The organism is Mitsuaria sp. RG (assembly GCF_028369275.1).
In the GTDB taxonomy this organism is placed as follows: domain Bacteria; phylum Pseudomonadota; class Gammaproteobacteria; order Pseudomonadales; family Pseudomonadaceae; genus Aquipseudomonas; species Aquipseudomonas peradeniyensis.
The window spans coordinates 1-56,200 of sequence record NZ_JAQMYQ010000037.1; the positions used below are offsets into that span (position 1 = coordinate 1).

A 56,200-nucleotide genomic window follows, 5' to 3' on the forward strand; every position below is an offset into this window, starting at 1 on the left:
GGGGGGGGGGGGGGGGGGCCCCCCCCCCCCCCCGGGGGGGGGGGGGGGGCGCCCCCCCCCCCGCGACACGTTTTGCAATGCTGACAGAGCAAGGCTATCACCCCCCAATAGCGCCTCTATTAGACCTCTGCCCAAGCTCGGCTAGTCTTTCTGCTGGTTCCGCGAAAAGCCGGTGCACCGCCGTGCCCGGCCACACTGATGAGGAGTGGGCGCGCTTTCGGGCGCACCCGTTCCAACACCTGGCAACGAAAATACAAGAACGCCCGGAAATCTGAATTGAACCGACCCAAAAGGTAGAAGCAGATGGCGAACGAATCGAAATGCCCGTTCCATCAGACCGCCGGTGGCGGCACCAGCAACCGTGACTGGTGGCCTGACCAGCTCAACCTGAAGATCCTCCACCAGCACTCCAGCAAGTCCGACCCCATGGACCCGGACTTCGACTACGCCAAGGCGTTCAAGAGTCTCGATTTCCAGGCCCTGAAAAATGACCTGACCGCCTTGATGACTGACTCACAGGACTGGTGGCCGGCCGACTTCGGCCACTATGGCCCGCTGTTCATCCGCATGGCCTGGCACAGCGCCGGCACCTACCGCATCGGTGACGGCCGTGGCGGCGCCGGCTCCGGCCAGCAGCGCTTCGCCCCGCTCAACAGCTGGCCGGACAACGTCAGCCTGGACAAGGCCCGGCGCCTGCTGTGGCCGATCAAGCAGAAGTACGGCAACAAGATCTCCTGGGCCGACCTGATCGTGCTCACCGGCAACGTCGCCCTCGAATCCATGGGCTTCAAGACCTTCGGCTTCTCCGGTGGTCGCGCCGATGTGTGGGAACCCGACGAAGACGTGTACTGGGGCTCGGAGAAGGTCTGGCTGGGCGGTGACACCCGTTACGGCAAGGACCAGGTCAAGGCTCAGCCGCCGGGCCAGGGCGACCTGGTGGCCGAGCCCGCCAAGCATGGCGAGGAACAGAACCGCGACCTGTCGGCCGAGCGCAACCTGGAAAACCCGCTGGCCGCCGTGCAGATGGGCCTGATCTACGTCAACCCGGAAGGCCCGGAAGGCGAGCCCGACCCGGTGAAGTCCGGCAAGGACATCCGCGAGACCTTTGGCCGCATGGCCATGAACGATGAAGAGACCGTGGCGTTGATTGCCGGCGGCCACGCCTTCGGCAAGACCCACGGTGCCGGCCCTGCCGACAATGTCGGCGCCGAGCCGGAAGCCGCAGGTCTGGAGCTGCAGGGCCTGGGCTGGAGCAACAAGTTCGGTACCGGCAAGGGCGGCGACACTATCACCAGCGGTCTGGAAGTAATCTGGACGTCGACCCCGACGAAGTGGAGCAACGAGTACCTCAACAACCTGTTCAATTTCGAGTGGGAACTGACCAAGAGCCCCGCGGGTGCCCACCAGTGGCGGCCAAAGGACGGCAAGGGTGCGGGGACCGTGCCCGATGCCCACGACCCGGGCAAGAAACATGCGCCCTCGATGCTCACCTCTGACCTGGCGCTGCGTTTCGACCCTGTCTACGAACCCATCGCCCGGCGTTTCAAGGACAATCCCGACCAGCTTGCCGACGCCTTCGCCCGTGCCTGGTACAAGCTGATCCACCGTGACATGGGCCCGTTGGCCCGCTACCTAGGGCCAGAAATGCCCAACGAGGAGTTGCTGTGGCAGGACCCGTTGCCCAAATCAGGACCGCAACCGAGCGACGCCGATATCGCCGCGCTCAAGGCCAAGGTGCTGGCTTCGGGGCTGAGTGTCCCTGAACTGGTTTCCGCCGCCTGGGCCTCGGCCTCGACCTTCCGTGGTTCCGACAAGCGCGGTGGCGCCAACGGCGCGCGGTTGCGCCTGGCTCCGCAGAACGGCTGGACGGCGAACCAGGGCTTGGACAAGGTGCTGACGGCACTGGAGAAGATCCGCGGCGAGGGCGGTAACAAGATCTCCCTGGCCGACCTGATCGTGCTGGCCGGCAGCGCGGCGGTGGAGAAGGCGGCCAAGGATGCCGGGCACAACATCAGCGTGCCGTTCCACCCGGGGCGCGTGGATGCTTCGCAGGAACAGACCGATGTCGAGTCGTTTGCCGTGCTTGAACCGCTGGCCGACGGTTTCCGTAACTTCAGCAAGGCCCGCTACAGCGTCAAGGCCGAGAAGCTGCTGCTGGACAAGGCCCAGTTGCTGACCCTCACCGCACCGGAGCTGACCGTGCTGATCGGCGGCCTGCGGGTGCTCGGCGCCAACCATGGCGGCAGCAAGGACGGCGTGTTCACCGACAAGGTCGGCGTGCTCAGCAATGACTTCTTCCGCAACCTGCTGGACATGGGCGTGGAGTGGAAGCCGACCTCGGCGGACAACGAAGCGTTTGAAGGCCGTGATCGCAAGACCGGCCAGGTGAAATGGACCGCCAGCCGGGTCGACCTGGTGTTCGGCTCCCATGCGCAACTGCGTGCCTTGAGTGAGGTGTATGGCAGCAGCGATGCCAAGGACAAGTTCGTCAAGGACTTCGTGGCGGCGTGGGTGAAGGTCATGGAGCTGGACCGCTTCGACCTGGCCTGAGGAAAGGCCTGGGGCGTCGTTTCGTGGGAGCGGGCTTGTGGGAGCGGGCTTGCCCCGCGATGAGGCCATCAACCGTTCAGGCCATCATCGCGGGCAAGCCCGCTCCCACGAAAAGCCCCAGGGCTATCACCTACAGGTCCTGCGACACCCCAGGCTGATCGTTGCCTGGGGTGCCCTCATGCAATGAAGCCTGCGAGGTTTCCGGCAAGGCCAACCCACCCACCAATGCCAGCAACGCAATCACTACCAGGTAGAACGCCGGTGCCAGGCGGCTGCCGCTCTGTTCGATCAACCAGGTCGCCACCAGCGGCGCGGTGCCGCCGAACAGGGTGTAGGCGACGTTGTAGGTGATCGCCGAGGCGGTGTAGCGGCTGCGGGTGGGGAAGCATTCCGACAGCAGCGCGGCGGTGACCACGCCACTCATCAGCGCGCCGATGGCCAGCAGGATCACCCCCAGCAAGGCCCCCGACAGCGAACCGGAACTGGCCAGCCAGTAGGCGGGGAACACCGCGAGCATCACCCACAGGCAGGTGAAACCGATGGTCCGGCGCCGGCCGACGCGGTCGCTGAAGGCACCCGCCAGCGGGCAGCCGGCGGCGGCCAACAGCAGGGCCACGGTCGAGACCAGCAGCGCCTGGGCGCGGCTGAGGTGGCCGACCGTCTGCAGGTAGGTGGCGAAGTAGGTGGTGAACATGTAGAACGACAGCGCCGTCAGCGAGATGAACGCGCCGAGGTTGCGGATGGTGCGGCCGTGGTGGCGCAGGGTGTCGCCCAGCGGCGAGTGCGCGTGGGCCTTGCCTTCGGCCAGCGCCTGGCGAAACGCCGGGGTCTCCTCCATGCGCCAGCGCAGGTACAGGCCCACCAGGCCCAGGGGCGCGGCCACCAGGAACGGCACGCGCCAGCCCCAGGCATTCATCGCCTCGGGCGTGAGGCTGGCTTCCAGGCCGTAGGCGATGACCGCCGCGCAGGCGAAGGCGCTGAATGTCGAGACTGGCACGAAGCTGCCATAGAACGCCCGCCGGCCCCGTGGCGCGTGCTCCATCAGGTAGGCGCAGGCACCGGCATACTCGCCGCCCGCGGAAAACCCCTGCAGGCAGCGGGCGAGGGTGAGCAGTACCGGGGCCAGCACGCCGATGCTGGCGTAGGTCGGCAGCAGGCCGATCAGGGTGGTGGAGCCGGCCATCAGCAGGATGGTCAGCGACAGGATGCGCTTGCGTCCGAGCCGGTCGCCCAGCGCGCCGAACACGATACCGCCGAGCGGGCGCAGGGCGAAGGCCACGGCGAACACGGCGAAGGTCTTGAGCAGGGCGACGCCTGCGTCTTCGCTGGCGAAGAACTGGCTGGCGATCAAGGTGGCGAGAAAACCGTAGACGGCGAAGTCGAACCATTCGACGAAGTTGCCGATGGCCGAGGCGACGATCACCCGCCGCAAGGTGGCGGGCGGGACCTCATGGGGAATGGACATGGATGCTCTCCGTTGCGCTGGGCAGCCTGGGCCGGTGCGGCTCATTCGGGGCGCGCCGTCGTTGTTCTGGGGCCAGTAGACAAGCGGCAAGAGGTGGAGGCTTTGTCGTAGACGACATCGGGTTATCCGTTACGACCACACCTGGGGGGCAAAGCGGCCGGAGCACTTGCATCGGTTCTCGCCCGAAAGGTCGATGAAAGGGCCGTTAAGGGGCGCGCGAGCGCTCTAGGGGGCGAATTGCGGATGCCTGATGGGTTTGGTTGGTGGCACTTTGATGGTAATTTGGCGGGCAATCTATTTCTGGTCAGCCTGACAGGTTTCTGGGGGGGGCCATCTACTCATGGAAAGAGGTCGACATGGCATCAGTTCCCCATCAATTGATTCTGTTTGGTCCTCCGGGCACCAGCAAAAGTCATCGCGCCCGCAAGTACAAGGCTGACGAGCTGGGTGCCGTCGACCAGAACATCATCCCTGTTACCTTTCATCCTGAGTACAGCTATGGCGAGTTCGTCGCCCGGGTGCTTCCCCTGACTAACGCTGACCATCGGATCGAGTACAGGGTGCATGCCGGCCCGCTGATCCAGGCGCTGACGCGTGCGTATGCCGAGTTGGAAAAAGAAACGCCCGGTAAGGTGATGTTGTTGATCGACGAGATCAACCGGGGTAACTGCGCTGAGATCTTCGGCGATATCTTCCAATTGCTGGACAGGGACGATGAGGGATGGTCGAGCTATTCGATCACCGTATCTGAGGTGATCTGCTCGGCATTGAAGGTTTCAATGGGGCCTGTCACTACCACGCAAAGCATTCTGCAGCAGAAACTGCGCGAGGGCCTGGAGCACAACCGGCTCATGTTGCCGCCGAACCTGCACATGATCGGCACCATGAACACCAGTGACGAATCGATCTTCTTCATGGACTCGGCATTCAAGCGCCGCTGGCATTTCGAGTTTTGTCGGGTCCACCTGGGCGAGTCGGATGAGGAACGCATCCAGGCCGATGCCTTGATTCCGTCGGCCGAACCGGTTCGTTGGGAGGCATTTCTCAAGGTGCTGAATGACTTCATCCGCGAGACCTGCACGGCGCCCCAACTGGATGACAAGCTGGTCGGGCCATGGTTCATCAAGGCGCGCCCGCCCCGCAAAGGCAAGGTACACGAGCTTCAGGACGCAGATGCCTGGCACAGGCTGCGATCGCTTGCCAATAGCGTCACGGAGTCTGGGGCCGGAGGTGATAACAGTGCGTCGTTCGAAAACAACGTCTTGGCATTCACCAGAAACTGCAGCAAGGCGACGCAGGACAGGATCCTGAAACTGGCCGGCTACGATGTGGGCGCAAAACGCAAGTTCAAGGCCATTCTTTCCGAAGGCAGCGGCATTTATCCCTACTACCTGACCAAGGCGGACGCCGGTAGTGAAGGGCTCACCATCCTGAAGTTCCTGGATGCGCTGCAGGAGTTGGAGGCGGAAGTCGATGAGCCTTGTATTCAGCGAGCCGATATCGCCGGCAAGTTGTGCCTCTACCTTTGGGACAATGTCTACGCGCGCGACAAGACGCCTCTTGCAGAGTTGGTCGGCATGAATCGACAGACGTTGCGCACGTTCGACCAGTTCGTTGATCGTCTCGATACCTTCTTCGACAACCTGATGAAGCCTCCTTCAGCCAATGCCAAAGGCGAGGAGTCTTGAGCCAGGATGCTATGCGAAGCGCTTGAAATCGTCGAAGGCGATAAGGACATTGGCCTGTTCCTGAGCGCCGAAGGACGCACTCTGCTCAAGGTGCCTCACGGTCTCGACTGCAGCGGGTTATCACCTACCGCAGTCTTTTCGCTGCTTTACCGCATGTTTGCCGTGTTTCGCCGCACCGGACATGGCGAGCGCATCATGGCGGCCAGGGATGGCGTGGAGCGGCATGGCAAAGGTGGCGCGCAGGCAGCGGGCAAGGGGGCGGGGTTTGTCGACATGCTGGCATTCGACGAGCTGTTCGATGAGGTGGACCCTCGCAGCATAGTGTCCTTGCATGCGCATCCTGGCATGACGTCTCCTCAGGACGTCCAGCGACTCGACCGGTACCTGTCCCGTGCGCTCTTCGACGAAGGCGACATCCCGTATCTGGACCGGGTACCAGGCATGCGTCGGACAATGGGCCTGGGCAAACAGGCAATCGTGGGGCTCTATTGTTTTCTGGCACGGGACTTCTACCAGCACCTGCTGCAGGTGGACCTTCAGTGCGCCTGGGGCAGTTTCTTCCGTGATGGAATCGCCCTGGCGGAGGACTTCCAGCACCGCTACCTGGCGGCAGACGACTCGCTCTACCTGGGTGATGCCGAGCAGATCAAGCACTGCCGCGAGCGGCTTAGCCACTTGTTGTGGCGAATCGACCGCCAGGCCGCGCCAAGGGATGCCACCTACTGCCGGTTGCATGATGCCCTGGCGCGCTACCTGCAGGGTGCGAGCAGCGTGGAGCAGTCACCTGGCCTGGTTTGGGGCGTTCAAGGATTCTGGGCGGTATGGGAGTCGATGTGCCTGTGTCATGCCTTGGCCGAAAATGCCGACACCACCATCCACAACTGTGACTTCGAACATCTGCCACGCGGGGTGTGCGGTCCCAGGGACATGGCGCGCTGGCGAAAGGCGCAGCGCTTGGTGTTCTCGCGCAACCATCTGCATCGGCGCCCCGACCTGGTGGTGAACGCTGGCGAGCGGTGGCGTGTGGTCGACTTCAAGTATTACCCGCAACCCCTTTGGCAGCGGCCGAAGGAGAAAGAGGACGAGCCACCGACCAAGGAGGAACGGGACTTCACCAACCTGGAAATCTACGCTTTGCTGCTGCGCTGTCATCTATCCGCGACTGCGTCGGGCGAACCGCCCATTGCCCTGGAAATGTGGCTGCCGGGTCGCGCCTTCGAGGTGCATGCACTGGAAGCGACCCCAGCCTGGGACCCGCCATTGTCCGTGCACTTGCTGCAAACCAGGGTCTTGCTGGAACGCTACGCGAGTCTTTACCAGTCGATGGCGCTGCGCAGCGAGGCCGCTGCGTTCAACCGTAGATCTCCCGCTCAATTGCCTTGATCTGTTCGTGCAGGTCTTCGTTCACCGGGGCGGGTATGCCCTGGGCGTGGCTGATGGATTCGGCCTCGAACTCATGGAGTTCGAAAAAGTCGTACATGTATTTGCCCATGGGGGTGATCAGGTCGTAGTGAAACAAGGTGCTCCGTCCGACCAGGTGAACGTTTATGGAAAGATGCTTGTAGGCATCGGTCAGGTTCGGGTGAGCAATGCGGTAATGATCCGGGTTGAACAGTAGGCTCTTGTGCATTCTGGGGATGCGCAGCAATGCCGGGTCAATGAAGTCCAGTCGTGCGCGCTTGACCTTCCTGTTGCATTTGGCGCATGCCACCGCCAGGTTCGGCAGGTCGAAGATGCAATGATTGAACTGGCTCTTTGGCAATACATGCTCTATATCCAGCACCATGTTGTACTCGCCGCCAATAGGTCTCTGGCAATAACAGCAGCGCTCGCCTTGTTCACGGCGTTTGTGCGCCTTGAGCCGTCGCTTGATCGGTGCTACATGGGCGGATTCCCAGATTTCTCTGGCCGAAGGGCGAGGTCTGGTGCCGACCTGTAGTGCCCTGGCGATACTCAGGTGCTCATCCATCGTGTAGGTGAATGTGGTCATGATACGAGCATCCTCGCCTTGCGAATCAGCAGCAGTTGCTTGCCGTCATGTGCGGCGGCGGCTTCCAATTCATCGAACTCACGGTGGAACAACTGTTCAGTCAGCATGCCCTGCTGCCGGCGGTGCAGCAGGGTGGTCATATGGTGGGACAGGAAAGCGCTGCGTGGCGTCAGCATCCTGAACACGTCCCATAGCACTTGCTCCATGCCTTCGTCGCCACAGTCCAGGGGGCGGGGGGCGTTGTCCTTGACGGCATAGGCCTGCCAGGGCATTTCGGCGTGGGGCGCGGTGGTGACCATGACCGGTGAGTGGGTTGCGATGACCACCCTGGGCCTGTGGTAGTGAAAGAGGTCGAACAGCCTCTTGATGTAGTCATGCTGCCAACGTGGATGAAGACTGTTTTCCGGTTCGTCGATCAGGATCGCCGCATCTTTGTCGATGTGGGAAGCAATGAAGGCCAGGGTCGTGATCAACTGGATCTCACCGGAGCTCGCCTGCTCCAGCGGGAATTGTTCGTTGCCCTTGTGCAGGAATATCGCCGGCCAGTTGCGTAGTTCGTCCTTGTACAGATTGAGTGTCCACGCCCCTTTGTCCGAATACCGCGAGAGACTCTCGGAAGACTGGCTGCTTCCTAGGTCGAACCAGTCGATTCGAGCTTTGGCGTTCTCCTGGCAGATGCCCATGCGAGGCTCATATCCCAGGCGCTCAAGTACCTTACCGATCAGAAAACGGGTATCGGAAGGTTCCTTGATCGACGCGATGACACGTTGCAGCGCGATCGAGAGGAAGGTTTGGCCATAGCGGCCACCCATGAAGAAGTAGCGTTTGCCCTTGTCACGGAACTTGTCGAACGGGCAGTTGGCAATGGCGATGACCGTGCGGTTCTTGCTGATGTAGGCCTCGGCAATATCCGCAAGGGCCTGGCTCTTGCCACTGCCGTTTTCGCCGATGAGGATCGAGAGGGGGCAATCGTAGTCGAAGTCGTGCAGTCGGGTACGCATGGAGAATCCTTTCCTGGGATCGGCAATCGGGGCCGTTCGCGAGCGGGCAGCATACGTTGAGTGATGGCTTTACGCCATTTCTTGCCTCCCTCAAGCCTGTCCGTCGACCGGTTTATTGTCGATCACAGCCGGCCGGTATTGGCCAAGTCTGGACCGGGCGCTGGTCTTTCAGGGCCTCCGGCACCTCTATCGGTGCCTCGCCCGGGCCGAGCAACGCCTCGATTTCACGAACGCTGCGCAGGTATGGGTCGAGGTCGGTGCCCAGCCCGGCCTGGTGCGGGATCCACCAGGCGATGACCTGGGGCTTGCCCTGGTCATCCTCGGTCAGCAGCACCTTCCAGAACACCTCGGGCGTGGCAATGCCGTGGGACGTGACAAAGGCGTCGTTGTCCAGTGCCGCGCCGGCATGACCAAACACCACGCCACCGATCACCGTCACCGGGTGCAGGTCGCGGTAGCACTCGGTGAGCAGCTCGGTCTGGTACCAGGTGCGGCTGTTGTGTGAAGCCAGTTGCGGAACGATGTTGCTCATCAGGTTGGAGGCATCCATCGCCACGCGGTCGTCGTCGAAATGATTGTTGGCCGCCAGGTGTCCGCGGTGGTAACCCTTGGGAGTCGAGTAAGCCTTGGCCGAGAACTGACCCCTGCAGCCCTCGGGCAGACTACGGTCGATACGGAAGTTGTCGATGCGCTGCAAATGGCCCTGGTCTTTCCATAGGGTGAACGCGAAGCGGTGCGGCTCGCCGCGCTGACAGTCGTACCAGAGCCGGAAGCGGCCGTGATCGAGCAGGGTGAGGGGCGGGGCGGCGGGTTCGGGAGGCGGCGGGGAGGGCAGGCGCGGGGCGCAGGAGGTCAGGCTGAGGAGCAACAGCAGGAACAGCAAACGGCGCATGGCGCGTCTTCCTTGATCAAAGGCGCGGGATGGTACAACAGTCTGCGGATCGGTTGCCTGTGAAAGGGCTGGCCATCAGGCATGAAAAAGCCCGGCCTTTGCGGGCCGGGCTCAAGCAACGGTGGACTGCCGAGGCATTCAGTTCAGCGAGTCGATCACCTTGATTGCCTGCCGCTCGCGGGCGGCGGGCCATTCTTGTTGCAGGGTCTGCAGCACGCGACCGACAAAGGAAGTGTCGGCGGCGGCCTTCCTGCCGACGTAGCCCTGGCCACGGCGGTAGACCTTGAAGCGGGCGCGCATGCTGGGCATGTGCGATTCGAATTCGGCTTCAACCGTGTTCGGCGGCAGGCGATCCAGACGGACCTCGCCGGACTGGCTGACCCACAGCAGGTGGTCGTCGAGGCTGTCCTTGCGTGCGGCGAACAGCCGGGCCAATTGGTCGATGGTTGGATTGTTGTTCAAGTTCATCATAAAGCCCCCATTACTCTCATTCGTTGGTGAAGTTCGGCTGAAGTTCACATTCGGCGCCACACCATGTAGCGCGCTAACCAAGGCTGCTACAGCAGCATCGCAACAGGGGCTTTCTCACGCTGCCTTCTGGGCAGTTTCCCTCTCCACGGACGGCCTGCGTTACCGCGCAGGCCGTCTGGAACACCCTTGCCACCGCTCCCGATCGGGGAGACGGCCTCATCATGCACAAGGCGCGGGAAGGGCGTCAACAGGTTTGTAGTGATTATTTTTGCTCACTACATCTTGTCGGACAATCCTGCCGGTTCTGTCACGCCAGTCCGTTGTCGCCGTGCTCGAGGTAGCCGGGGCGTTGGCGCAGCCGCTCATGATAGGCCTCCAGCGCCGGCAACTCGGGGTGCTCCAGGGGCGTGCGCCGCCAGCGGTTGAGGGACAGGCCGATGGCCACGTCGGCGAGGCTGAAGGCGTCGCCGGCGACATAGGCGCCGGTGGCCTGCAGGCGTGCTTCGAGCAGGCGCATCCTGGCCGTCCACTGGGCGCTGCTGGCGGCCAGCAGCGCGGGGTCCTGGTGCGCCGGCGACTGGCGCACCAGCGACATGAACGGGTAGCGCCAGGCGTCGTTGAGGTCGGTGGCCTGCCAGTCGAGCCATTGGTCCACCGCGGCGCGGGCGCGGGGGGCGCCGGGGTAGAGCGCCTCGCCGTCGTACTGGTTGACCAGGTAGCGCAGGATGGTATTGGACTCCCACAGCACGAAGTCGCCATCGACGATCACCGGCACCATGGCGTTGGGATTCAGCGCCAGGAACTCGGGCGTGTCGGTGGTGCGAAAGCCGCTGCCCCAGTCTTCGCGCTGGAACGGCAGGTTCAGTTCGGCGCAGGTCCACAGTACCTTGCGTACGTTGATCGACGAGGCCTTGCCAAGGATCTTCAGCATGTCACGGCTCCAGGCTGGAAAGGATGCGTTGCGCGGCGCGCACGCGTTCTTCGTTGGGGTAGTTGCGGTTGGCCAGCAGCACGATGCCCATCTGCCTGGACGGCACGAATGCCACGTAGGCACCGAAGCCGCCGGTGGCGCCGGTCTTGTTGTACCAGGCGGCAGGCTCGGCGGGCAGCGCCGGGTTCAGCGCCTGGATCGGGTTTTCTCCGCGGATGATCTTGTCGCCGTTGTATTCCAACAGGGTGTCGAGGCTGACCGGGTAGGGGTAGCGCTCCCAGCCCAGACCCTGGGTCATCGCGCCGACTTGGAAGTAACCGGACTGGGTGATGGCGATGGCCTTGCGCATGACCGGGTCGAGGGTGTCCGGTTGCAGCTGCAACTGCACATAGCGCAGCAGGTCGCTGGCACTGGTCTTGATGCCATAGGCCTGCTCGGCATAGGGGCCCGGGTTGACCCGCACCGGCTTGTCGTTGGCGTCGTAGCCTTGTGCGTAGAGCCCGCGGGCACTGGCCGGCACCTCCAGATAGGTGTGCTTGAGCCCAAGGCGGGGCAGCACCTGTTGGGTCATCAGTTCGGCGAACGGCCGCTGTTGGGCGCGGGCCGCGAGGTCGCCGAACAGGCCCAGGCTGGGGTTCGAGTAGCAGCGGTGGGTACCGGGCGCGAAGCGGCGTTGCCAGTGCTGGAACCAGGTCAGGGTCTGGGCCGGCGTCTGCACCTCATCGGGGAACTGCAAGGGCAGGCAGTCGCCGCTGTAGGCCCCCAGTTCCAGCACGCTGGCGCTGCCGATCGAGGCTTTGGCCAGGGCCGGCTGGTAGCGGCTGGCAGGGGCCTGCAAGTCGAGCTTGCCTTCGGCGCTGGCCAGGGCGGCGAGGGTAGCGGTGTAGGTCTTGCTCACCGAACCGACCTCGAACAGCGTGTCGCGGCTCACTGCCTGGCGGCTGGCCTTGTCGGCCAGACCGTAGTTGAAGTAATGCGACTGGCCGTTGGCATACACCGCCACGGCCATGCCGGCGATGCCTCGCTCGCGCATCAGCGCCGGGATCACGTCATCGACGGTGGCTTGCAGGTCGTTGGCCAGCAGCGGCGGCGCGGCCAGCATCAGGGTGGCGGCCAGCAGCAGGCGTGGGGGGCGTTTCATGGTGGGGCGTTCCTTGTCGTGGATCAGGGGCGTGGCGAAGCGAGGTGTCCGTTGGGCGACACCGACAGGGGTTCCGGCGTTAGCGGCACAAGGGCCAAGACCTTATCGTCCAGGCTTGCACAAAGACAAGACGGAAACTGTGATGAGATATCTACGGATGCTGTTCGACAACTTTACCCTGGCCCTGCTCGGGGTGGTGTTCATCGCCACCGTGCTGCCGTGCTCCGGCGAGGGGGCGGTGCTGTTCGGCTGGCTGACCAACCTGGCCATCGGCCTGCTGTTCTTCCTGCATGGCGCCAAGCTGTCGCGCGAGGCGATCATCGCCGGTGCCGGTCACTGGCGCCTGCATTTGCTGGTGTTCTCCTGCACCTTCGTGCTGTTCCCGTTGCTGGGCCTGGCGTTCAAGCCGCTGTTCGTGCCGTTGGTGGGCAACGAGCTGTACCTGGGCGTGCTGTACCTGTGCGCCTTGCCGGCCACGGTGCAGTCGGCCATCGCCTTCACTTCGCTGGCCCGGGGTAACGTGCCGGCGGCGATCTGCAGCGCGGCGGCCTCGAGCCTGCTGGGGATCTTCCTGACGCCGCTGCTGGTGATGCTGTTGCTGGGCGCCTCGGGCGACACCGGCTCCGGGCTGGACGCGGTGCTGAAGATCACCCTGCAGTTGCTGGTGCCCTTCGTCGCCGGGCAGGTCGCCCGCCGCTGGATCGGCGCCTGGGTCAAGCGCAATGCGCGTTGGCTGAAGGTGGTGGACCAGGGTTCGATCCTGCTGGTGGTTTACACCGCCTTCAGTGAAGCGGTGGTCACCGGTCTGTGGCATACGGTGTCGCCGCAGCACCTGGCCGGGCTGTTCGCCGTGTGCGGTATCCTGCTGGCGGTGGTGTTGCTGGGCACGCGCTTGCTCGGGCGGCTGCTGGGATTCAATGTCGAGGACCGCATCACCATCCTGTTTGCTGGTTCCAAGAAGAGTCTGGCGACAGGCGTGCCCATGGCGCAGGTGTTGTTCGTGGGGGGCGGCATTGGGGCGATGATCCTGCCGTTGATGCTGTTTCATCAGATCCAGCTGATGGTCTGCGCGGTGCTGGCGCAGCGGTATGCGGCGCGGGTGGAGGAGGGGCATCCTGAGGTGCGCGCCTCGCTGTAAGGATCATCCCTGAAGGCCTGGCTGTAAGGATGCGGTGGGAGCGGGCTTGCCCCGCGATAGCGATTGCCTGGGCGAGCGCTATCGCGGGGCAAGCCCGCTCCCACGAGTTCGCTCTCACGAAGGCGTCCGATTCACATTCACTGACCCACCAATGTCTGCAATCGCGCCAGCGCCGGCCCTTCGCGCTGGCGGTCGAAGACCTGCAGCGACACTTCCAGCATCGCCCCCGGCGCACGCGACAAGCGTTGCTCACAGCGCAGGCGCAAACGCCCCTGGTCGCATTCGAACTGTCTGACGCCTGCCTTCGCGCCGCCCTCCAGGCGCAGTTCGGCCAGGCGCCCCTGGGCCGCCAGCAGGGCCAGTCCCTTGTCGCGCAACAGCCCGTTGCCCTGGGTCATCAACCCGGTGGCACGCACGGCGGCGGCCATGGCCACGGCGACGATGGTCAGCGCCACCAGCACTTCGATCAGGGTGAAACCGTCCTCGGTGGTGCGCACGGGAACTCCATTCGCGCAGGCCAAAGCGGCACTGTAGAGCGGTGCGATGACGGTTTGACGACGCCGACTCCCGAGCTTTTTCAATATCCGTGACATACCGGCTTGCCACAATCGGCCCCCGATTCGAACTCACGCAAGGAATGCCGAGATGCAGATCGACCGCCGCAACATGCCCGCCCAGCGTATCCGCCAGCAAGGCTTTACCCTGATCGAGATCATGGTGGTGGTGGTGATCCTCGGGATTCTCGCGGCGATGGTGGTGCCCAAGGTGCTTGATCGCCCCGACCAGGCCCGCGCCACTGCGGCGCGCCAGGACATCGGCGGGCTGATGCAGGCACTCAAGCTGTACCGGCTGGACAACGGCGCCTACCCCAACCAGAACCAGGGCCTGAAGGTGCTGGTGGAAAAACCGGCCCAGGCCAAGGACGGCCAATGGCGCGCCTACCTCGACCGCCTGCCCAACGACCCATGGGGGCGCCCGTACCAGTACCTGAACCCGGGCGCCAACGGCGAGATCGATGTGTTCTCCCTGGGCGCCGACGGCCAGGCCGGCGGCGATGGGGTGAATGCCGACCTCGGCTCCTGGCAGTTGTGACCGGCCATGGCGCGCCAGGAGGGCATGGCCGTGATCAGTGCGTTGCTGATCGCTGCGGTAGTGGCGGTGATTGCCGCCGGCATGATCGAGCGTCAGGGCTTGCTGACCCGTCAGGTGGAGAATCGCCAGCTGGCATTGCAAGGCCAATGGGCCCTGGAAGGCGGCTTGCAGCTTAGCCGCCAGGTGCTGTTCGAACAGCGCCTGCGCGATCCGCTGGTGCGCGGCGGCCAGCCCTGGTCACGCCCGATGCGCGATGTGCCGTCCGCCAGCGTGCGTTTCGACGGGCAACTGGAGGACGAGCAGGGCAAGTTCAACCTGCGCAACCTGGTGGTCGATGGCCAGGTGGACGTCGAGGCGTTGGCGACCTTCCAGCGTCTGTGCGCGCTGATAGGGGTCAATGAGCGACTGGCCACGGCCATTGCCGGGCAGGTGATCGATAGCTACCCACAGCGTCCGCTGGCCACTCCCGCCAATGCCGGCTTGGGCCTGGCCAGCGGCCGTGCGACTTCACCGGCCAGCGCCGACGAAGCGTTGCCGGCCAGGCGCCCGATGCTGCGCAGCGTCGAGGCCCTGGCCGGGCTCAAGGGCATGGATGGCGAAGCCCTGAAGCGCCTGCGCCGGTTCGTCACGGTGCTGCCGGCGCTGACCTGGGTCAACGGCAACACCGCCAGTGCCGAAGTGCTTGCCGCTCAGGTGCCGGGCCTGTCGTTGCAGCAGGCCGCGGCGTTGGTGGCTGAACGTGACGGCGGGCGCTGGTTCATCAATCGCGGCGATTTCGTCAATCGCCTGCGCATGCCATCCCTGGCCATGGCCAACGTCCGGGTGGGGATCAACAGCGACTGGTTCCGCCTGCATGGCCTGGCGCGCCTGGGCAGTCGCGAGCTTCCCCTGCAGGCGCTGCTGCGCCAGCGCGAGGGGCAGTTGCCGGATGTCATCTGGCGCCGGGTGGGCGCATGAGCACGGTCATGGAGGTATGGCTGGCACCGCTGGCCGAACTGGACGAGGCGTCGGTGCTGGAGTATCGCCTGGCTGATCGGCACGGGCAGGCGAGCCGTGGACAGTTGCTTCGGCAGGCCAAGGGCGCGCCCTGGCGTCTGCACCTGCACGAGCAGGATAGCCTGGCCCTGGAGATCGCCATGCCACCCCTGGCCGGCAAGCGCCTTACGTCGGCCGTGTGCTGCGCGGTGCAGGGGCTGGTACTGGGTGATGCCGGGCAGGTCCATGTCGCGCATGGGCCGCGTCGGGCCGATGGGCAGGTCGCGGTGGCCTGGCTCGGGTTGACGGAACTGGCGAGGCTGCAGGCGTGGTTGCAGGCCGATGGCATCAGGCCGGCTGGATTGTACGCCCGACAGGACGATGCCCTGTCGGCGGCGGATCTGTGCGGCGGGCTGGCCGGGCCGACGAAGCCGATGGCCTGGGGGCGCACGTTGGGCATCTGGGCGGCGGCAACGTTGGTCTGGTGCCTGGGCCTTAATCTTTACGCCGCGCACCTGATTCGAGAGGGCGAAGCATTGCGTACCCGCATGGTCACACAGGTGCGCACGGCCTTCCCGCAGTTGCCGGTGGTGCTCAACCCGTTGCAGCAGGCGCGCCAGCAACTGCAGGGCGGGCAGGGTAGCGCGGCGGCGGGGCTGACGGCATTGCTGGAGGGTGCCGGGCAGGTCATGCCGTTCCTGGCCGGTAATGTCGAGGCCATGGATTACCAGGATGGCCAGCTGCGTATTACCCCCTTGCCCGACGGCGGCAAGGTCCCGGCGGACAGCGCCTGGCAGGCTGATCTTGCCGCCCGTGGCATCGACGGCCAGGCCAGCGGGCAGGGCTGGACACTGCGAGCGGCCAATTCGTCTGGCGAGGAGCTGGCCCATGTCGATTAAGGCGCGCCTGGCTACCCTGCGTGCGCAGGGGCGGCAACGCTGGCAGGCCCTGGCCGCGCGGGAGCGCCGCGCCGTCGCCCTGGGCGGCGGTCTGCTCGGCGTGCTGTTCTGCTGGCAGGTGCTGGTCCAGCCGGCCCTGGCCCGGATCGACCACTGGCAAGCCGAGACACCCAAGCTGCGCGGCCAGGCCCAGGCGCTCGACGCACTGCTCGGCGAGCGACTGGCGCAGCGCCCAGCAGACATCGCCCTGGCATTGCGGCAAAGCCTGGAGCAGGCAGGCCTGCAAGAACACTCACAACTCGATGCCGAGGGCGATGCCTGGCGCCTGAGCTGGCACCGGGCCCCGGCCGAAGCGGCGATGGCCTGGCTGCAGAGCGTGCCGCCACGGCTCGGCCTGGACACCGGCCAACTGGCGCTGCGCCGCGATCCGGCTGCCGAGCCGGGCAGCCCGGTGACCTTCTCCGGAACTCTTCGCATGGATCAGGCGCATGGCGCTAAGGACCCTTCATGATGTCCCTCCGTTCACCGCGACTGCCGTTCGCGCCCTTGCTCCTGGCCCTGGCGCTCAGCGCCTGCGCCAGCGCACCAAGCGTGCAACGCCCCTTGGCCAGCAGCGAGCTGGGCCGCCCGCTGGCCGAGGCCGGCGCCTCGTCGGCCGGGCTGGATCATCGTGCGCAGCCCGAGGCGCAGACCCGCCCGGCAACGCGTCAGCCTGGCCCTCGGGTCGGTCAGCGCCACAGCCGCGCCGTGGCGACGCCGCCCCAGGCCAATCCACTGGGTGACCAGCCGGTACAGCTGAACTTCGTCGACGCCGATATTCAGGCGGTGGTACGCGGCCTGTCCCGTGCCACGGGGCGTCAGTTCCTGGTCGATCCGCGGGTCAAGGGCCAGCTGACCCTGGTCTCCGAGGGCGAGGTGCCCGCCAGCAAAGCCTATGGCATGCTGTTGTCGGCCCTGCGCATGCAGGGTTTCAGCGTGGTCGACGTCGGCGGTGTGGCCCAGGTGGTACCGCAGGCCGATGCCAAGCTGCTCGGCGGCGCACTGGTGACGGGGAACCGCGACGCCGGCAACGGCATGGTCACCCGCACCTTCCGCCTGCAATACGAGAACGCCGTCAACCTGATCCCGGTGCTGCGCCCGATCGTCTCGCCGGACAACCCGATCAATGCCTACCCCGGCAACAACACCCTGGTCGTCACTGACTACGCCGAGAACCTCGAGCGGGTGGCGCAGATCCTCGACCGGGTCGACATTCCCACGGCCATCGACACCGATGTGGTGGCGATCAACAATGGGATCGCCAGCGACATCGCCGGCATGGTCAATGAACTGCTCGACAGCCAGGGCAGCGACCCGACCCAGAAGATCAGCGTGCTGGGCGACCCGCGTTCGAACAGCGTGGTGATCCGCTCCGGCAGCCCCGAGCGCACTCAGCTGGCCCGCGACCTGATCTACAAGCTCGACAACGCCCAGAACAGCGCCGGCAACCTGCATGTGGTGTACCTGCGCAATGCCCAGGCCGACAAGCTGGCGCAGAGCCTGCGCGGGCTGCTGACCGGCGAGAGTGACACTGCCGGCAACGACACCACGCGTGCGCTGCTCAGTGGAGGCGGCATGCTCACTGGCGGCAGTAGCAACGGCGCCAACGGCAATGGCAGCAGCACGCAAGGCAACAGCGCCAACAACAACGCCAGCAGCAGCCGTGGCAGCAGCCAGGGCGCCGGCACGACACCGAACGGCTATGGCAGCACCACCCAGCAGAACGACCAGGGCACCGCGTTCTCCGCCGGTGGCGCGACCATCCAGGCCGACAAGACCACCAACACCTTGCTGATTTCCGCGCCCGAGCCGCTGTACCGCAGCCTGCGCGAAGTCATCGACCAGCTCGACCAGCGCCGCGCCCAGGTGGTGGTGGAAAGCCTGATCGTCGAAGTCGGTGAAGACGACGCCAACGAGTTCGGCATCCAGTGGCAGGCCGGTAACCTCGGCAAGAATGGCGTGTTTGGCGGCGCCAACCTCGGCGGCAGCGGCTTGGTCAAGGGACCCAGCAGCATCGACGTGCTGCCGAAGGGGCTGTCAGTGGGGGTGGTCGATGGCACGGTGAAAATCCCGGGCATCGGCGAGGTGCTCGACCTCAAGGTGCTGGCCCGTGCGCTGACGAGCAAGGGCGGCAGCAACGTGCTGTCGACACCCAACCTGCTGACCCTGGACAACGAGGCGGCGAGCATCTTCGTCGGCCAGACCATCCCCTTCGTCAGCGGCCAGTACGTCACCGACGGCGGCGGCAACAGCAACAACCCGTTCCAGACCATCCAGCGCGAGGAGGTGGGGCTGCGGCTGAACGTGCGTCCGCAGATCTCCGAGGGCGGCACGGTCAAGCTGGACGTCTACCAGGAGGTCAGCAGCGTCGACCAGCGCGCCTCCAGCGCCGCCGGCACGGTGACCAACAAGCGCGCCATCGACACCAGCATCCTGCTCGACGATGGCCAGATCATGGTCCTGGGCGGCCTGCTGCAGGACGGCTACACCCAGACCAACGAGGGCATTCCGTGGCTGTCCGGGCTGCCGGGGGTCGGTGCGTTGTTTCGCAGCGAGCGCCGCGCCAGCAACAAGACCAACCTGATGGTGTTCCTGCGCCCTTACATCGTGCGCGATGCGGCGGTCGGGCGCAGCATCACCCTGAACCGCTACGACTTCATCCGCCGCGCCCAGGGCAGCCTCAAGCCCGAGCATTCCTGGGCCTTGCCGGACATGGACATGCCGCTGTTGCCGCCAGTGGAGCAGGGCGTGCCCGACCAGGGCCGCGCCCAGCCGGCGGCGCTGCGCGCACCACGGGCCGCGATCCGCGCGGTGCCGGTGGACGAGGTGGCGCGTTGAGCCGCTTGCCATACGCCTGGGCCAAGGCCCAACGCCTGGTGCTGCAGGTGGATGGCGAGGCCGGTGCGGTGCTGTCGCGCTGCCCGTCGAGCCCGGCCTGGGCAGTGGCCGAAGTGCGCAGGCGCCATGGCCAGGTGCTGGTCGAGGCGCTCGACGATGCGCAGATGGACGCGCTGCTGGTCAGTGCCTACGCCGACACCGGAAGCGCGGCGGCGGTGGTGGGCGCGGCGGAGAACGAGGTGGACCTGGATCGCCTGCTGCAGGACATCCCGGAAGTCACCGACCTGCTCGAGGCCCAGGACGACGCGCCGGTGATCCGCATGATCAACGCCTTGCTCACCCAGGCCGCGCGCGACCAGGCCAGCGACATCCATATCGAGCCGTTCGAGAGCCATTGCCTGGTGCGCTACCGGGTCGACGGCACCCTGCGCGACGTGGTTTCGCCGCGCAAGGCGCTGCACGGCGCGCTGGTGTCGCGGATCAAGATCATGGCGCAGCTGGACATCGCCGAAAAGCGCTTGCCCCAGGACGGCCGCATCGCCCTGCGCGTGGCCGGGCGACCCATCGATATCCGCGTCTCCACCGTGCCCACCGGTCATGGCGAGCGGGTGGTGATGCGCCTGCTCGACAAGCAGGCCGGACGCCTGCGCCTGGAAGCACTGGGCATGGACGCAGGCCTGCTGGCGCGGCTCGACCAGCTCATCCGCCAGCCCCATGGCATCGTGCTGGTCACCGGCCCCACCGGCTCGGGCAAGACCACCAGCCTGTACGCCGCGCTGGCGCGGCTGGACGCCAGCGTCAGCAACATCCTCACCGTGGAGGATCCGGTGGAATATGACTTGCCGGGCATCAGCCAGATCCAGGTCAACGCGCGTATAGACATGAGCTTCGCCGTGGCCCTGCGCGCCATCCTGCGCCAGGACCCGGACGTGATCATGATCGGCGAGATCCGCGACCTGGAGACCGCGCAGATCGCCGTGCAGGCCTCGCTGACCGGGCACCTGGTGCTGGCCACCCTGCACACCAACGACGCGGTGTCGGCGGTCAACCGCCTGGTCGACATGGGGGTCGAGCCGTTCCTGCTGGCCTCGGCGCTGCTCGGGGTACTGGCCCAGCGCCTGGTGCGCCGATTGTGCCCGCACTGTCGCGAGCCCGACCCGGCCACGCCCGGGCAGTACCGTGCGGTGGGCTGTGCGCACTGCAACCATTGCGGCTATAGCGGTCGTACCGGCATCCACGAGCTGTTCTGCGTGGACGACGAGGTGCGCAGCCTGGTGCATCAGGGCGCGGACGAACAGGTCCTGCGCGCCGCCGCCCGGCGCAACGGCATGCGCAGCATGCGCGAGGACGGCCAGCGCTGGGTCGACAGTGGCAGCACCTGCCTGGAAGAGATCCTGCGCGTGACACGGGACGCCTGATGAATCGCTATCGCTATGAAGCCGCCGATGCCCAGGGCCGCGTAGTCAAGGGCCTGCTCGAAGCCGACAGCCCGGCGGCGGCGATGGCCCAGCTGCGTGCCCTGGGCCTGACCACCCTGGAGGTCGAGGCCCAGGCCGCGGCCGGGCAGGGCAATGGTCTGTTCGGCGCGAAGCTGTCCGACGGCGACCTGGCCTGGGCCACGCGTCAGATGGCCAGCCTGCTGGCCGCCGGCCTGCCGTTGGAAGCGGCGCTGGGTGCGACCCTGGAGCAGGCCGAACGCAAGCATGTGGCGCAGTTGCTGGGCGCGGTGCGTGGCGATGTACGCAGCGGCATGCGCCTGGCCGATGCCCTGGCCGAGCGGCCGCGGGATTTCCCCGAGATCTACCGGGCGCTGGTGGCGGCGGGCGAGGAATCCGGCGACCTGGCCCAGGTGATGGAGCGCCTGGCCGACTACATCGAAGACCGCAACACCCTGCGCGGCAAGATCCTCACGGCCTTCATCTACCCCGGGGTGGTGGGGCTGGTGTCGGTGGGTATCGTCATCTTCCTGCTCAGCTACGTGGTGCCGCAGGTGGTCAGCGCCTTCACCCAGGCGCGCCAGGACCTGCCCGGGCTGACCCTGGCCATGCTGGCGGCCAGTGACTTCGTGCGCGAATGGGGTGTGCTGTGCTTCGCCCTGATGACTGGGGCGTTCTGGGGCTGGCGGGTCTATCTGCGCGCGCCGGCGGCGCGCCTGGCATGGCATGGGCGGATCCTGCGCCTGCCATTGTTCGGACGCTTCGTGCTGGGCCTGAACACGGCGCGTTTCGCCTCCACGCTGGCGATCCTCGGCAGCGCCGGGGTGCCGCTGTTGCGGGCTTTGGAGGCGGCGCGCCAGACCCTGGGCAACGACCGCCTCGACCAGTGCGTCAACGAGGCCACGGCGCGGGTGCGCGAGGGCGCCGGGCTGGCTTCGGCGCTGGCGGTGGAGAAGGTCTTTCCGCCGCTGCTCATCCACCTGATCGCCAGCGGCGAGAAGACCGGCAACCTGCCGCCGATGCTCGACCGCGCCGCCGACAGCCTGGCCAAGGACATCGAACGCCGCGCCATGGGCATGACCGCGCTGTTGGAGCCGTTGATGATCGTGGTCATGGGCGCGGTGGTACTGCTGATCGTCATGGCCGTGCTGATGCCGATCATCGAGATCAACCAGCTGGTGCAATGACCTGTTGCGCCACCTCCCACACCTGCTGGCGGAACCAGCCACGCAAGGGATCGGCGTGGGTGCGCGCGTGCCAGATCTGCATCACCTCGACGTGCGGCAGCACCAGGGGCAGGGCATACAGGCGCAGGCCGGGGTCGCGCTCGACTGCCTCCATGGCCAGCGAGCGCAGGCAGGTCAGCAGCAGGTCGGTGCCACGCACCAGGCGTGTGGGGGCGATGAAGCTGGACAGCCCGGCTACCACCCGACGTTGCTGGCCGAGGGCCCGCAGGGCCTGGTCGACCCGGCCGTCGAGATCGCCGGTCAAGGTCGTCAACAGGTGGTCGCAGGCCACGAATGCCTCCAGGGTCAGGCCGTCGACCAACCTCGGGTTGTCGGCGGCGGCCAGCACCACGAAGTCCTCGCTGAGCAGCCGCTGCTGGTGGAAGGTGTCCGGCAGGTCGCTGTAGAAGCCGGCGATGGCCAGGTCGCAGGTGCCTTTCTCCAATGCCTCGCGGGGCAGGTCGCCCCGGGTGTTGTGGGTGATCAGGGTCAGGTTGGGCGCTTGGTCACGAAGAATCGGCAGCAGCCCGGGCAGCAAGGTCTGCTCCAGGTAGTCGGTGCTGTACAGGTGCAACTGGACCGGGCGTTCGAGGAAGTGCTCGCCGTCGCAGCGGCTGAAGAAGTCCTGCAGGTGCCCGATCAACCGTTGCACCTCGGGTGCCAGTTCGTGGGCCCTGGGGGTGGGCGTGAGGCCGCGTGGCGCGCGCACGAACAGCGGGTCGCCAAACTGGTGGCGCAGCTTGTTGAGCTTGTGGCTCAGGGCCGGCTGGCTGAGCGCCAGGCGTTGCGCGGCACGGGAGGCGCTGCGCTCTTCGTAGAGCACCTGGAACAGGTGCAGCAGGTTGAGATCCTTGTTACCGATATTCATATATTGGATCGCAGAAATAAGTTCTTTCGAATTATCGAATCATAGCGCGATGGTTAGGATGGGCCCAACCTGTTGAGGGAGTCGCCCATGACCATCGCCATTTTCGCCATCATCCAGCCCCTTCCCGAATACCGTGACGCTACCGAGCAGGCCCTGCGCCGGATGGTCGAGCATTCCCGTGCCGAGCCAGGCAACCTGCGCTACGACTTGTTCGTGCGCGAGGGCGGGACGCTGGCGTTCGATCTGTTCGAGCTGTACGTCGACGAGGCCGCCGTCGAGGCCCATCGCCAAAGCACCCATTACCAGGCCTACCGCGCCGCCACCGCCGATTGGCTGGCCGCACCGACCCAGGTGCAGCTTGCCCGTCCGTTGGACATCGCGCCATTCAACTGAATCAGGAATCGACCATGAACAAGATTGCTCCCGTTGCGCTGGCGCTGGCCGGCGCCTTGCTGGGTGGCCACGCCGCCGCTGCCGCGAAGGGCGAAGTGCTGGTGCTGCTGTCCAGCGAGAACCAGTTGCCGCTCAAGGACGGCAAGCAGTATCCCACCGGTTATTATCTCAACGAGTTCGGCGTGCCCGCCGACCGCTTGCTCAAGGCCGGCTACAAGCTGGTGCTGGTGACGCCCAGGGGCAATGCGCCGAGTGTCGACGAACGCTCGATCGACCCGATGTACTTCGGCGGCGATGCCGGCGAGATGCAGCGAATCCGCCAGGTGGTCGAAAGCCTGCCGGACATTCGCGACACGCTGTCGTTGAAGGAGGTGCTGGCGGGCGATCTGGATCGTTACGCCGGGATCTTCATCCCAGGTGGCCATGCGCCGCTGATCGACCTGGCCAACAACCCGGACGTCGGCACCTTGCTGCGTCATTTCCACCAGGCCGGCAAGCCCACGGCCGCCATCTGCCACGGCCCGATCACGCTGCTGTCGGCGCAGCAGGATCCGGTCGCCTATCGCGCCGCATTGGCCCGTGGCGAAACCCCGGCAGCCGGAGATTGGAGCTACCAGGGTTATCGCATGACCATCTTTTCCGACCCGGAGGAGCAGGTGTTCGAAGGTTCGCTCAAGGACCAGCGCCTGCAGTTCTATCCGGCCAAGGCCATGGCCGGCGCGGGAGGTGACATGAGTTATGCCGAGGCCTGGCAGCCCCATGTGGTGGTTGATCGTGAGTTGATCACCGGGCAGAACCCGTTCTCCGACAAGGCGTTGGCCGATGCGCTGCTGGAGCGGTTGGAGGCTGCAGGGCAATAGCGATTCAGGTGCTTGGCGAAACAGGTATAGCGCCTATGAGATCGAGCGCCGCCCGCGCGGCGCATCGCGACGCAAGGCCGCCCACAGGCGTGGCGCGTGGCTTGAGGGCTGCACGGTCGCTGTGGGAGCGGGCTTGCCCGCGAACACCGGCATAGCCGGTGCCAGGTACCGCGTCGCCTGCTTCGCGGGTAAACCCGCTCCCACAGGGATCGCGCCAGATTCTAAAAATTGAGCAAGACAGTTGCTCCCACATTTGTTGCAACGTGCCGAGCCTGTCAGGCCATGGTTGCCCGCCTTGGTGCATGTCTTGAGACAGGCGAGGCGGCAGTAGTGCCCACGCTGAAACCGTGCTGGACCAACAAGGCGGACAAGGTAATGGCACAGGATTGACTGGCCCGAAACAGATGTGGGAGCGGCCTTGCGTCGCGATGTGCCGCGCGAGCGGCGCTCGATCTCATAGGCGCTGCAAGGGTTACGGCAGGCACCTGGCGGCCCAAACGCGATCAATAGCTTCGCGACACCAGGGCTCACATTTCTCAGGTGTTTGAGAGCCTGCGTGGCTTGCGCGGCCTGCCAGCATAGGCTGAGCTTTCGACATTTTTGAAGGCATCAATGACTTCATCTGTAAGGAAACTGCCGTACTGCTTCGATGCTAGAAGTCGGGACAACTTCTCGACGGCAATAGCCTCGAAGTAGGCGACGTCTGAATTGACCTCATGCTGATCTTTTATCTCTTCGTCCATGCGCTGCCCTCGAATGCAGGAAAACTGAGGTAGCGTGAAATTAACTCGAGTTGCTCTCGGACTGGGCCTTGAGAGTTGAAGGAAGTTTCCTGGGCTTGTGTGGCCAGTATCTGGCCAAGCGATTTTGGAGGTCGGACGCCCCTGGGTGCGCGACCTCCTGGCAAGAGGGATCAGACCCTGGCCGGTTTCTTCCAGGCACCCAACGCCAGCACCAGCGCACCCGCCATGATGCCGATGTCGGCAAGGTTGAACACGCCGGTATGCAGCGGCCCAAGGTTGAGCACGAGGTAGTCGACCACATGCCCGTCGCGCAGCACCCGGTCGATCAGGTTGGCCAGTCCGCCCATGGCGATGAAGTAGGCCGCGCCGGCCTTCACCGGGGTTGCCTGCCAGTGCCTGAGCGCCCAGGTCACGGCCCAGCAGCAGGCCACGCCTACCGCGGCGACGAAGATCAGTTGCTTGAGGCCCGGCGACAGACTGGCGCCGAGGCTGAGGAACGCGCCCGGGTTCAGGCTCAGGACCAGGTCGAGCCAGACGAACTGGTTGCCGACCACATAGCTGTGGTTGTTCAGGGCGACCAGGGCGATCAGTTTCACCCACTGGTCGAGCATGATGAAGGCGACGCCGAGGATCAGGACGAGGGTACGGCTGGAGAGCATGCAGGCAATTCCTTCGCTGCGCGGGCGCGGCCGTCCGGTATTGGCGGGGCTGCCGGCAGCGCGGCGAAGATAGCGCAGGCGGGTCTAGACTTAAAGTCCGGGTCGGTTGCAGACGCGGCCCGATCATCCATCCGACCACCGCCTCCCGGACCGGACGTCGCCGACGGTGGCCTTCTGGCAAGAGGAGGGCAGGTCATGGACGAGGCACGGCTTCAGGAATTCATGGGCAAGCTGGTGGGCGACATGGGCGCGGCGGCGACGCTGGCCAATGTCATTCTAGGGGATGAACTCGGGCTGTACCGGGCCATGGCCGACAGCCTGCCGGTCACCCCCGAGGCGCTGGCCGAACGCACCGGTTGCCAGCCAAGGCTGGTGCGCGAATGGCTCAATGGCCAGGCCGCGGCGGGTTACCTGGTGCATCACGACGGGCAGTTCACCCTGCCGCAGGAGCAGGCCATGACACTGGCCCTGGAGGACTCCCCGGTCTACATGGCCGGTGGTGCCTCGGTGCTGGCGGCGCTGTTCCATGACAAGGACAAGCTGGTCGCGGCCATGCGCGGCGACGGCGCGCTCGCCTGGGGCGATCATCATCCGTGCATGTTCAGCGGTACCGAGCGCTTCTTCAGGCCGGGCTATCGGACCTTCCTGGTGGCCGACTGGCTACCGGCACTGGAAGGGGTGGTGGCCAAGCTGCAGGCTGGCGCCCAGGTGGCCGATGTCGGTTGTGGCCACGGTGCCTCGACCATCGTCATGGCCGAGGCATTCCCGGCCTCGCGCTTTATCGGCTACGACTACCATGCACCGTCGGTGCAAACTGCCAGCGAGCGGGCCCGCGATGCGGGGGTGGCCGAGCGGGTCAGCTTCCAGCAGGCCTCGGCCAAGGACTACCCCGGCCGCGACCTGGACCTGGTGTGCTTCTTCGATTGCCTGCATGACATGGGCGATCCGGTGGGGGCGGCGCGGCATGCCTATCGGGCGCTCAAGGACGACGGCACGGTGATGCTGGTCGAGCCGTTCGCCGAGGATACGCTGGATGCCAACATCAACCCGGTCGGCAGGCTGTTCTATGCGGCGTCCACCTTCATCTGCACGCCCAACTCGCTGTCCCAGGAAGTGGGACTGGGGCTGGGGGCCCAGGCGGGCGAGGCGCGCCTGCGGGCGGTGTTCGAAGAGGCTGGGTTCCGCCAGTTCCGCAGGGCGACGCAGACACCGTTCAACTTGATTCTGGAGGCCAGGAAGTAGAGATTCGTCGGTACTGTTCTCGGTGCGGGGCAAGCCCGACTACCAAGGGATGTTTGAGCAAATACGGCTAGGCGGGCCCAGGGGCGGATCGGCGAACCTGTGGCCTGCCGTGATTCCAGGAGCAACCGAGCTTGTCCGTCAATGCCCATTACAAGACCCGCTTCGACACTGTGCTCGCCTACATCCAGGACAACCTGGAAGGCGATCTGTCGGTGGAGGCCCTGAGTGTGGTGGCGCACTTTTCGGTGTTCCATTTCCATCGTCAGTTCAGCGCTTACGTGGGCGTGCCGGTGGCCCGCTATGTGCAGCTGATGCGTTTGCGTCGTGCGGCGCATCGGCTGGTCGGCCAGCCCGGGCACTCGGTGCTGGAGGCCGCGCTGGAGGCGGGCTTTGAAAGCCCGGAAGCCTTCAGCCGGGCGTTCCGGCGGGCATTCGGGCACGCGCCCAGCGCGTTCCGCCGCCGGCCCGACTGGCAGGTATGGAACACGGTGTTTGCCATCCCTCATTTTTCCAGGAGCATCACCATGCAGGTACGAATCGTCGATTTCGCCGCCGTGCGCCTTGCGGCGCTGGAGCATCGCGGGCCGGCCAGCCAGGTCAGCGAGACCGTGCGCCGCTTCATCGACTGGCGCATGAGCAGCGGGCAATCGCCTGTGGCCAGCAGCCGCAGTTTCGGCATCCCGTTCAACAACCCGGATACCACGGCACCGGAGGACTTCCGCTTCGCCATCTGTGGAGAAATCCACGAGGCGGTGGCGCCCAACGCCCAGGGCGTGCTGGAGTCGGGCCTGCCCGGTGGGCGTTGCGCCGTGGTGCGGCATGTCGGCTCGCCGGATCATATCGGCGAGACGATCTACCCGATCTACCGCGATTGGCTACCGGCCAGTGGCGAAGAGCTGCGCGATCATCCGCTGTTTTTCCATTATCTGAGCATCTACCCGCAGACGCCGCTTGAGCAGTGGCAGACGGACATCTACGTGCCGTTGCGCTGAGCGCAGACAAGCCCGCCCCTGCAGTCCTTGCGGGGGCGGGCTTGTCTGCGCCGCGGCGTCTCGGTCAGTCGTGGATCTTCGCCGGGTCGGTTTGCAACTGCCACAGCCCGGCATGGGCCGCCAGCTGTGCGTCGAGGTCGTACGGGCTGCCGTTGCGCCGGGCCTTTTCATCGGTCTTGAACAGATCGTCGAGCAGGTTCAGCAGGTTGCGCGAGCGGCTCACCGACTCGGGCGTGCTGACATCGGACTCGAGCTTGCCACCCTCATAGGTGAGTACGCGCTTGGTGCTGGTGGCCTCCTGGGTGGCCTTGGCTTCCTTGAGCACGTTGTCGACGAACGCCAGTTCGGTGGTGCTGCTCGCCGTTTCGCTGAGTGTGTGGTAGCGATAGTTCTTCTCGTCGAACGGATCCGCTTCGGTCAGCTTGGCCGCGGACGACAGGCTCGAATGCCAGGCGGCATCCAGCTTGGCTTCCTGGCGTTGCTGACGGGCGATGGTGGTGCCCTGGCCACTGGTCGAGGTCGATTGCGACACCTGGTAGGCGAAGCGGTCTTCCTCGTCCAGGCGCCGCGCATTCAGGCGGCTGGACGGTTGCACGATCGAGGCCTTGAAGTCGGCCAGGCCGCTGAGCAGCGCGCGGCTGTAGGTGTTCACCGCGTCGTTGTGGCCCGCCGGGCGCGGGCTGTTGTCGTCGATGCTGTTCAGTTGGCTGAAGGCATCCTTGAGCAGCGAGGTCAGTTGCGCATCGCCCTTGCCGCGTTTCTGCGCCTCGTCGAACTGGGTCAGGTAGTTGTCCAGGGCGGCCTGGCGCTGGGCCTTGCCGCCCAGCAGCGCGCCACCCTGGCTATCGAGGTCCAGCTGCACCTGGCCGCTCGGGCCATCGAGTTTCAGGCTGCGGGTGGAGCCGTCCAGACGCAGGTCGAAGGTCTGTTGCCCACCGCTGGGCAAATCCAGCTTGGCGTTCATCTGCAGGCCGCTGAACAGGCTCGGGTCGAGCTTGACCAGCGCGCCGAGCTGCAGGCTTGGCGGTTGCCGGGTCAGGCCGTTGATTGCCGACTGGAAACCGTCGGCCAGGGCGGCCAGGCCCTTGAGCTCATTGGCGTTCAGCTCGCCGCCCTGGACTTCGGCGTCGACCGCCAGGCCCCGTTCACCGTTGTACAAGCCCAGTTTTACCGTGGCGCCGGAGGCAGTGGTGAGGCTGAGGGTGACGGTATTGCTGGCGAACTCGCGCAGGCGTGCCTGCTGCAGGCTCAGCGCGGTGGTGTCGGTCTCGTTGAGCTGCAAGGCTGATTGGGAGACGCGCTGGCCGCCGTTGGCCGCCAGTTGTTCCACCAGGGCGCTGCCCAGGCCCTGGAAGCGGGCGGCGGTGGTGGACGACTTGACCGCGCTGAACATGTACATGCTCAGCTTGTCCAGTCCGTCCTGTTCCCAGGTGTAGCTGGGCTGCGCGCTGTCCAGCGTGCCTCGCGAGGTGTAGGTCTCGCTGTCGGGAATGCGGGTGTCCTGCCCCAGGCTGACCTGGGTGCCAGGGGCGCTGGCGACGCTCGCGGGTTGGCGAACGATCAGGTTCTGCGCGAGAGCAGGTGGCGTTTGGATCGGCGTCAGTCGCAGTGCCGAAGTGATCGGGCTCATCGTCGCTGTCCTTGCGGAGTGAAAAGGATATGTCCTGATATCGGCATGCCATCAGAAAACCTGAGCGAGCGTTCGGATTTTTCCCCGGCCTATCCGGACGGGTCGTCTTGCAGGCGCAGAAATGAATCGGCCCGCCAGAAGGCGGGCCGAGCGTACGGCAAGCGACGATCAGCGGCGGCGGAACAGCGGCAGCGGTTCGTCGGTGGCGCCCTGGTAGGTCACCGAAAAGTCCTTCAGGCTCTGCAGCGCGTCTTCCGGGTCCTTGTCGGCACGGATGGCGAACGCGTCGAAGCCGCAGCGGGCCATGTAGAACAGCTGGTCGCGCAGCACGTCGCCGATGGCGCGCAGCTCGCCCTTGAACTTGTAGCGGTCACGCAGCAGGCGCGCGTTGGAGTAGTTGCGCCCGTCGGTAAAGGCCGGGAAGTTCAGGGCGATGACCTGGAAGTGCTCGACGTCTTCGCCGATTTCCTCGGCTTCCTCGTCGCTGTCCAGCCAGATGCCCAGGCCGCCATCGCGGGCCTTGAGCAGGCTCGGATGATCGCGCCACAGCTGCAGCGGCACGATGTAGTCGTCGCAGTTGGTCAGCTCGTCGATCGAGACGTCCTTGGGCAGCAGGTGCCAGGTTTCGTCGACGATCTGGTTGTTCTTAATGATTCGCTGCATAGACGCGTTCCTTGAAGGGGTCGATGCCGATCCGCTGGTAGGTGTCGATGAAGCGCTCGTCTTCGGTGCGCTGCTCGACGTACACATTGATCAGCTTCTCGATCACGTCGGCCATGTCGTCCTGGGCGAAGGAGGGCCCGAGGATCTTGCCCAGGCTGGCGTCGCGGGCGGCATTGCCGCCCAGCGAGACCTGGTAGAACTCTTCGCCCTTCTTGTCCACGCCAAGGATGCCGATGTGGCCGACGTGGTGGTGGCCGCAGGCGTTCATGCAGCCGGAGATGTTCAGGTCGAGCTCGCCGATATCGAACAGGTAGTCCAGGTCGTCGAAGCGGCGCTGGATGGATTCGGCGATCGGGATCGACTTGGCGTTGGCCAGCGAGCAGAAGTCACCGCCCGGGCAGCAGATGATGTCGGTCAGCAGGCCGATGTTCGGGGTGGCGAAGCCTTGCTCGCGCAGTTCCAGCCAGAGGGTGTGCAGCTGGCGCTGCTCGACGTCGGCGAGGATGATGTTCTGCTCGTGGGAGGTACGCAGGTAACCGAAGCTGTAGCGTTCGGCGAAGTCCGCGACGGCGTCGAGCTGCTTGTCGGTCAGGTCGCCCGGGGCGACGCCGGTGGGCTTGAGCGACAGGGTCACGGCAACATAGCCCGGCTTCTTGTGCGCGCGGGTGTTGCGCGAACGCCAGCGGGCGAAGCCTGGGTGCTCGGCGTCCAGGGGGGCGTAGTCGACATTGTCGAGGGCCAGGTACTCGGGGTCGACGAAGTGACGGGCAACGCGCTGCACCTCGTCCTCGGTCAGGGTGGTGCTGCCGCCGCGCAGGTGGGCCATCTCGGCCTCGACCTTCTCGGCGAACACTTCCGGGGTGAGGGCCTTGACCAGGATCTTGATCCGCGCCTTGTACTTGTTGTCACGGCGGCCGTAACGGTTGTACACGCGCAGGATGGCGTCCAGGTAGCTGAGCAGGTCCTGCCAGGGCAGGAACTCGTTGATGAACGAGCCGATCACCGGGGTACGGCCCAGGCCGCCGCCGACCAGTACGCGGAAGCCCAGCTCACCGGCGGCGTTGCGCACCGGCTCCAGGCCGATGTCGTGCACTTCGATGGCGGCGCGGTCGTCGCTGGAGCCGTTGACGGCGATCTTGAACTTGCGCGGCAGGTAGGCGAATTCCGGGTGGAAGGTGGTCCACTGGCGGACGATCTCGCACCACGGGCGCGGGTCCACCAGCTCGTCGGCGGCGACACCTGCGAACTGGTCGGTGGTGACGTTGCGCAGGCAGTTGCCGCTGGTCTGGATCGCGTGCATCTGCACGGTGGCCAGCTCGGCGAGGATCTCCGGGATGTCTTCCAGCGCCGGCCAGTTGTACTGCACGTTCTGGCGGGTGCTGATGTGCGCGTAGCCCTTGTCGTAGTCGCGGGCGATCTTCGCCAGCATGCGGGTCTGGCGGGCGTTCAGCTGGCCATAGGGCACGGCGACACGCAGCATCGGCGCGAAACGTTGGATATACAGGCCGTTCTGCAGGCGCAGAGGGCGGAATTCTTCTTCGCTCAGCTCACCGGCCAGGTAGCGGCGGGTCTGATCACGGAACTGCTTGACGCGGTCCTCGATGATCCGCTGATCGTACTCGTCGTATACGTACATATAAGTCCTGTCTCAGGCTAGCATGCAGCTAATCGCGCGCACGGCCGCGCACTCCGGGTCGGAGCCGAGGCACGATAGCAGAGTGGGTTTATGCGCTAAAGTGATGTTTTTGCATATGAAAAGAACCATTTGGACTAAGTGAGACTGACTGGCATTTGTCCGCGCCGGTACATCGCGGCGCTATAATCCGGGGTTTGCTCCGCAGGGAAGTAACAGCATGCTCAAGGCCTTGTGCCAGAGCCTGTGCCTGAGCCTGCCGCTGGCAGCGAGCGCACAGGCCGCGTCCGTGGTGTTCCTCAACCCGGGCTATTCCAACGAGACGTTCTGGGTCGATTACTCGCGCTTCATGCAGGCCGCCGCCAACGACCTGGGCATGGCCTTGCGCGTGCAGTACAGCGAGCGCCGCGCCGACCTTGCGCTGACCCAGGCCCGCGAGGTGCTGCAAGGACCGCAGCGCCCGGACTACCTGGTGCTGGTCAACGAGCAGTATGTCGCGCCGGAGATCATCCGCCTGTCGCGGGGTACCGGGGTCAAGCTGTTCCTGGTCAACAACGGCCTTACCGACAGCCAGGCGCACAGCATCCAGGCGCAGCCGGACAAATACCCCGAAGTGCTCGGTACCCTGGTCAGCAACGACGAGGAGGCCGGCTACCAGATGCTCAAGGTGATGGCGGCGCAGCTGCCGGCCGAGTCGCAGGCGGTTGAGCTGCTGGCCTTCGCCGGGGTCAAGACCACGCCGGCCTCGCAGCTGCGCGTGCAGGGCATGCGCCGGGCGTTGGCGGAGTTCCCCCAGGTGCGCCTGCGCCAGGTCGTGTACGGCGGCTGGAGCCGCCAGCGCGCCTTCGAGCAGGCGCAGATGCTGCTGGAGCGCTATCCCGACACGCGCCTGGTGTGGTCGGCCAACGACCAGATGGCGTTCGGTGCCATGCAGGCGTTCGAGGCGCTGGGCAAGGTGCCGGGGCGCGATGCCCTGTTCAGTGCGGTCAACAGCTCGCCCGAGGCCCTGCGGGCGCGGATCGACGGACGCCTGAGCGTGCTGATGGGCGGGCATTTCACCCTGGGCGGCTGGGCCATGGTCATGTTGCATGATGACGCCCAGGGGCTGGCGGTGGGGCGCGACGGTCAGCGTGAACATAGCGTGCCGGCCTTGCAGCTGATCGACCCGGACAAGGCCCGACGCTGGCTCAAGCTGCTGGAACAGGACAACCACGGCATCGATTTCCAGCGATTCAGTGCCGAGGGACGCCCGGCGGACTTTCGTTATCCCTTCCTCACGTCACCCGTCGACTATTGAAAGACCCTGCTTGAGGGAAGGGCATTGCTGGACTTAACTGCTGCTTGTGAAGTGCATTCCCATAACCACTACAAGAGGCAATGCAATGGGAAACTCTACCAAGGTCCGCAAAGCTGACAGCAGTGTCGATGCCTGGGCGATCCTGTGTCTGATCGTGCTGGTGGTGGTCACTGCGGTGTACTGGGTCAGCCATCAGTAGCGGATAACTGCTCGAGACCGTGAGTAACACCTGAACCGCCCGCGGAAGGGAAATCCGCGGGCGGGTTGCGTTTGGGTCGGCTCATGCATACCCCTGTAGGAGCGGCCTTGTGCCGCGAAAGGGCTGCGAAGCGGCCCCGGCGATCTTTGCCCAAAACGCCGACATCCTGGGGCCGTTGCACGGCCCTTTCGCGGCACAAGGCCGCTCCTACAGGGGCTTTAGCGCGCCGTCAGGTGCATCGCCAGCTGCACCAGGCCGATCAGCACGAAGATGAAGATCAGCGTGAACAGCGTCCCCATCACGATGAAATGGCTGGCCTTGCCGTAGGTGAAGTCGCGGGCGCGGTTCTTGCCGCTCTGCACGCCGAAGGCGGCGGCGAGGATGCTCTGCAGCATCTGCCAGAAGGTCGGTGGCTTGCCGTGTTGGTGATCGTCCATGAGTGGCTCCCTGATTCAGAGGCAATCACCGACAGTGTAGGCGACTCAGGCCGATGCCATGGCCGGATCCGCCTGTTCCTGCTCATCCTGGGCCACCACCCGTTCGCACAGCTCGATGATCTGCTCGCGCATCCAGCGGTTGGCCGGGTCCTGATCGGTGCTTTCGTGCCAGTACAGGTGGGTCTCCAGCGCCGGCACCTCCACCGGCAGCGGCTGGTGGCGCAGTTGGTGGCGACGGGCGAAACGCTCGGGCACGGTCATGACCATGTCGGTCTGCTGCAGCACCTGCGAGGCCATCAGGTAGTGCTGCGAGCGCAGCGCGACACGCCGCTGCACGCCCATCTTGCCCAGGGCCAGGTCCACATAGCCCAGGCCGTTGCGGCGGCTGGAGATATGGATGTGGGTCATGGCCAGGTAGCTGTCCAGGGTCAGCTTGCCGTCGGCCTGCGGGTGGCCGGGGCGCATGGCGCAGACGTAGCGGTCCTGCATGAGCTTGACGTGGCGCACCTGCGGGTCGGTGTTCAGCGGCGCGTCGACGGCGAAGTCCAGGCGCCCGGCAGCCAGTTCCTTGGTGGTCTCGCGGCGCTTGCACAGGAAGCTCTCGATCACCAGTGCCGGGGCCAGCCGACGCAGGCGCTGGAACAGCGGCGGCAATATCACTGCCTCGGTGAGGTCGGTCATGCTGATGCGGAAGGTCTTGCTGGCCTGCAGCGGGGTGAAGATGCGGCTTTCCTGCACCGAGGTGCGCAGCAGCGACAGTGCGTTGCGCACCGGGCCGATGATGTTCTGCGCCATGGGCGTGGGCACCATGCCCTGGGCGGTGCGCACGAACAGCGGGTCATTGAAGGTCTCGCGCAGGCGCGACAGGGCGTTGGACACCGCCGGCTGGGTGATGCCGACGATCTGCCCGGCGCGGGTCAGGTTGGCTTCGGTGTAGATGGCGTCGAAGACGATGAACAGGTTGAGGTCGACCTTGCTGAGGTTCATGGCGCCGCTCTTTGTTGGAGTTATCGGGGGATCATATATTGGTTATGAATGTTTATACACGTAGAAAATAGACTAGGTGGATGAAGGGTGGCTGTTCTAGGCTCAGGTCCATGTTCTTCATTGACTGAAGGTAGCCCCGATGGATTTCGCCTATTCGCCCAAGGTCCAGGCACTGCGCGAGCGCGTCAGCGCATTCATGGATGCATACGTCTACCCGGCCGAGCCGGTGTTCGAGCGCCAGGTCGCCGAGGGCGACCGCTGGCAGCCCACCGCGATCGTCGAGGAACTCAAGGCCAAGGCCCGCGCCGAGGGGCTGTGGAACCTGTTCCTGCCGGAGTCGGAGTACGGCGCGGGGCTGACCAACCTCGAATACGCGCCACTGGCCGAGATCATGGGTCGTTCGCTGTTGGGGCCCGAGCCGTTCAACTGCTCGGCGCCGGACACCGGCAACATGGAAGTGCTGGTGCGCTACGCCAGCGAGGCGCAGAAGCGCCAGTGGCTCGAGCCGCTGCTGCGCGGCGAGATCCGCTCGGCGTTCGCCATGACCGAGCCGGACGTGGCCTCCTCGGACGCCACCAACATGGCCGCCACCGCCGTGCGCGACGGTGACGAGTGGGTGATCAACGGCCGCAAGTGGTGGACTTCCGGCGCCTGCGATCCGCGCTGCAAGGTGATGATCTTCATGGGCCTGTCCAATCCGGACGGCCAGCGCCACCAGCAGCACTCGATGATCCTGGTGCCCACCGACGCACCCGGGGTGAAGATCGTCCGCCCGCTGCCGGTGTTCGGCTACGACGACGCGCCCCACGGCCACGCCGAAGTGCTGTTCGAGAACGTCCGCGTGCCTTATGAAAACGTGCTCTTGGGCGAGGGCCGCGGCTTTGAGATCGCCCAGGGCCGCCTTGGCCCGGGCCGCATTCACCACTGCATGCGCTCGATCGGTATGGCCGAACGCGCCCTGGAGCTGATGTGCAAGCGCTCGGTCGAGCGCACCGCCTTCGGCCGGCCCTTGGCGCGGTTGGGGGGCAACGTCGACAAGATCGCCGACTCGCGGATGGAGATCGACATGGCCCGCCTGCTGACCCTGAAGGCCGCCTACATGATGGACACCGTCGGCAACAAGGTGGCGCGCAGCGAGATCGCCCAGATCAAGGTGGTGGCGCCCAACGTTGCGCTGAAGGTGATCGACCGGGCCATCCAGATCCATGGCGGGGCGGGGGTGAGCGGTGATTTCCCGCTGGCGTACATGTATGCGATGCAACGCACCCTGCGCCTGGCCGACGGGCCGGATGAAGTGCACCGGGCGGCGATCGGCAAGTATGAGATTGGCAAGTATGTGCCGAAGGAGATGTTGCGTAGCGGGCATTGATGCAACGAAAGGAAACCTTCCCTGACCTCTCTATGGGGAGGTTTCCCGCTTTGCTGTAGGGCGTTTCCCAAGCTGGGTCCTGTTGCCCTCGACAGGAGAGAAGTGCTGCTAGTTTCCTGCTCTTTGCACAGCATGTCGGTCCGACAATCGCGCCCCGCATTGGTAGAGTTTCAGCTACCAATGCGGGGCCCGGCGACCAGGCGTTTGCTCAAGGCGTCTTGAGGTCCAGCACCAGATCCTTCGCGGCCTTGGTCGCGAGCACGCTCATCAGTTTGCCCATCTCGTCTTGACGACCAAGCCCCGCGTCGGAGCCTCCCATCATCACGCTGGGCACCGGCGCCTGGGCTGCTGCGTTGGCCCAGGCGCGGTTGATCTGTACCAGGGCGTCGAGCTTGGTCTGCAGGGCGCCGTCGGCCTTGAGCGAGGCTTCACGTGCATAGGCTTCCGCGTCGGCCGTGATCTTGGTGGCCTCGGCGTTGACCTTGGCCTTGTCTCGGAGCAGCTCGGCGGTTTGCTTGTCGATCTCGGCCCGGCGTTTTTCCCGTTCGGCGTTGATCAGGGTGAGCTGTTTCTCGGTCTCGGCTTCCGTGGTGCGTTCGATCTGCTGGCGCAGGCTTTCCTGGCGCTTGGCCTCGACGTCCTTGGCGCCGCGGGCGGAGACCAGCTCCTTCTCTTCTTCTTCCTTGAGCCGGTTTTGCCGGGCCACGGCCAGTTCGGCCAGGGCCTGCTGCACCCTCACCATGCGTTCCTGGTACTGGGGGTTGGGGTCGATGTGCGTCACCCGGGCATCGACGACTTCGACGCCGAACAGGCGGAACTGCTGTTGCTTGCGCAGTTCCTGGCCGTCCTTGTCGAGCTTCTTCTCGATGACGAAACGGGTCGCGGAGTTGTCGCCGAAACTGCCCTGGTCGGTGCCCGACTGGAGTATCGCGGTCTGTGCCGGCAGGTTGTCGCGCTGCACGCGAATCTCCTTGCGGCTGGTCAGGTACAGGCCGTTGCGCAGCTGGTTCTCGAACTCGGCGCCAAAGTGGCTGCGGTTGCCGGCGTAGTAGTCATCGGCGCTCATCAGCGAAGCGGTGGCCTGCAGGGTTTCCTTGACGGCGGGCAGCAGGGCGCGCTGCAGGAAGTTGTCGGGGGTGCGGTACTCCTGGGCAATCTTCAGGAAGGCATCGCCCGAGGGCAGGCGGAACTGGGTGCTGAATTCGGCCTTGGCGTCGACGTTGCCGAGGAACACGATCGGCAGGTTTTCCAGGATCACCGACGGTTGTCCGCTGCGGTTGTCCTCCTGGTTGTCCACCCGCAGGGCGGACTGGACGCCAATGGTGCGTCGCCAGACCGTGCTACGACCGAACCACTTGGTCGCGTAGCCGACATCCTCGACCACTTTCTCTTCGCCGAAGATCGTGCGCACGTGAGTCATCTGGCCCGCTTCGTTGTAGAAGAACACTTGGTTGAACACGGCGGCGATGGCGCCGAGGGCAAGCACCGGCAGGGTGATGGAGGCAATCAGCTTGCGCTTCTTGCGCAGGATCGTGAAGTCGGGGGCTGGCAATTTTTGCATGGGACACTCCTTGTGCGGGAAGTGCGTATGCTCGCCAAGGTGTTTTGCCTGGAGTAGTCAGCTGGGTCCGCTTGCTATGTAGGACGTTTCTGGGTGAGCGGTGGGCATGCCAGGCAATGGCAGAAGACCCGCCGCGGCGGGTCTTCCTGTCGATCATCAGCCCGGCGGATTCAGACCCCCGCCGCCAGCTTTGCACTCACCTGGCGACGACGATATTCACTGTCCCGGCTGGCCAGCCACCAGTACAGCGGCGAGGTGATCGCCAGCCCCACCAGCCACGACAGGTCGGCACCGTTGATGTGCGCGGACACCGGCCCGACGTACAGCGGCGTGTTCATGAACGGGATCTGTACCGCGATACCCACCGCGTAGGCGATCAGCGCCTGGGGGTTGTAGCGGCCGTAGATGCCGCCGTCGACCTTGAAGATCGAGTCGATGTCGTAGTCGCCCTTATGGATGACATAGAAGTCGATCAGGTTGATCGCCGTCCACGGCACCAGCACCACCAGCAGCACCAGCACCATGTCGACGAAGTGGCCGATGAAGTCCGCCGAGGCGAACACCGCCACCACGCAGCAGGCGGCCAGGACGATCAGCGACAGCACGGCGCGGCTCTTGGCGGTGGGGATCCAGCGGTAGGCGAAGGTCTGCACCAGGGTGATGATCGACAGCACCGCGCCGTACAGGTTGAGGGCGTTGTGGCTGATCACGCTGAGCAGGAACAGCACCAGCATCAGCGGGCCGAGGGTGCCGGTGGCGAGTTTGACCGCGTCCATGGTGTCCATCCCGGCCGGGATCGCCAGCACCGCGACCGCGCCGAAGATGAACGACAGGCTCGAGCCCAGGGCCGAGCCCAGGTAGGTGGTCCAGAAGGTCGAGGACACCTTGACGTCGGCCGGCAGATAGCGCGAATAGTCCGACACGTAGGGGGCGAAGGCGATCTGCCACAGCGCCGCCAGCGACACGGTGGCCAGCCAGCCGGCCAGGTTGAAGCCGCCGCGGGTGAGGAAGTCGTCGCTCTGCACATGGCTGAAGATGTAGCCGAAGCCGACCACTATGCCGATGCCCAGCACCCAGGTGCCGATGCGGTTGAGCACGTGGATGAAGCGGTAGCCGATGATGCCGATGATGCCCGAGCCCAGGGCGCCGATGACGATGCCTACCGGCACCGGCACGCTGTCGACCACGCCGTGCAGCGACTTGCCGGCCAGGACGATGTTGGAGGCGAAGAAGCCGATGTACATGACCCCGGCGATCACCACCACCAGCAGGGCGCCGAGCGAGCCGAACTGGGCGCGGCTCTGGATCATCTGCGGGATGCCCATCTGCGGGCCCTGGGCCGAGTGCAGGGCCATGAGCACGCCGCCGACCAGGTGGCCGACGAGGATCGCGACGATGCCCCAGACCAGGTTGAGGTGGAACAGCTGCACGCCGAGGGCGCCGGTGACGATGGGCAGCGGCGCGATGTTGCCGCCGAACCACAGTGTGAACAGATCCCTTACCTTTCCATGGCGGTCTTGCGGCGGCACGTAGCCGATCGTGTGTTTCTCGATGAGGGGTGCCGAATTGGCTGCACTGGTCATGACTGACTCCAAGGCAAGGTGGGGCATCGAGGGAGGCCCGGGTGCGTGCCGGCAAGGGGCGACGCGTTCTTGTTGGAGCGATGATGCGGGGCGGGCGGGTATCGAGAAATTAGTAAATTTGTGCTCATGAACCTTAAAAAACCTAAGGCTGGCAAAAGGTTAAGCGGGGGACGGGAGCAAGGAAGGTGCCAGGTGGCGGGAGCGCCTGAGGTAGGTGGGTTGCCGGGGCTGCGGGTGGCTTCGGGTGCGCGGTGGTGGTGCAGAATGGGCATTGCTGGTGCACGGGTACAGGTTGACCAGACCGGCCCATTCGCGGGTAAACCCGCTCCCACAGGTTCATCAATAGCCTGCGGAACCTGTGGGTTTACCCGCGAATGGGCCGGTGCAGGCAATACCTATCGATCAGGCTACCTACATCGGCAACAACCGATCCTGGATCACCTCCTTCATCACCAGCGTCGAGCTCAGGCGTTTGACATTGGGAATGCTGGTCAGCTGTTCGTCGTACAGTTTCTGGAACGCCGGCAGGTCCCTGGTCACCACGTGCAGCAGGTAGTCCGGATCGCCGAACAGGCGCTGGGCCTCGACGATCTGTGGAATGTCCGCGAGCGCCGCCTCGAAATCCGCCACCGGCTGGCGGGTCACTTCGCGCAAGGTCACGAACACCAGCGCGGCGAAGTTCAGGCCCAGGGCCGCCGGGGCCAGGCGGGCGTGGTAGCCGAGGATGGCGCCGGATTCCTCCAGCGCCTTGAGGCGGCGGTGGCAGGGCGACAGGCTCAGGCCCACGCGCTCGGCCAGCTCGGTGACCGACAGGCGCCCGTCTTTTTGCAGCTCGGCAAGGATCTTTCGATCAGTTCGATCCATGGGGGAGAATCTTCCATCGATTGGCTTGGTAGAGGAAATATACGAAAGAAAATCCCCGGGCGATATCCGTAGTCTTTCTTTCACCGAAACCTGCGTGAAAGGAAGGGTCGAAATGACCATGAGTGTATTGGCGGCGTTCTGGGCCGTTTCCCTGCTGTTCGTGATCACCCCCGGTGCCGACTGGGCCTATGCCATCTCGGCCGGCATGCGCGGGCGCTGGGTGGTACCGGCGGTGGCCGGTATGTTGTCCGGGCATTTCCTTGTCACCCTGGTGGTGGCGGCCGGGGTCGGCAGCCTGCTCGCCGGGCATCCGCTGGCGCTGACCCTGCTCACCCTGGCCGGCTGCCTCTACCTGCTGTGGCTGGGCGGCAACCTGCTGTTGAGCCCGTCGGTGCCCGAGGCGGGCGAGGGCGGCGAGCGTGATTCGGGGTCGCGCTGGGCGTTCAAGGGCCTGTGCGTCAGCGGGCTCAACCCCAAGGTCTTCCTGCTGTTCCTGGCGTTGCTGCCACAGTTCACCGACCCGCAGTCGAGCTGGCCGCTGCCGTTGCAGATCCTGCTGCTGGGGCTGGTGCACCTGGGCAGCTCGCTGGTGATCTACCTGATGGTCGGCTACGGCGCCAAGGCCGTGCTACGCACCCGGCCCGCGGCGGCGCGGGTGGTGGGACGGTTGTCCGGCGGCGTGATGATCCTGATCGCCGTGGGGCTGATTGCCGGGCAATTGCGCTGAACCTGTCAACGGCGGCGGCTTGGGCTATGCTGACGGCCCTTACGAACCGGACCGACAACCATGAAATACGCCGCCGCACTCCTGCTCAGCCTGCTTCCGTTCCTGGCTCACGCTGCGCAGACCGGGGAAACCCTCGCACCCTGGACCCTGCTTGACCAGTACGACCAGCCCTACAGCCTGGGCAGCGACACCCGCATCCTGCTGGTCGCCCGCGACATGGACGGTGCCAAGCTGATGAAGGCGGCCCTGGCCGAGCAGCCCAAGGGCTACCTGGAGGCGCGCAATGCGGTGTTCGTCGCGGATATCCAGCGCATGCCGGCGCTGATCAGCAAGCTGTTCGCCATCCCGGCCATGCGCGACTACAGCTACCGGGTGCTGCTGGACCGGGAAGGCCAGGTCGCCACTCGTTATGCCGGCGAGGAGGGCAAGGTGCTGTGGCTCTCGCTGGACAAGGGCGTACTGGTCGGGCAGAAGACCTATTCCGCTGCCGATGACCTGAAAGCGGCGCTGGAGCAGGCCGGCCACTGAGCCGATGGCCCTGTGCAGGCGAGCCTCGTGGGAGCGGGCTTGCCCCGCGAAAGGGCCACCAGCGACAGCGCGGCAGGTTCAGGTAAACGCCTGGCGCATCAACTCAGGCAACATTTCGCCCGCCTTGCCGGCCAGCACGAACTCTCGCGGATGCCCCTCGCTCTCAGGCTGCGGATTGACATGCACCACCGTCGCCCCCGCCGCCAGCGCCAGCCGTGGAATCGAGGCCGCCGGCTGCACCACGCCGGACGTCCCCACCGACAACAGCAGGTCGCATTGCTGCGCGGCGTCGAACGCCCGCTCCAGCGTCTGCTCCGGCAACATCTCGCCGAACCACACCACCCCGGGCCGCAGCGGCCCGGCGCAACGGCTGCAGCGCGGAGGCTCAATGCGCCGGCCTTGCAGGGCGTCCTCGGGCAGGGCCACAGGCGCGTCCACCGGCCGTGCGCAGTCCAGGCAGCGGAACGCGTCCAGCCGCCCATGCAAATGCAGCACGTCCTGGCTGCCGGCGCGCTCGTGCAGGTCGTCAACGTTCTGCGTCACCAGGGTCAGCTTCGGTACCCGCGCCGCCAGCGCGGCGATGGCCTGGTGAGCGGGGTTGGGCGTGGCCTGGGCGATCCCCGCTCGGCGCATCTGGTACCAGCCCCAGACCAGCGCCGGGTCGGCGCGAAAGCCTTCGGCGCTGGCCAGTTGCGCTGGGTCGAAACGCTCCCACAACCCGGTCAGCTTGTCGCGGAAGGTGGCGATGCCGCTTTCGGCGGATACCCCGGCACCGGTGAACACCACCACGTGGCGGGCTTGGGTGAGCAAGGTTGGATCGAACGGCATGGGGGCTCCAGGACGACGGTGCGAGGGCGCCACTGTGCCAGTGGGGCCGGAAGGCGACAAGCACCGGGGAGTCGGGGGCTTGACCTCGACCTAACCTGAGGTTTGATACTCGGCCGCTCATTCCATCGACGGAGCGATACCATGACCCAGCCAGCCGCCTTCGCCCTGAGCAACCCCGAAGGCCTCTACGACCCCAGTGGCAATGCCTATTCCCATGTCGCCGAAGTGCGTGCCGGCAGCCGCCTGCTGTACATCGCCGGGCAGGGCGGCGAGGACCTGCAGGGCAATCTCTCGGCGCGATTCGACGAGCAGGCGCGCCAGGCCCTGGTGAACCTGAAGATTGCCCTGGCCTCCCGTGGGGCCACTCTTGAGCACGTGTTCAAGCTCACCTTGCTGGTGGTCGATCATTCCGAGGCGCGCCTGAGCCAGTGGGTGGCCGAGGCCGAGCGCGCCTGGGGTGGCAGGATGACGCCGACCTGCACGCTGATTCCGGTCCCGCGCCTGGCGCTGGACGGGATGCTGGTGGAAGTGGATGCGGTGGCGGCGCTGCCCGAGGCGTGAGCGATCGGCCCTGCACAATCCCTGTAGGAGCGGCCTTGTGCCGCGAAGGGGCGCGTAGCGGCCCCAGGGTTCCAATTTAAAGCAGAAATCGCCGGGGCCGCTTTGCGGCCCTTCGCGGCACAAGGCCGCTCCTACAGGGGGGCGTGCAAGCCCTGCCCACGATGGACTGGTAGACTCGCGATTTGCCAATCGATCGAGCCTGCGCCATGACCGCCCCTGTCGAACTGCACCAGACCGGCCCCGAGCACGTCGAACTGGTGCGCAACCTCTACCAGTTCTACGCCTACGAGTCCTCCGACTGGGAGCAGGAGGACGTCGAGGTGGACGGGCGCTTCTACATCCACGAGCCGCACTTCGCCCGCTACTGGCAAACCCCCGGCTGGAGCGCCAACCTGATCCTGGTGGACGGCTTCATCGCCGGCTTCATGCTTATCGAGCGCAGCGAACTGCCCGGCATCGAGGCCTGCGAGTTGGCCGACCTGTTCATCCTCAAGAAGTACCGCCGCCAGGGCGTGGGCCTGGCGGTGGCGCGCCAGACGCTGTGCGAAGGCGACAGCGACTGGCTGGTGCGCTGCTATCGCGAGGATGCCCCGGCCCTGGCGTTCTGCCAGGCAGTGCTGGCGGACCTGCCGCGTCCGGTGCGGGAGATCGCGCTGGATGACGAGCCGCAACTGCGCAATTTCCTGGTGACCCGACGGCGGCACTGACCACCCCGCAGATTTTTTGTGACGCACTTCACAAAAGACCTGCGTCGAGCGGCATAATGCCAGCACTTCGTTATTTCGGACTGTTCCGACGTACGGTCCGGAGGTTTCCTATTCCTGCTGTGAAGGAGTCAGGTCATTCCCATGCCGCTCGCCGCCAATCCTGACATGATGTACCGGTTGTTGATCCAGAGTGTGGCGGACTACGCCATCTACCAGCTCACCCCCGAAGGCATCGTCGCCAACTGGAACCCGGGCGCGCAGCGGGCCAAGGGCTACCAGGCCGAGGAGATCATCGGCCAGCACTTCTCGGTGTTCTATACCGACGAGGACCGCCATGCCGGCCTGCCGGCGCTCAGCCTGGACACCGCGCGTAACGAGGGGCGCTTCCAGGCCGAAGGACTGCGCCAGCGCAAGGACGGTTCGCACTTCTGGACCAGCGTGGTGATCGAACCGATCAAGGATGAACACAGCGGCCAGTTGATCGGCTATGCCAAGATCACCCGCGACATCTCCGAGCGCCGCCAACATGAGCTGGAGCTGCTCAAGGCCAAGGAGCTGGCCGAACAGTACAGCCAGGAGATGACCACTCTGTCGCAGTTCCTCGACTCGGTGATCGCCAACATTCCTGCCAGCGTCATCGTCCAGGACCTGCAGAGTCAGCAGATCCTCCTGGCCAACCAGCAGGCCGAGCACCTGTTTGGCCGCCAGGGCACGCGCATGGTCGGCCAGCTGCCCGGCCAGTGCCTGGTGCCAGCGGCCGTCGACTACCTCGAACAGCAGTTGGCGCGCGGGGCGCGCAGTACCAAGGGCTATGCCGCCGAAACCCGGGTCGACACCGCCACGGGGCCGCGCACCCTGCGCAGCCGGGCCACGCTTTGCGACAACCGCGAAGGGCAGGGGGACTACGTGCTGTTCGTCGCCGAGGACGCCACCGAGGAACTGGCCGCCCATGCCCAGATCCATCACATGGCCCACCACGACGCGCTGACCGGGCTGCCTAACCGTACCCTGTTCCACGAGCGTCTCAAGCAGGCGCTGCTGCGCGGCGAGGACAGCGACAAGCTGACCGCCGCCCTGTGCCTGGACCTGGACAACTTCAAGAACATCAACGACACCCTTGGCCACGCTTTCGGCGACAAGCTGCTGCGCGCCCTGGGCAAGCGCCTGCGCCGCGAGCTGCGCGAGCACGACACCCTGGCCAGGCTCGGTGGCGACGAGTTCGCCGTGGTGCTGTCGGGCCTGGAGACCGGCGACGCGGCGCGTAACACTGCCCAGCGCCTGATCGAAGCGATCTGCCCGCCGTTCCATATCGAAGGGCACCAGTTCAGCGTGGGGGTGAGCATCGGCGTGGCGGTCGCGCCCGACGACCACGACCAGGCCGAGCAGTTGCTGGGCTACGCCGACATGGCCCTGTACGAGGCCAAGCGCAATGGCCGCAACCGCTACGAGTGCTTCCATGTCGAACTGGATGTCGCCGCCCGCCAGCGCCGCCTGGTCGAGACCGACCTGCGCACCGCGCTGCACCTGGGTCAGCTGCAGCTGCACTACCAGCCGGTGGTGGACCAGCAGAGCGCCAGCGTCACCGGCTACGAGGCCCTGCTGCGCTGGGAGCACCCGAGCCGCGGCATGATCATGCCCATGGATTTCATCCCCATCGCCGAGGAGACCGGGCTGATCCACGAGATTGGCGCCCGGGCGCTGAACCTGGCATGCCAGGAGGCGGCCAGCTGGGGCACCGCGCAGACGGTGTCGGTCAACCTGTCGGCGGTGCAGTTCAAGAATGCCAACCTGGTGCACACCGTGGCCCTGGCCCTGGCTGACTCGGGACTACCGGCCACGCGCCTGGAGCTGGAGATCACCGAGTCGGTGCTGCTGGGCAACAGCGAGGAGAACGTGCGCACCCTGCGGGCATTGAAGGATCTGGGTGTGTCGATTTCCCTCGACGATTTCGGCACGGGGTATTCCTCGCTCGGCTACCTGCGCTCGTTCCCCTTCGACCGGATCAAGATCGACAAGTCGTTCGTCCACGACATGTGCGAAAGCCGCGAGGCGATGTCGATCATCCGCGCCATCACCGAGCTGTCCAACAGCCTGATGATCAAGACCACGGCCGAAGGGGTGGAGTCGGCCGAGCAGATGGAGCGTCTGCTGGCCGAGGGGTGCTCGCATTTCCAGGGCTACCTGTACGGCCGACCGGCACCGGCGAGCGAGCGCTTGACGCAGGTGATGCCGCGGTCCTGACGGGTTCTGCACGCCCTTGTAGGAGCGGCCTTGTGCCGCGAAAGGGCCGCAAAGCGGCCCATGCGATCTTTGCAGCAATGCTGAATCCTGGGGCTGCTGCGCAGCCCTTTCGCGGCACAAGGCCGCTCCTACAGAATCCGCAAGGCATTCGGCAAAAGTGGTCGATCAGCGAACAAAATGTACCGGTTGGACCACAAGGCTTTGTCGCGTCCCCGGGTTCTCTTCTAGAATCCGCCCATGCCCCGGCACCATGCCGGGGCCATCGCCCGAGAGCCTCATGAGTTCCAGTTCGCCGCTGTCCGGAGTCAACCAGCCGCTGCGTGGCATCGCCCTGGTGGTGGTGGCCACCTTCCTGTTCGCCAGCCACGACGCACTGTCGAAACTCCTCGGTGGGATCTACCCGATCATCATGGTGGTCTGGGTGCGTTACCTGGTGCACACCCTGCTGATGGCCGGGATCTTCCTGCCCAAGGCGGGCCTCGCGGTGCTGCGTACCCGCCGGCCATTGTTGCAGACGCTACGCGCGCTGAGCCTGCTCAGCACCAGCCTGCTGTTTACCGCCGGCTTGCAGTACTTGCCGTTGGCGGAGGCGACCGCGGTCAACTTCCTCGCGCCGGTGCTGGTCACCGCGCTGTCGGTGCCGCTGCTCAAGGAGCGGGTGACGCCGGGGCAGTGGCTGGCGGTGGTGATGGGCTTCGTCGGCGTGCTGGTGGTGGTGCATCCGGGCGGGGCAATGTTCACCCCGGCCATCCTGTTTCCCTTCGGCTCGGCGCTGGGGTTCTGCTTCTACCAGTTGCTGACGCGCAAGCTGGCGGCCCATGACAGCTCGACCACCAGCAACTTCTATGCGGGGTTGTGCAACACCCTGATCCTGACGGCGCTGGTGCCGTTCTTCTGGCAGGTGCCGCAATGGCCCCATGTGCCGCTGATGCTGGCGCTGGGCGGCTGCGGGATGACCGCGCACCTGTTGCTGACCCAGGCGTTCCGCCATGCCGCACCGGCATTGCTGGCGCCGTTCAGCTATTGCCAGATCGTGTTCGCCGGGCTGCTGGGGCTGGTGGTGTTCGGCCAGGTCCCGGATGGCACGAGCCTGGTCGGCATTGCGGTGATCTGCCTCAGCGGGCTGGGGGCGGCCTGGATGCAGCGAAGGGCGTGAGGGGCATGTTCCTCAGCCAGCACCCTGCTGTTTGCGATAGGCCCCGGGTTGCACGCCGACCGCCTTGGCGAACGCCCGGGTAAAGGCCGCCACCGATTGATACCCCGCCTGCGCGCCCACCTGTTCGACGGTATTGCCCGCCTTGAGCAACTGGCAGGCATGGCGCATGCGCAGCGCCAGCAGTACCTGCCCGGGCGATTGCCCGGCCAACTCGTTGAAGCGCTTGAAGAAGGCCGAGCGCGAAAGCCCCGTGCAGGCCGCCATGTTCTCCAGCGTCCAGGCCTGCCCCGGCGCCTCGATCAAGCGTTCCAGCAAGCCGGCGAAGGCCGGCTGGCGGGCGAGGGCGACCAGCCCGCCCAGCGACTGGCCGGCGTGCACCTGCTGGCGCAGCACATACAGGAACAGCAGGTGGGTGAGGCGTTCCAGCAGCGCCTGGGAGGGCTGCGCGCGACGGCATTCCTCGAGGATCAGCCCGAACAGCGCCCGCGCCGCGCTGCCGGCCGGCTCGCTGGCGCGCAGCAGGATCCAGTCCGCCAGCCCGTCGACGATCAGTGACGACAACCCCGACTGGAAGTGGAAGAACCCGCACACCAGCCCCACGCCGTCGCCCGCTTCGAGGTCCAGCGCCTGCATGCTCCGGCGCGGCTGGGCACAGGCGTCGGCGGCATCCTCGTCGTTGGAAAGTCGATAGGCCAGGTCCCGCAAAAGGAATACAGCATCGCCGCTCTCCAGGCGCAGCGGCTGCGCCTGGCCATCGATATGCAGCCAGCAATGGCCCTGTACCACCAGGTGGAAACTGGCCCGGCCCATGCCCTGGGTGCTGGCGTGCCAGCCCCCGCAGTAGCGGCCGACATGGAACAGGCTGGCGTCGAGCTCCAGGCTCTCTAATAACCAATCGACGAGGGGGCTGGAAGAAATCATCTAATGCAAGGACTCTGGAGCAAGGAAAGGCGACTGATGAATATGGATGCTACTTCTTATAACCAACAGACTGTAGCGACCTACATCAAAGGAGACCACTCCATGTCCGCACGCATCACTCTACACAGCCTGCAGACCGCCCCGGAAGCCGCCCGCCCATTCCTCGAGAACGCGCAGAAGAACTCCGGCTTCATCCCCAACCTGTTGGGCATCCTGGCCAACGCCCCGGCGGCGCTGGAAACCTACGTTACCGTCTCGGCGCTCAACGGCAAGTCCGAGCTGACCCTGGCCGAGCGCGAGGTGGTGCAGTTGATCGCCGCCACCCAGCACGGTTGCGATTTCTGCGTCGCCGGCCACACCGCCGTGGCGCTGAACAAGGCCAAGCTGCCTCAGGACGTGGTCGATGCCCTGCGTGCCCGCGGCGAGCTGCCTGACGCCCGCTACGAGACCCTGGCCGAATTCGCCCGAGAAGTGATCGCCACCCGCGGCAACGTCAGCGACGCCACCTACCAGGCGTTCCGCGAAGCCGGTTTCAGCGAAGGCAACGCCCTGGAAGTGATTCTCGGCGTGAGCCTCGCAACCCTGTGCAACTTTGCTAATGTGTTCGCCCAGACGCCGCTCAACGACGAGCTGAGCAAGTACCGCTGGCAGCCTTCGGCCTGATCAAGGCCTGATGCCGGCGCGTCCGGCGTTTCAACAGGAGTAGGGACATGCTTGATCATGCATTTCGACAATGGCTGGATGCCAATGCCGAGGCCATCGACCAGGGCCAGTGCGATCCACACCTGGTGCTGGCGCATATCGCCGAATCGCAGCTGCTGCGCATCGGCGTCGACCCGGCCCTGGGCGGCTCGGGTGGTGACGTCAGCGCGGCGGTCGAGGCCATCGCCGCCATCGCCAGCCGTTCGCTGGCCGCGGCCTTCGTCTGCTGGGGTCAGCGCGCCTTCATCGAATACCTGCTGCAAAGCCCCAACCGGGCGCTGTGCGAACGGCTGCTGCCCGACCTGCTGAAGGGCGAGCTGGCCGGGGCCACCGGCCTGTCCAACGCCATGAAGTTCCTCTCCGGGATCGAGGCCTTGCAGGTGCGCGGCCGTGCCGCGAGCGACGGTTGGAACCTGGAAGGGCGCCTGCACTGGGTGACCAACCTGCGCAAGCGTGGCTTCGTGGTGGCCGCGGCCATCGAGGATGACGCCGGCGGCGCGCCGTTCGTGGTCGCCATCCCGTCGAACGCGCCGGGCCTGGAGCGCTCCGACGACCTGCAACTGATGGGCCTGCAATCGAGCAACACCGCGGCGCTGGCCTTCCACCAGGTACCCTTGGCCCGCGACTGGCTGCTGCACGACAACGCCCGCGAGTTCCTGCCCAGGGTGCGTCCGGCGTTCCTGGCGCTGCAGTGCGGCATGGCCATCGGCCTGGCTCGCCGCGCCCTGGAGGAGGCACAGGCACACCTGCAGGGGCGTGGCGCGTTCCTCGATGAGGCGCGTCAGGTGCTCGCCGAGCGCCTGGAGAACACCGTCGCCGAGCTCAAGCAGGGGCTGCTCGACGGCCGCTTCCAGAGCCAGCCGGCCGCCTTGTTCAAACTGCGCATCACCCTCGCCGAATGCGCCGCCGACGCCGTGCAGCTGGAGTTGCAGGCCAGCGGTGGCAAGGCCTACCTGACCGCCTACGGCGAGGGCTTCGCCCGCCGCTGGCGCGAGTCGGCGTTCGTGCCGATCGTCACCCCGAGCCTGGTGCAGCTGCGCGCCGAGCTGCAACGCCAGGCGGCCTCTGCATGACCGACGTGCTACTCGAAGCCCGCGACATCAGCCTGGGCTACCCGCGCGAGGGTGGCTGGCAGGCGGTGCTGGAGCAGTTCGACCTGGCGCTGGCGCCGGGGGAGGTGGTCAGCATCCTCGGCCCCAGCGGGGTCGGCAAGTCCAGCCTGCTGCGCGTGCTGGCCGGTCTGCAGCAGGCCCGTGGCGGCAGCGTGCAGTTGCGCGGTGAGCCGCTGCAGGGGCCGCATCCGCGCCTGGCGGTGGCGTTCCAGGACCCCAGCCTGCTGCCTTGGCTGAGCCTTGAGAAGAACGTCGCCTTCGGCCTCGATTTCTCTCGCCAGCCCAAGCTGCCGGCGGCCGAGCGGCGCGCACGGATCGACCACGCCATCGACGCGGTGGGCCTGGCCCACGCCCGTGGCCAGTACCCGGCGCAGCTGTCCGGCGGCATGGCCCAGCGCACCGCGCTGGCCCGCTGCCTGGCGCGCCAGCCCGAGGTGCTGTTGCTGGACGAACCCTTCGGCGCGCTGGACGAGGTGACCCGGGCTGACATGCAGCAACTGCTGCTGCAGCTGATCGCCACCCACAACACCGCCGCCGTGTTGATCACCCACGACATCGACGAAGCCCTGCTGCTGTCCGATCGCGTGCTGCTACTGGGCAACCACCCGGCGCGCACCCTCGGCCAGTGGCACATCGACCTGCCGCAGCCCCGTGCGCAGCGGGTCGAGGAACTGGGCGCGCTGCGCATCGAGATATTGAAAACCCTTCGGCGGGCAAGCCGCACAGCCGAACCCACTCCATTCCCCTTGCCCTCGGAGGCTGTCCATGTGCATGGATGACTGCTGTTCCACGACGTCCCGTCGCGACTTTCTCAAGCTGAGCGCCATGCTCACCGCCGCCGGCGCCGTGCCGCTACTGTCGAGCCTGCAGGCCCGCGCCGCCGCCGAGCCGGACGCGCCGGTGCGCATCGGCTACCTGCCGATCACCGACGCCACGCCCTTGCTGGTGGCGCACAACAACGGCCTGTTCGAGGCCGAGGGCATCAAGGCCGAGCGCCCGGTGTTGCTGCGCAGCTGGGCGCAGGTGATCGAGGCATTCATCTCTGGCCAGGTCAACGTCATCCACCTGCTGTCGCCAATGACCGTGTGGGCGCGCTACGGCAGCAAGGTGCCGGCCAAGGTCGTGGCCTGGAACCACGTCGGCGGCTCGGGCCTGACCGTGGCCCCGGACATCACCGAGATGAAGCAGCTCGGCGGCAAGACCGTGGCGATTCCGTTTTGGTACTCGATCCATAACGTGGTGCTGCAACAGATGCTCACCGACAATGGCCTCAAGCCCGTGTCCAAGCCGGCCGACGCGCAACTGGCGGACAACGAGGTCAACCTGCTGGTGCTGCCGCCGTCGGACATGCCACCGGCCCTGGCCAGCAAGCGCATCGCCGGCTACATCGTTGCCGAGCCGTTCAACGCCCTGGCCGAGAACCTCAAGGTCGGCCGCGTGCAGCGCTTCACCGGGGATGTCTGGCGCAACCATGCCTGCTGCGTGGTGTTCATGCACGAGCACGACCTGAACAACCGTCCTGAGTGGTCGCAGAAGGTGGTCAACGCCATCGTCAAGGCCCAGCAGTGGACCCGCGAACACCGCGCCGAGGCCGCAGCCCTGCTGTCCAAGGCCGGCCCCAACAAGTACACCCCGCACGAGCCGGCGGTGCTGACCAAGGTGCTGGCGCCTTCCGCCGAAGACCGCGCCGGCTACATCGCCAGCGGCGCGATCCAGCACCAGCAGTGGGACGAGAAGCGCATCGACTTCCAGCCTTACCCGTTCCCCAGCTACACCGAGGAACTGGTCAAGCGCCTGAAGAACACCCTGATCGTCGGCGAGAGCGATTTCCTCGCCGCCCTGGACCCGGCGCAGACCGCCCGTGACCTGGTGGACGAGCGTTTCGTGCGCAACGCCATCGCCGCCGTGGGTGGCCCGACAGCGTTCGGCATCGCCGAGAACTTCCAGCGTAGCGAGGAGTTCGCGGTCTGATGCGCAGGCATGTCGTGCATGGCGCCCTGGGCCTGGCGGGCCTGGCGGCGCTGCTGTTGTTGTGGTGGGCGGGCGTGCGCCTGTTCGGCGCCGCCGATGGCCTGTCGGCGCGCTTCTCGCCCCAGGCCACATTGCAAAGCCTGGTAGAGCTGCTGGGGCAGGGCGAGGTCTACGGGCATATCTGGGTAAGCCTCAAGCGCATCCTCGTCGGCCTGCTGCTGGCGCTGCTGATCGGCGTACCGCTGGGGCTGCTGGTGGGCAGCTACCGTCACCTGGAGGCGGCGACCACGCCGGCGTTCCAGTTCCTGCGCATGATCTCGCCGCTGTCGTGGATGCCGGTGGTGGTGATGCTGATGGGCGTGGGCGACCAGCCGATCTACTTCCTGCTGGCCTTCGCCGCGCTGTGGCCGATCCTGCTGAACACCGCCGCCGGGGTACGCCAGCTCGACCCGCGCTGGCTGCAGTTGAGCCGCAGCCTCAGCGCCACGCGCTGGGAGACCTTGTGCAAGGTGATCATCCCCGGGGTGATCGGCCATGTGCTGACCGGCGTGCGCCTGGCCATCGGCATCCTGTGGATCGTGCTGGTGCCGTGCGAGATGCTCGGTGTCAGCGCCGGGTTGGGCTATTTCATCCTCGATACCCGTGACCGGTTGGCTTACTCGGAGCTGATGGCGATGGTGCTGCTGATCGGGGTGCTGGGGTTCATGCTTGATGCCCTGGCGCGCGGGCTGCATCGGCGTTGGGTACATGCCTGATGTCTGTAGGAGCGGCCTTGTGCCGCGAATGGGCCGCAAAGCGGCCCCGGCGATCTTTGTATCAACGCTGAAATCCTGGGGCCGCTACGCGGCCCTTTCCGGCCGGTCCGACGCCTCGGCAAGGTCGCTCCTACAGGGGGAGCGCGTGAGGCCTGGAGGCGCGTCCCTGCGCCTCGGGATTCAGAAACTGTACTTGGCCGTCAGCATCAGGTTGCGCGGATCGCCGAAGGTGTCGCTGCCATAGTTCACCGACTTGGAGATCGACGAGTAGTACTTGCGGTCGAACACGTTGTTGGCATTGAGCTGCAGGTCCAGGTGCTGGTTGACCGCGTAGCCGGCCATCAGGTCGGTGACGGCGTAGGCGCCTTGTTCCAGGCGGTAGCTGCCGCCGTCGGCCACGGTGAAGTCGTTGTACATGCGGCTCTGCCAGGTGACGCCGCCACCGACCCGCAGTTTTTCCAGCGGGCCCTGGAAGTGGTAGGTGGTGAACAGCTTCAACTGGTGCTGCGGCGTGTCGGACTCGAACGGCTTGTTGACCTTCTCTGGATTCTTGGCGTTCTTGACCGTGTGTACGCGGGCATAGGTATAGCCTGCGCCGATCTGCCACTGCTCGGTCAGCGCGCCCTGCACCTCGAAGTCGATCCCCTGGCTGCGCACTTCGCCGGAGGCCTCGTAGCAGGCGAACTGACCGGCCCGGCACAGGCTCTTGTCCACCTCGACCGCGCGGTTCTCCTGATCAATGCGGAACACCGCGAGGCTGGCGTTGAGCGCGCCGTCGAAGTACTCGCCCTTGATGCCCACCTCGTAGTTCTTGCCTTCGATCGGCCGCACCGGCGTGCCGCTGGGGTCCTTGTTGTCCTGGGGCTGGAAGATGTCGGTGTAGCTGGTGTACAGCGAGTGGTGCTCGTCCAGCTCGTAGATCAGGCCGGCATAGCGGGTGACGTTGCGGGTCACCTTGTAGTCGCCCTCGTTGCTGCCGCGCTGGTCGTAGTCGTACCAGTCAAGGCGCCCGCCTAGGATCAGCTTGAGCGGGTCGGCCAGGCTCAGGCGGGTGGTGGTGTACACGCCTTCCTGGTTGATCAGGTAGCGGCTGCTGCCGGTGTGCAGGAAGTCCGGTTTGCCGCCGTCGATGGGGTAGTCCAGGTCGTAGGGGCTGTAGTTGCGCTCGGTCATGTCGTAGATGCGCTTGCTGGCACCCACCACCAGCTCGTGGGTGCGGCCGAAGGCCTCGAACGGGCCGCTGGCGAAGGTGTCCAGGCCCAGCTGGTTCTCGTCGTGGGCCGACTGGTAGACCGTACGGCTCAGCGGCTTGGCCAGGTCCCAGCGCGACTGGTAGGAGCCGCGGAACAGCGCGTTCTGCTCGCTGTAGATGGCGTTGACCTGCAGCTTCCAGTCATTGGCCAGGCGCTGGCGCAGCTCGGCGAACAGGGTGTTGATCTCCTGGTCCTTGACCTCCCAGTCGGTGGCCGGGTTGTACGAACGGGGCAGGTCCTGGTGATGGCCGTTGAGGTCGGTGGGGATCGCGCCCCAGAACACGTTGGTCTTGTCCTTCTGGTGGGACAGGCCAAGGGTCAGGGTGGTGTCCTCGCCCAGGTCGGCCTCGGTGATCGCGTAGAACAGCCCGTGGTCTTCCTGCTGTCCGTCACGGAAGCCGTTGGCGTCGCGGTACGAGGCCACCACGCGACCGCGCAGGGTGCCACTGTCGTTGAGCGGGCTGGAGGCGTCGAGTTCGCCGCGGTAGTTGTCCCAGCTGCCGGCGGCACCGGTGAGGGTGACTTTCTGCTCCGCCAGCGGACGCTTGCGCACCAGGTTGATGGCCGCCGAAGGCGTACCGGAACCGGTGACCAACCCGGTGGCGCCGCGCACCACCTCGACCCGGTCGAACATCGCCAGGTTGGGCTGGGCGCCGACCACCCAGCCGGTGTAGGCGCTGGGGATGCCGTCGTACATGATGTTGTCGACGTCGAAGCCGCGGGCCTTGTAGGTCTGCCGGCCCGGGCCGTTGGACTGGTTGAGGAACAGCCCCGGGGTGTACCTGGCCACGTCATTGATGCTGGTCATGCCCTGGTCGTCCATGCGCTGGCGGGTGATCACGGTCACCGCCTGGGGCGTTTCGCGCATGGTCAACGGCAGCTTGGTGGCGGTGGACATGGAGCCGGTGGTGTACGACTTCGACCCCTCGGTGGTGCTGCCCAGGCTGCTGTCGTTGATGGCCGTGGCGCCCAGCTCGATCACGGCCGGCGCTTGCTCCTCGGCCAGCGCCGGGGTGAGGGTCGCCATGCAGATGGCCATGGCCAGCAGGTTGCGGCTGGGCGTGAAACGGTGAGGGGAGAGGTGCGGTGACATGCCGGGCTTTATCCTTATTGCTAGTGCTTATGAGAATAATTAGCAATAAGTGTGTCGGATTATCAGGCTCGTAACAATGCATCCGAATCTGAATTGATGAATTTTTCAAAAATTCAATTCGATTGAGTTATTTCTTGTGGAGTCATACCCGTGGGAGCGGGCTTGTCGGAACGCCGCACCGCCCGGATCACCGGCTATGCCGGTGCCATACATCGCTTCGCGGGGCAAGCCCGCTCCCACGATGGTGATGCTGGCAACCCTGTTCCCTGTGGGATATCGCAGCACGAAGGGCTGGGCGATCTCCTGCAGGTGACGGTTATGGTAGTGGATCAGCCACCGTAATCCGTTTGCCACGCTGACGCCCGACCTCCAGTGCCTGCCCGTCGCGCTGCTTGCCATGTCGCGCCTGGCCGACCAGCTCGGGGATCAGCGGGCCCTCCGGCAGGTGGCGCCAGAAGCGCCCGGGCAGGTGCTGGCGCAACGCACCGGGGTTGAGCCGGGCGGGGTTGAAGGTGTGCCGGTAGTAGGCCAGCCACAGCTCGGCGCCGGGGTCTTCGGCGTTGCGCGCCCATTGCCGCCACGCCTGCGGGCACTGGCGCTGGTAGTCCAGGTGCTGGCCGTCGAAGCGCACGCCATCGAGGGGCGTGGCGATCAACCAGCGCTGGCGCCCCAGGCGATCGGCGAAATGCCCGCAAGCGCTGTCGAGGATGTCGTGGGCAGGTTCGTGGTAGGCGACCAGGTCCAGTTGCAGTTGTTCGGCCAGTGCCTCGGGCAGCGGCACGAAGCGCACGAAGGCATGCAGGTGATGGGCTTCGCGGCCGACCTGGCGGATGCGCCGCTGCATCTCGCTGCCCAGGCGGTCGCCGGCGAGCATGGCGGTGCGATCGCCGTGGGCGACGCGCCAGAGTACTTCGTACAGCAGGTTCCAGCGCTGCTCGCCGCGGTAGCGACCGGCCTGCTCCAGCTGGGCCAGCAGCGCCGCCGGCACGCGGGCGCGGAACGGGCCGGGGCCGACGGGCAGGGGCGTGGGCACGGCCAGCAGGTCGTCCATACGTGCCTGGCCCCAGGTCACCGTGGCCGGGTCGATGCCATGGCCGAGCAGTTGCCGCGCCTGGTCGCGCCAGGTGGCGAAGTCGTCGCCGCAATCCAGCGCAATCATCCCCACAGGCCCATCTGCACCGGTGCCTGGGGTTCACGCAGGCGGGCGCGCAGCAGGCCACTGCGCAGCTCGGCCTGGGCCGGGCGGTAGTCGCTGGTGACGATGAACGGGCGGGCCTTGTCCAGCACGCAGCGCAACTGGATCAGGTCGTCGTAGCGGATACGCCGCTCACGGCGCAGGGCCACCAGGCGCTGCACGCTGCGCAGGCCGATACCGGGGATGCGCGCCAGCAGGGCCGGCTCGGCGCGGTTGACGTCGAGCGGGAACACCTCACGGTTGGCCAGCGCCCAGGCCAGCTTGGGGTCGATGTCCAGGGCCAGGTTGCCGGTTTCGCCCAGCAGTTCGCCGGCCTTGTAGCCGTAGCCGCGCAGGAGGAAGTCGGCCTGGTACAGGCGGTGTTCGCGCAGCAGCGGCGGGGCCGCCAGGGGCACGCTGGACGGGCTGTCGGGGATCGGGCTGAAGGCGGAGTAGTAGACGCGCCTGAGGCCGTAGCCCTGGTACAGCGACTCGGCGTTGCGCAGCAGGGCGCTGTCGTCGGTGGCGTCGGCGCCGACGATGACCTGGGTGCTTTGCCCGGCGGGGGTGAAGCGTGGCGCCCGTGGTTCACCGGCGACGGCCTGCTGGCCGTGGTGGATCACGCCCATGGCCTGGCGGATGGTGCTGGCGCGTTTTTCCGGGGCCAGGCGTTCGAGGCTGGCGTCGGTGGGCAGCTCGATGTTCACGCTCAGGCGGTC

Annotated in this window: 52 protein-coding genes (1 of these 52 cut by a window edge); 28 read left to right on the forward strand and 24 right to left on the reverse strand. The window is 65.8% G+C overall.

Features of this window, described 5'->3' with window-relative positions; genetic code table 11:
- Nucleotides 1-303: 303 nt before the first annotated feature.
- A complete protein-coding gene (katG, locus tag POF53_RS18980; RefSeq protein ID WP_232855580.1) occupies nt 304-2,550 on the forward strand; it encodes a catalase/peroxidase HPI in 2,247 nt (748 codons plus the stop codon).
- A gap of 130 nt (nt 2,551-2,680) precedes the next feature.
- Here katG and POF53_RS18985 read toward each other — a convergent pair whose 3' ends face one another.
- On the reverse strand, nt 2,681-4,015 hold the full coding sequence (locus tag POF53_RS18985; RefSeq protein WP_232855579.1) for an MFS transporter: 1,335 nt from the start codon (nt 4,013-4,015) through the stop codon (nt 2,681-2,683).
- A 356-nt stretch (nt 4,016-4,371) separates the two neighbouring features.
- Between POF53_RS18985 and POF53_RS18990 the strand changes: the two genes are divergently transcribed.
- Together POF53_RS18990 and POF53_RS18995 are read left to right on the forward strand one after the other, a co-directional pair.
- Nucleotides 4,372-5,703 carry an McrB family protein gene (locus tag POF53_RS18990; RefSeq protein WP_232855578.1) on the forward strand — a complete coding sequence of 444 codons (1,332 nt, stop codon included), beginning with the start codon at nt 4,372-4,374 and terminating at the stop codon, nt 5,701-5,703.
- 6 nt (nt 5,704-5,709) lie between these two features.
- Nucleotides 5,710-7,086 (forward strand): hypothetical protein, encoded by a 1,377-nt coding sequence (locus POF53_RS18995; protein WP_232855577.1) that lies wholly within the window; start codon nt 5,710-5,712, stop codon nt 7,084-7,086.
- On the opposite strand, the gene POF53_RS19000 is transcribed toward POF53_RS18995, so the two are convergent.
- The 6 genes from POF53_RS19000 to ampC form a co-directional block, all read right to left on the reverse strand.
- On the reverse strand, nt 7,055-7,693 hold the full coding sequence (locus tag POF53_RS19000) for an HNH endonuclease (RefSeq protein WP_232855576.1): 639 nt from the start codon (nt 7,691-7,693) through the stop codon (nt 7,055-7,057). The two genes, POF53_RS18995 and POF53_RS19000, sit on opposite strands and share 32 nt — an antisense overlap.
- A complete protein-coding gene (locus tag POF53_RS19005; protein WP_232855575.1) occupies nt 7,690-8,694 on the reverse strand; it encodes an AAA family ATPase in 1,005 nt (334 codons plus the stop codon). The genes POF53_RS19000 and POF53_RS19005 overlap by 4 nt, the downstream gene beginning before the upstream one ends.
- A gap of 112 nt (nt 8,695-8,806) precedes the next feature.
- A complete protein-coding gene (locus POF53_RS19010) occupies nt 8,807-9,586 on the reverse strand; it encodes a DNA/RNA non-specific endonuclease (protein WP_232855574.1) in 780 nt (259 codons plus the stop codon).
- Between the two features lie 138 nt (nt 9,587-9,724).
- Nucleotides 9,725-10,057 carry a hypothetical protein gene (locus POF53_RS19015; RefSeq protein WP_186714050.1) on the reverse strand — a complete coding sequence of 111 codons (333 nt, stop codon included), beginning with the start codon at nt 10,055-10,057 and terminating at the stop codon, nt 9,725-9,727.
- A gap of 307 nt (nt 10,058-10,364) precedes the next feature.
- Complete coding sequence (locus POF53_RS19020) at nt 10,365-10,988, reverse strand: glutathione S-transferase family protein (RefSeq protein WP_232855573.1); 624 nt, start codon at nt 10,986-10,988, stop codon at nt 10,365-10,367.
- A gap of 1 nt (nt 10,989) precedes the next feature.
- On the reverse strand, nt 10,990-12,129 hold the full coding sequence (ampC, locus tag POF53_RS19025; protein ID WP_475858844.1) for a class C beta-lactamase: 1,140 nt from the start codon (nt 12,127-12,129) through the stop codon (nt 10,990-10,992).
- Nucleotides 12,130-12,268: 139 nt separating this feature from the next.
- Here ampC and POF53_RS19030 point away from each other — a divergent pair, with 139 nt between their 5' ends.
- Nucleotides 12,269-13,267 (forward strand): bile acid:sodium symporter family protein, encoded by a 999-nt coding sequence (locus POF53_RS19030; protein ID WP_498968983.1) that lies wholly within the window; start codon nt 12,269-12,271, stop codon nt 13,265-13,267.
- Between the two features lie 137 nt (nt 13,268-13,404).
- Here POF53_RS19030 and gspI read toward each other — a convergent pair whose 3' ends face one another.
- Complete coding sequence (gene gspI / locus POF53_RS19035; protein WP_232855570.1) at nt 13,405-13,764, reverse strand: type II secretion system minor pseudopilin GspI; 360 nt, start codon at nt 13,762-13,764, stop codon at nt 13,405-13,407.
- Nucleotides 13,765-13,912: 148 nt separating this feature from the next.
- On the opposite strand from gspI, the gene gspG reads away from it, so the two are divergent.
- From gspG to gspF, 7 genes are read left to right on the forward strand one after another with little or no spacing between them, the layout of a single operon-like run.
- Nucleotides 13,913-14,359, forward strand: coding sequence for a type II secretion system major pseudopilin GspG (gene gspG, locus POF53_RS19040; RefSeq protein ID WP_203652333.1), 447 nt, complete (start codon nt 13,913-13,915; stop codon nt 14,357-14,359).
- 24 nt (nt 14,360-14,383) lie between these two features.
- Nucleotides 14,384-15,316, forward strand: a complete 933-nt coding sequence (gene gspK, locus POF53_RS19045; RefSeq protein WP_498968986.1) for a type II secretion system minor pseudopilin GspK — start codon at nt 14,384-14,386, stop codon at nt 15,314-15,316.
- A complete protein-coding gene (gspL, locus tag POF53_RS19050; protein WP_498968988.1) occupies nt 15,313-16,233 on the forward strand; it encodes a type II secretion system protein GspL in 921 nt (306 codons plus the stop codon). Before gspK ends, gspL begins: the two co-directional genes overlap by 4 nt.
- Nucleotides 16,223-16,744, forward strand: coding sequence for a type II secretion system protein M (locus POF53_RS19055; protein WP_203652336.1), 522 nt, complete (start codon nt 16,223-16,225; stop codon nt 16,742-16,744). Before gspL ends, POF53_RS19055 begins: the two co-directional genes overlap by 11 nt.
- Complete coding sequence (gene gspD / locus POF53_RS19060; RefSeq protein ID WP_254464146.1) at nt 16,741-19,110, forward strand: type II secretion system secretin GspD; 2,370 nt, start codon at nt 16,741-16,743, stop codon at nt 19,108-19,110. Before POF53_RS19055 ends, gspD begins: the two co-directional genes overlap by 4 nt.
- Nucleotides 19,107-20,528 carry a type II secretion system ATPase GspE gene (gene gspE, locus POF53_RS19065; protein WP_254464145.1) on the forward strand — a complete coding sequence of 474 codons (1,422 nt, stop codon included), beginning with the start codon at nt 19,107-19,109 and terminating at the stop codon, nt 20,526-20,528. Before gspD ends, gspE begins: the two co-directional genes overlap by 4 nt.
- Nucleotides 20,528-21,733, forward strand: coding sequence for a type II secretion system inner membrane protein GspF (gene gspF, locus POF53_RS19070; RefSeq protein WP_498968991.1), 1,206 nt, complete (start codon nt 20,528-20,530; stop codon nt 21,731-21,733). Before gspE ends, gspF begins: the two co-directional genes overlap by 1 nt.
- Here gspF and POF53_RS19075 read toward each other — a convergent pair.
- On the reverse strand, nt 21,714-22,640 hold the full coding sequence (locus POF53_RS19075) for a LysR family transcriptional regulator (protein ID WP_498968993.1): 927 nt from the start codon (nt 22,638-22,640) through the stop codon (nt 21,714-21,716). The genes gspF and POF53_RS19075 overlap by 20 nt on opposite strands.
- Before the next feature lie 87 nt (nt 22,641-22,727).
- Here POF53_RS19075 and POF53_RS19080 point away from each other — a divergent pair, with 87 nt between their 5' ends.
- The gene (locus tag POF53_RS19080) at nt 22,728-23,033 is read left to right on the forward strand and encodes a putative quinol monooxygenase (protein WP_203652340.1); all 306 of its coding nucleotides are present in this window, start codon (nt 22,728-22,730) and stop codon (nt 23,031-23,033) included.
- 14 nt (nt 23,034-23,047) lie between these two features.
- Nucleotides 23,048-23,893: a type 1 glutamine amidotransferase domain-containing protein gene (locus POF53_RS19085; protein WP_203652341.1), complete on the forward strand. Its 846-nt coding sequence runs from the start codon at nt 23,048-23,050 to the stop codon at nt 23,891-23,893.
- Nucleotides 23,894-24,429: 536 nt separating this feature from the next.
- On the opposite strand, the gene POF53_RS19090 is transcribed toward POF53_RS19085, so the two are convergent.
- A complete protein-coding gene (locus POF53_RS19090) occupies nt 24,430-24,636 on the reverse strand; it encodes a hypothetical protein (RefSeq protein ID WP_203652342.1) in 207 nt (68 codons plus the stop codon).
- Between the two features lie 170 nt (nt 24,637-24,806).
- On the reverse strand, nt 24,807-25,295 hold the full coding sequence (locus POF53_RS19095) for a signal peptidase II (RefSeq protein WP_475858837.1): 489 nt from the start codon (nt 25,293-25,295) through the stop codon (nt 24,807-24,809).
- Nucleotides 25,296-25,490: 195 nt separating this feature from the next.
- Between POF53_RS19095 and POF53_RS19100 the strand changes: the two genes are divergently transcribed.
- Nucleotides 25,491-26,537 carry a class I SAM-dependent methyltransferase gene (locus tag POF53_RS19100; RefSeq protein WP_498968998.1) on the forward strand — a complete coding sequence of 349 codons (1,047 nt, stop codon included), beginning with the start codon at nt 25,491-25,493 and terminating at the stop codon, nt 26,535-26,537.
- Nucleotides 26,538-26,668: 131 nt separating this feature from the next.
- The gene (locus tag POF53_RS19105; RefSeq protein ID WP_203652345.1) at nt 26,669-27,529 is read left to right on the forward strand and encodes an AraC family transcriptional regulator; all 861 of its coding nucleotides are present in this window, start codon (nt 26,669-26,671) and stop codon (nt 27,527-27,529) included.
- Nucleotides 27,530-27,593: 64 nt separating this feature from the next.
- Here the strand turns inward: POF53_RS19105 and POF53_RS19110 are convergent, their stop codons facing one another.
- From POF53_RS19110 to POF53_RS19120, 3 genes are all read right to left on the reverse strand, one after another.
- Nucleotides 27,594-29,159 carry a hypothetical protein gene (locus tag POF53_RS19110; protein WP_498969001.1) on the reverse strand — a complete coding sequence of 522 codons (1,566 nt, stop codon included), beginning with the start codon at nt 29,157-29,159 and terminating at the stop codon, nt 27,594-27,596.
- A 168-nt stretch (nt 29,160-29,327) separates the two neighbouring features.
- Nucleotides 29,328-29,822, reverse strand: a complete 495-nt coding sequence (locus POF53_RS19115) for a DUF934 domain-containing protein (protein WP_028691443.1) — start codon at nt 29,820-29,822, stop codon at nt 29,328-29,330.
- Nucleotides 29,806-31,458, reverse strand: coding sequence for a nitrite/sulfite reductase (locus POF53_RS19120; protein WP_232855559.1), 1,653 nt, complete (start codon nt 31,456-31,458; stop codon nt 29,806-29,808). The genes POF53_RS19115 and POF53_RS19120 overlap by 17 nt, the downstream gene beginning before the upstream one ends.
- Before the next feature lie 217 nt (nt 31,459-31,675).
- Here POF53_RS19120 and POF53_RS19125 point away from each other — a divergent pair, with 217 nt between their 5' ends.
- Entirely contained in the window at nt 31,676-32,752 is a 1,077-nt protein-coding gene (locus tag POF53_RS19125) for an ABC transporter substrate-binding protein (protein WP_232855558.1), read from the forward strand.
- A gap of 417 nt (nt 32,753-33,169) precedes the next feature.
- Here POF53_RS19125 and POF53_RS19130 read toward each other — a convergent pair whose 3' ends face one another.
- Nucleotides 33,170-33,388: a DUF2970 domain-containing protein gene (locus POF53_RS19130; RefSeq protein ID WP_050706106.1), complete on the reverse strand. Its 219-nt coding sequence runs from the start codon at nt 33,386-33,388 to the stop codon at nt 33,170-33,172.
- A gap of 45 nt (nt 33,389-33,433) precedes the next feature.
- Nucleotides 33,434-34,375 (reverse strand): LysR family transcriptional regulator, encoded by a 942-nt coding sequence (locus POF53_RS19135; protein WP_050706105.1) that lies wholly within the window; start codon nt 34,373-34,375, stop codon nt 33,434-33,436.
- Nucleotides 34,376-34,514: 139 nt separating this feature from the next.
- Here POF53_RS19135 and POF53_RS19140 point away from each other — a divergent pair, with 139 nt between their 5' ends.
- Nucleotides 34,515-35,744, forward strand: a complete 1,230-nt coding sequence (locus POF53_RS19140) for an acyl-CoA dehydrogenase (protein WP_110738959.1) — start codon at nt 34,515-34,517, stop codon at nt 35,742-35,744.
- Between the two features lie 208 nt (nt 35,745-35,952).
- On the opposite strand, the gene POF53_RS19145 is transcribed toward POF53_RS19140, so the two are convergent.
- From POF53_RS19145 to POF53_RS19155, 3 genes are all read right to left on the reverse strand, one after another.
- Complete coding sequence (locus POF53_RS19145) at nt 35,953-37,305, reverse strand: SPFH domain-containing protein (protein ID WP_498969005.1); 1,353 nt, start codon at nt 37,303-37,305, stop codon at nt 35,953-35,955.
- 170 nt (nt 37,306-37,475) lie between these two features.
- A complete protein-coding gene (locus POF53_RS19150; protein ID WP_232855557.1) occupies nt 37,476-38,888 on the reverse strand; it encodes a purine-cytosine permease family protein in 1,413 nt (470 codons plus the stop codon).
- Between the two features lie 411 nt (nt 38,889-39,299).
- A complete protein-coding gene (locus tag POF53_RS19155; protein WP_203652353.1) occupies nt 39,300-39,752 on the reverse strand; it encodes an Lrp/AsnC family transcriptional regulator in 453 nt (150 codons plus the stop codon).
- 112 nt (nt 39,753-39,864) lie between these two features.
- Between POF53_RS19155 and POF53_RS19160 the strand changes: the two genes are divergently transcribed.
- Both POF53_RS19160 and POF53_RS19165 read left to right on the forward strand, forming a co-directional pair.
- Nucleotides 39,865-40,479: a LysE family translocator gene (locus POF53_RS19160; RefSeq protein WP_186733125.1), complete on the forward strand. Its 615-nt coding sequence runs from the start codon at nt 39,865-39,867 to the stop codon at nt 40,477-40,479.
- 60 nt (nt 40,480-40,539) lie between these two features.
- On the forward strand, nt 40,540-41,007 hold the full coding sequence (locus POF53_RS19165) for a hypothetical protein (RefSeq protein ID WP_498969008.1): 468 nt from the start codon (nt 40,540-40,542) through the stop codon (nt 41,005-41,007).
- 78 nt (nt 41,008-41,085) lie between these two features.
- Here POF53_RS19165 and POF53_RS19170 read toward each other — a convergent pair whose 3' ends face one another.
- Nucleotides 41,086-41,835 carry an SIR2 family NAD-dependent protein deacylase gene (locus POF53_RS19170; RefSeq protein ID WP_203652355.1) on the reverse strand — a complete coding sequence of 250 codons (750 nt, stop codon included), beginning with the start codon at nt 41,833-41,835 and terminating at the stop codon, nt 41,086-41,088.
- Nucleotides 41,836-41,976: 141 nt separating this feature from the next.
- On the opposite strand from POF53_RS19170, the gene POF53_RS19175 reads away from it, so the two are divergent.
- The 4 genes from POF53_RS19175 (at nt 41,977) to POF53_RS19190 (ending at nt 46,500) form a co-directional block, all read left to right on the forward strand.
- Nucleotides 41,977-42,396, forward strand: coding sequence for a RidA family protein (locus POF53_RS19175; protein ID WP_050706097.1), 420 nt, complete (start codon nt 41,977-41,979; stop codon nt 42,394-42,396).
- A 206-nt stretch (nt 42,397-42,602) separates the two neighbouring features.
- The gene (locus POF53_RS19180; RefSeq protein WP_267812650.1) at nt 42,603-43,103 is read left to right on the forward strand and encodes a GNAT family N-acetyltransferase; all 501 of its coding nucleotides are present in this window, start codon (nt 42,603-42,605) and stop codon (nt 43,101-43,103) included.
- A gap of 141 nt (nt 43,104-43,244) precedes the next feature.
- Nucleotides 43,245-45,344, forward strand: coding sequence for a putative bifunctional diguanylate cyclase/phosphodiesterase (locus POF53_RS19185; protein ID WP_232855554.1), 2,100 nt, complete (start codon nt 43,245-43,247; stop codon nt 45,342-45,344).
- 277 nt (nt 45,345-45,621) lie between these two features.
- Nucleotides 45,622-46,500: a DMT family transporter gene (locus POF53_RS19190; protein ID WP_498969011.1), complete on the forward strand. Its 879-nt coding sequence runs from the start codon at nt 45,622-45,624 to the stop codon at nt 46,498-46,500.
- A 12-nt stretch (nt 46,501-46,512) separates the two neighbouring features.
- Here the strand turns inward: POF53_RS19190 and POF53_RS19195 are convergent, their stop codons facing one another.
- Nucleotides 46,513-47,421, reverse strand: coding sequence for an AraC family transcriptional regulator (locus POF53_RS19195; protein ID WP_498969013.1), 909 nt, complete (start codon nt 47,419-47,421; stop codon nt 46,513-46,515).
- Nucleotides 47,422-47,523: 102 nt separating this feature from the next.
- On the opposite strand from POF53_RS19195, the gene POF53_RS19200 reads away from it, so the two are divergent.
- Genes POF53_RS19200 through POF53_RS19220 form a run of 5 tightly spaced genes read left to right on the forward strand, consistent with a single transcriptional unit; the run spans nt 47,524 to nt 51,961 of the window.
- Nucleotides 47,524-48,084, forward strand: coding sequence for a carboxymuconolactone decarboxylase family protein (locus POF53_RS19200; protein WP_498969015.1), 561 nt, complete (start codon nt 47,524-47,526; stop codon nt 48,082-48,084).
- Nucleotides 48,085-48,131: 47 nt separating this feature from the next.
- Nucleotides 48,132-49,196: an acyl-CoA dehydrogenase family protein gene (locus POF53_RS19205; protein ID WP_254464135.1), complete on the forward strand. Its 1,065-nt coding sequence runs from the start codon at nt 48,132-48,134 to the stop codon at nt 49,194-49,196.
- Entirely contained in the window at nt 49,193-50,014 is an 822-nt protein-coding gene (locus tag POF53_RS19210; RefSeq protein WP_498969017.1) for an ABC transporter ATP-binding protein, read from the forward strand. The genes POF53_RS19205 and POF53_RS19210 overlap by 4 nt, the downstream gene beginning before the upstream one ends.
- A complete protein-coding gene (locus POF53_RS19215; RefSeq protein WP_232855548.1) occupies nt 50,001-51,206 on the forward strand; it encodes an ABC transporter substrate-binding protein in 1,206 nt (401 codons plus the stop codon). Before POF53_RS19210 ends, POF53_RS19215 begins: the two co-directional genes overlap by 14 nt.
- Nucleotides 51,206-51,961, forward strand: coding sequence for an ABC transporter permease (locus POF53_RS19220; RefSeq protein WP_232855547.1), 756 nt, complete (start codon nt 51,206-51,208; stop codon nt 51,959-51,961). Before POF53_RS19215 ends, POF53_RS19220 begins: the two co-directional genes overlap by 1 nt.
- Nucleotides 51,962-52,141: 180 nt before the next feature.
- Here the strand turns inward: POF53_RS19220 and POF53_RS19225 are convergent, their stop codons facing one another.
- From POF53_RS19225 to POF53_RS19235, 3 genes are all read right to left on the reverse strand, one after another.
- Nucleotides 52,142-54,307, reverse strand: a complete 2,166-nt coding sequence (locus POF53_RS19225; RefSeq protein ID WP_498969020.1) for a TonB-dependent siderophore receptor — start codon at nt 54,305-54,307, stop codon at nt 52,142-52,144.
- 316 nt (nt 54,308-54,623) lie between these two features.
- Nucleotides 54,624-55,466, reverse strand: coding sequence for a TIGR03915 family putative DNA repair protein (locus POF53_RS19230; protein WP_498969022.1), 843 nt, complete (start codon nt 55,464-55,466; stop codon nt 54,624-54,626).
- Nucleotides 55,463-56,200, reverse strand: partial view of a putative DNA modification/repair radical SAM protein gene (locus POF53_RS19235; protein WP_232855545.1) — the 3' portion only. The gene runs 483 nt beyond the window's last position; only the last 738 of its 1,221 coding nucleotides appear in the window; the start codon falls outside the window, past its right edge; the stop codon is at nt 55,463-55,465. The genes POF53_RS19230 and POF53_RS19235 overlap by 4 nt, the downstream gene beginning before the upstream one ends.

Bases quoted from the DNA above. Each gene is read 5' to 3' on its own strand.
- katG (WP_232855580.1), top strand. From the start codon at position 304: ATGGCGAACGAATCGAAATGCCCGTTCCATCAGACCGCCGGTGGCGGC.
- POF53_RS18985 (WP_232855579.1), bottom strand. From the start codon at position 4,015: ATGTCCATTCCCCATGAGGTCCCGCCCGCCACCTTGCGGCGGGTGATC.
- POF53_RS18990 (WP_232855578.1), top strand. From the start codon at position 4,372: ATGGCATCAGTTCCCCATCAATTGATTCTGTTTGGTCCTCCGGGCACC.
- POF53_RS18995 (WP_232855577.1), top strand. From the start codon at position 5,710: ATGCTATGCGAAGCGCTTGAAATCGTCGAAGGCGATAAGGACATTGGC.
- POF53_RS19000 (WP_232855576.1), bottom strand. From the start codon at position 7,693: ATGACCACATTCACCTACACGATGGATGAGCACCTGAGTATCGCCAGG.
- POF53_RS19005 (WP_232855575.1), bottom strand. From the start codon at position 8,694: ATGCGTACCCGACTGCACGACTTCGACTACGATTGCCCCCTCTCGATC.
- POF53_RS19010 (WP_232855574.1), bottom strand. From the start codon at position 9,586: ATGCGCCGTTTGCTGTTCCTGCTGTTGCTCCTCAGCCTGACCTCCTGC.
- POF53_RS19015 (WP_186714050.1), bottom strand. From the start codon at position 10,057: ATGATGAACTTGAACAACAATCCAACCATCGACCAATTGGCCCGGCTG.
- POF53_RS19020 (WP_232855573.1), bottom strand. From the start codon at position 10,988: ATGCTGAAGATCCTTGGCAAGGCCTCGTCGATCAACGTACGCAAGGTA.
- ampC (WP_475858844.1), bottom strand. From the start codon at position 12,129: ATGAAACGCCCCCCACGCCTGCTGCTGGCCGCCACCCTGATGCTGGCC.
- gspG (WP_203652333.1), top strand. From the start codon at position 13,913: ATGCAGATCGACCGCCGCAACATGCCCGCCCAGCGTATCCGCCAGCAA.
- gspK (WP_498968986.1), top strand. From the start codon at position 14,384: ATGGCCGTGATCAGTGCGTTGCTGATCGCTGCGGTAGTGGCGGTGATT.
- gspL (WP_498968988.1), top strand. From the start codon at position 15,313: ATGAGCACGGTCATGGAGGTATGGCTGGCACCGCTGGCCGAACTGGAC.
- POF53_RS19055 (WP_203652336.1), top strand. From the start codon at position 16,223: ATGTCGATTAAGGCGCGCCTGGCTACCCTGCGTGCGCAGGGGCGGCAA.
- gspD (WP_254464146.1), top strand. From the start codon at position 16,741: ATGATGTCCCTCCGTTCACCGCGACTGCCGTTCGCGCCCTTGCTCCTG.
- gspF (WP_498968991.1), top strand. From the start codon at position 20,528: ATGAATCGCTATCGCTATGAAGCCGCCGATGCCCAGGGCCGCGTAGTC.
- POF53_RS19075 (WP_498968993.1), bottom strand. From the start codon at position 22,640: ATGAATATCGGTAACAAGGATCTCAACCTGCTGCACCTGTTCCAGGTG.
- POF53_RS19080 (WP_203652340.1), top strand. From the start codon at position 22,728: ATGACCATCGCCATTTTCGCCATCATCCAGCCCCTTCCCGAATACCGT.
- POF53_RS19085 (WP_203652341.1), top strand. From the start codon at position 23,048: ATGAACAAGATTGCTCCCGTTGCGCTGGCGCTGGCCGGCGCCTTGCTG.
- POF53_RS19090 (WP_203652342.1), bottom strand. From the start codon at position 24,636: ATGGACGAAGAGATAAAAGATCAGCATGAGGTCAATTCAGACGTCGCC.
- POF53_RS19095 (WP_475858837.1), bottom strand. From the start codon at position 25,295: ATGCTCTCCAGCCGTACCCTCGTCCTGATCCTCGGCGTCGCCTTCATC.
- POF53_RS19100 (WP_498968998.1), top strand. From the start codon at position 25,491: ATGGACGAGGCACGGCTTCAGGAATTCATGGGCAAGCTGGTGGGCGAC.
- POF53_RS19110 (WP_498969001.1), bottom strand. From the start codon at position 29,159: ATGAGCCCGATCACTTCGGCACTGCGACTGACGCCGATCCAAACGCCA.
- POF53_RS19115 (WP_028691443.1), bottom strand. From the start codon at position 29,822: ATGCAGCGAATCATTAAGAACAACCAGATCGTCGACGAAACCTGGCAC.
- POF53_RS19120 (WP_232855559.1), bottom strand. From the start codon at position 31,458: ATGTACGTATACGACGAGTACGATCAGCGGATCATCGAGGACCGCGTC.
- POF53_RS19125 (WP_232855558.1), top strand. From the start codon at position 31,676: ATGCTCAAGGCCTTGTGCCAGAGCCTGTGCCTGAGCCTGCCGCTGGCA.
- POF53_RS19130 (WP_050706106.1), bottom strand. From the start codon at position 33,388: ATGGACGATCACCAACACGGCAAGCCACCGACCTTCTGGCAGATGCTG.
- POF53_RS19135 (WP_050706105.1), bottom strand. From the start codon at position 34,375: ATGAACCTCAGCAAGGTCGACCTCAACCTGTTCATCGTCTTCGACGCC.
- POF53_RS19140 (WP_110738959.1), top strand. From the start codon at position 34,515: ATGGATTTCGCCTATTCGCCCAAGGTCCAGGCACTGCGCGAGCGCGTC.
- POF53_RS19145 (WP_498969005.1), bottom strand. From the start codon at position 37,305: ATGCAAAAATTGCCAGCCCCCGACTTCACGATCCTGCGCAAGAAGCGC.
- POF53_RS19150 (WP_232855557.1), bottom strand. From the start codon at position 38,888: ATGACCAGTGCAGCCAATTCGGCACCCCTCATCGAGAAACACACGATC.
- POF53_RS19155 (WP_203652353.1), bottom strand. From the start codon at position 39,752: ATGGATCGAACTGATCGAAAGATCCTTGCCGAGCTGCAAAAAGACGGG.
- POF53_RS19160 (WP_186733125.1), top strand. From the start codon at position 39,865: ATGACCATGAGTGTATTGGCGGCGTTCTGGGCCGTTTCCCTGCTGTTC.
- POF53_RS19165 (WP_498969008.1), top strand. From the start codon at position 40,540: ATGAAATACGCCGCCGCACTCCTGCTCAGCCTGCTTCCGTTCCTGGCT.
- POF53_RS19170 (WP_203652355.1), bottom strand. From the start codon at position 41,835: ATGCCGTTCGATCCAACCTTGCTCACCCAAGCCCGCCACGTGGTGGTG.
- POF53_RS19175 (WP_050706097.1), top strand. From the start codon at position 41,977: ATGACCCAGCCAGCCGCCTTCGCCCTGAGCAACCCCGAAGGCCTCTAC.
- POF53_RS19180 (WP_267812650.1), top strand. From the start codon at position 42,603: ATGACCGCCCCTGTCGAACTGCACCAGACCGGCCCCGAGCACGTCGAA.
- POF53_RS19185 (WP_232855554.1), top strand. From the start codon at position 43,245: ATGCCGCTCGCCGCCAATCCTGACATGATGTACCGGTTGTTGATCCAG.
- POF53_RS19190 (WP_498969011.1), top strand. From the start codon at position 45,622: ATGAGTTCCAGTTCGCCGCTGTCCGGAGTCAACCAGCCGCTGCGTGGC.
- POF53_RS19195 (WP_498969013.1), bottom strand. From the start codon at position 47,421: ATGATTTCTTCCAGCCCCCTCGTCGATTGGTTATTAGAGAGCCTGGAG.
- POF53_RS19200 (WP_498969015.1), top strand. From the start codon at position 47,524: ATGTCCGCACGCATCACTCTACACAGCCTGCAGACCGCCCCGGAAGCC.
- POF53_RS19205 (WP_254464135.1), top strand. From the start codon at position 48,132: ATGCTTGATCATGCATTTCGACAATGGCTGGATGCCAATGCCGAGGCC.
- POF53_RS19210 (WP_498969017.1), top strand. From the start codon at position 49,193: ATGACCGACGTGCTACTCGAAGCCCGCGACATCAGCCTGGGCTACCCG.
- POF53_RS19215 (WP_232855548.1), top strand. From the start codon at position 50,001: ATGTGCATGGATGACTGCTGTTCCACGACGTCCCGTCGCGACTTTCTC.
- POF53_RS19220 (WP_232855547.1), top strand. From the start codon at position 51,206: ATGCGCAGGCATGTCGTGCATGGCGCCCTGGGCCTGGCGGGCCTGGCG.
- POF53_RS19225 (WP_498969020.1), bottom strand. From the start codon at position 54,307: ATGTCACCGCACCTCTCCCCTCACCGTTTCACGCCCAGCCGCAACCTG.
- POF53_RS19230 (WP_498969022.1), bottom strand. From the start codon at position 55,466: ATGATTGCGCTGGATTGCGGCGACGACTTCGCCACCTGGCGCGACCAG.